General features: G+C 70.9%; 56 protein-coding genes. 42 read left to right on the forward strand and 14 right to left on the reverse strand.

From position 1 onward, the window contains the following. The first annotated feature begins 128 nt into the window (after nucleotides 1-128). The 14 genes from ACZ63J_RS27205 to aroA all read left to right on the forward strand — a co-directional run bounded on the left by ACZ63J_RS27205 (nucleotide 129) and on the right by aroA (nucleotide 12183). A complete protein-coding gene (locus tag ACZ63J_RS27205; protein WP_465312696.1) occupies nucleotides 129-779 on the forward strand; it encodes an L-threonylcarbamoyladenylate synthase in 651 nt (216 codons plus the stop codon). A gap of 74 nt (nucleotides 780-853) precedes the next feature. Next, on the forward strand, nucleotides 854-2011 hold the full coding sequence (locus tag ACZ63J_RS27210; RefSeq protein WP_465312695.1) for a glycosyltransferase family 4 protein: 1158 nt from the start codon (nucleotides 854-856) through the stop codon (nucleotides 2009-2011). A gap of 49 nt (nucleotides 2012-2060) precedes the next feature. Next, nucleotides 2061-2498, forward strand: coding sequence for a hypothetical protein (locus ACZ63J_RS27215; RefSeq protein ID WP_465406344.1), 438 nt, complete (start codon nucleotides 2061-2063; stop codon nucleotides 2496-2498). 522 nt (nucleotides 2499-3020) lie between these two features. Beyond that, the gene (atpB, locus tag ACZ63J_RS27220) at nucleotides 3021-3806 is read left to right on the forward strand and encodes a F0F1 ATP synthase subunit A (protein ID WP_465312693.1); all 786 of its coding nucleotides are present in this window, start codon (nucleotides 3021-3023) and stop codon (nucleotides 3804-3806) included. A 55-nt stretch (nucleotides 3807-3861) separates the two neighbouring features. Further along, nucleotides 3862-4116, forward strand: a complete 255-nt coding sequence (locus ACZ63J_RS27225; protein ID WP_465312692.1) for an ATP synthase subunit c family protein — start codon at nucleotides 3862-3864, stop codon at nucleotides 4114-4116. 34 nt (nucleotides 4117-4150) lie between these two features. Continuing rightward, on the forward strand, nucleotides 4151-4702 hold the full coding sequence (locus ACZ63J_RS27230; RefSeq protein ID WP_465406342.1) for a F0F1 ATP synthase subunit B: 552 nt from the start codon (nucleotides 4151-4153) through the stop codon (nucleotides 4700-4702). A gap of 6 nt (nucleotides 4703-4708) precedes the next feature. After that, nucleotides 4709-5533 (forward strand): F0F1 ATP synthase subunit delta, encoded by an 825-nt coding sequence (locus ACZ63J_RS27235; protein ID WP_465406340.1) that lies wholly within the window; start codon nucleotides 4709-4711, stop codon nucleotides 5531-5533. Between the two features lie 57 nt (nucleotides 5534-5590). Next, a complete protein-coding gene (gene atpA, locus ACZ63J_RS27240; protein ID WP_465406338.1) occupies nucleotides 5591-7228 on the forward strand; it encodes a F0F1 ATP synthase subunit alpha in 1638 nt (545 codons plus the stop codon). Between the two features lie 11 nt (nucleotides 7229-7239). Continuing rightward, the gene (locus ACZ63J_RS27245; RefSeq protein ID WP_465312688.1) at nucleotides 7240-8178 is read left to right on the forward strand and encodes a F0F1 ATP synthase subunit gamma; all 939 of its coding nucleotides are present in this window, start codon (nucleotides 7240-7242) and stop codon (nucleotides 8176-8178) included. Continuing rightward, on the forward strand, nucleotides 8178-9605 hold the full coding sequence (atpD, locus tag ACZ63J_RS27250; RefSeq protein ID WP_155541275.1) for a F0F1 ATP synthase subunit beta: 1428 nt from the start codon (nucleotides 8178-8180) through the stop codon (nucleotides 9603-9605). Before ACZ63J_RS27245 ends, atpD begins: the two co-directional genes overlap by 1 nt. Nucleotides 9606-9719: 114 nt before the next feature. Next, nucleotides 9720-10085, forward strand: a complete 366-nt coding sequence (locus ACZ63J_RS27255) for a F0F1 ATP synthase subunit epsilon (RefSeq protein ID WP_465312687.1) — start codon at nucleotides 9720-9722, stop codon at nucleotides 10083-10085. A 25-nt stretch (nucleotides 10086-10110) separates the two neighbouring features. Then, a complete protein-coding gene (locus tag ACZ63J_RS27260) occupies nucleotides 10111-10545 on the forward strand; it encodes a DUF2550 domain-containing protein (protein WP_465406336.1) in 435 nt (144 codons plus the stop codon). Between the two features lie 69 nt (nucleotides 10546-10614). Next, nucleotides 10615-10935, forward strand: a complete 321-nt coding sequence (locus ACZ63J_RS27265) for a putative quinol monooxygenase (RefSeq protein ID WP_465406334.1) — start codon at nucleotides 10615-10617, stop codon at nucleotides 10933-10935. Between the two features lie 9 nt (nucleotides 10936-10944). Next, nucleotides 10945-12183, forward strand: coding sequence for a 3-phosphoshikimate 1-carboxyvinyltransferase (aroA, locus tag ACZ63J_RS27270; protein ID WP_465406332.1), 1239 nt, complete (start codon nucleotides 10945-10947; stop codon nucleotides 12181-12183). On the opposite strand, the gene ACZ63J_RS27275 is transcribed toward aroA, so the two are convergent. Further along, nucleotides 12180-12752 (reverse strand): cob(I)yrinic acid a,c-diamide adenosyltransferase, encoded by a 573-nt coding sequence (locus ACZ63J_RS27275; RefSeq protein ID WP_465406330.1) that lies wholly within the window; start codon nucleotides 12750-12752, stop codon nucleotides 12180-12182. The two genes, aroA and ACZ63J_RS27275, sit on opposite strands and share 4 nt — an antisense overlap. Nucleotides 12753-12813: 61 nt before the next feature. Between ACZ63J_RS27275 and murA the strand changes: the two genes are divergently transcribed. Beyond that, nucleotides 12814-14088, forward strand: coding sequence for a UDP-N-acetylglucosamine 1-carboxyvinyltransferase (murA, locus tag ACZ63J_RS27280; protein ID WP_465336375.1), 1275 nt, complete (start codon nucleotides 12814-12816; stop codon nucleotides 14086-14088). Here the strand turns inward: murA and ACZ63J_RS27285 are convergent, their stop codons facing one another. After that, nucleotides 14089-14682, reverse strand: coding sequence for a TetR/AcrR family transcriptional regulator (locus ACZ63J_RS27285; RefSeq protein WP_465406328.1), 594 nt, complete (start codon nucleotides 14680-14682; stop codon nucleotides 14089-14091). It lies immediately after the preceding gene. A gap of 93 nt (nucleotides 14683-14775) precedes the next feature. Between ACZ63J_RS27285 and ACZ63J_RS27290 the strand changes: the two genes are divergently transcribed. Genes ACZ63J_RS27290 through ACZ63J_RS27300 form a run of 3 tightly spaced genes read left to right on the forward strand, consistent with a single transcriptional unit; the run spans nucleotide 14776 to nucleotide 17199 of the window. Then, nucleotides 14776-15201: a nuclear transport factor 2 family protein gene (locus tag ACZ63J_RS27290; RefSeq protein WP_465406326.1), complete on the forward strand. Its 426-nt coding sequence runs from the start codon at nucleotides 14776-14778 to the stop codon at nucleotides 15199-15201. Continuing rightward, nucleotides 15194-16012 carry a Rossmann-fold NAD(P)-binding domain-containing protein gene (locus tag ACZ63J_RS27295; RefSeq protein ID WP_465406324.1) on the forward strand — a complete coding sequence of 273 codons (819 nt, stop codon included), beginning with the start codon at nucleotides 15194-15196 and terminating at the stop codon, nucleotides 16010-16012. Before ACZ63J_RS27290 ends, ACZ63J_RS27295 begins: the two co-directional genes overlap by 8 nt. After that, nucleotides 16009-17199, forward strand: a complete 1191-nt coding sequence (locus ACZ63J_RS27300; RefSeq protein ID WP_465406322.1) for an alpha/beta hydrolase family protein — start codon at nucleotides 16009-16011, stop codon at nucleotides 17197-17199. Before ACZ63J_RS27295 ends, ACZ63J_RS27300 begins: the two co-directional genes overlap by 4 nt. Here ACZ63J_RS27300 and ACZ63J_RS27305 read toward each other — a convergent pair. From ACZ63J_RS27305 to ACZ63J_RS27315, 3 genes are all read right to left on the reverse strand, one after another. Continuing rightward, nucleotides 17196-17810: a LysE family translocator gene (locus ACZ63J_RS27305; RefSeq protein WP_465406320.1), complete on the reverse strand. Its 615-nt coding sequence runs from the start codon at nucleotides 17808-17810 to the stop codon at nucleotides 17196-17198. The genes ACZ63J_RS27300 and ACZ63J_RS27305 overlap by 4 nt on opposite strands. Nucleotides 17811-17885: 75 nt before the next feature. Continuing rightward, on the reverse strand, nucleotides 17886-18509 hold the full coding sequence (locus ACZ63J_RS27310) for a LysE family translocator (protein WP_465406319.1): 624 nt from the start codon (nucleotides 18507-18509) through the stop codon (nucleotides 17886-17888). Beyond that, nucleotides 18509-19132, reverse strand: a complete 624-nt coding sequence (locus ACZ63J_RS27315) for a LysE family translocator (RefSeq protein WP_465312674.1) — start codon at nucleotides 19130-19132, stop codon at nucleotides 18509-18511. The genes ACZ63J_RS27310 and ACZ63J_RS27315 overlap by 1 nt, the downstream gene beginning before the upstream one ends. A 78-nt stretch (nucleotides 19133-19210) precedes the next feature. Between ACZ63J_RS27315 and ACZ63J_RS27320 the strand changes: the two genes are divergently transcribed. The 6 genes from ACZ63J_RS27320 (at nucleotide 19211) to ACZ63J_RS27345 (ending at nucleotide 24045) form a co-directional block, all read left to right on the forward strand. After that, nucleotides 19211-19741, forward strand: a complete 531-nt coding sequence (locus ACZ63J_RS27320; protein ID WP_465406317.1) for a hypothetical protein — start codon at nucleotides 19211-19213, stop codon at nucleotides 19739-19741. A 9-nt stretch (nucleotides 19742-19750) separates the two neighbouring features. Beyond that, nucleotides 19751-20272, forward strand: coding sequence for a PH domain-containing protein (locus ACZ63J_RS27325; protein WP_465406316.1), 522 nt, complete (start codon nucleotides 19751-19753; stop codon nucleotides 20270-20272). Nucleotides 20273-20308: 36 nt separating this feature from the next. Then, the gene (locus ACZ63J_RS27330) at nucleotides 20309-20818 is read left to right on the forward strand and encodes a hypothetical protein (protein ID WP_465406314.1); all 510 of its coding nucleotides are present in this window, start codon (nucleotides 20309-20311) and stop codon (nucleotides 20816-20818) included. A 64-nt stretch (nucleotides 20819-20882) separates the two neighbouring features. Then, nucleotides 20883-21386 carry a hypothetical protein gene (locus tag ACZ63J_RS27335; RefSeq protein WP_465406312.1) on the forward strand — a complete coding sequence of 168 codons (504 nt, stop codon included), beginning with the start codon at nucleotides 20883-20885 and terminating at the stop codon, nucleotides 21384-21386. Beyond that, complete coding sequence (locus tag ACZ63J_RS27340; RefSeq protein WP_465406310.1) at nucleotides 21383-21928, forward strand: hypothetical protein; 546 nt, start codon at nucleotides 21383-21385, stop codon at nucleotides 21926-21928. Before ACZ63J_RS27335 ends, ACZ63J_RS27340 begins: the two co-directional genes overlap by 4 nt. Before the next feature lie 92 nt (nucleotides 21929-22020). Next, entirely contained in the window at nucleotides 22021-24045 is a 2025-nt protein-coding gene (locus ACZ63J_RS27345; protein WP_465439656.1) for a protein meaA, read from the forward strand. On the opposite strand, the gene ACZ63J_RS27350 is transcribed toward ACZ63J_RS27345, so the two are convergent. Continuing rightward, a complete protein-coding gene (locus ACZ63J_RS27350; RefSeq protein ID WP_465406306.1) occupies nucleotides 24038-24574 on the reverse strand; it encodes a cysteine hydrolase family protein in 537 nt (178 codons plus the stop codon). The genes ACZ63J_RS27345 and ACZ63J_RS27350 overlap by 8 nt on opposite strands. Before the next feature lie 71 nt (nucleotides 24575-24645). On the opposite strand from ACZ63J_RS27350, the gene ACZ63J_RS27355 reads away from it, so the two are divergent. Beyond that, complete coding sequence (locus ACZ63J_RS27355) at nucleotides 24646-25608, forward strand: GlxA family transcriptional regulator (RefSeq protein WP_465406304.1); 963 nt, start codon at nucleotides 24646-24648, stop codon at nucleotides 25606-25608. Beyond that, nucleotides 25605-26378, forward strand: coding sequence for an enoyl-CoA hydratase-related protein (locus ACZ63J_RS27360; RefSeq protein ID WP_465406302.1), 774 nt, complete (start codon nucleotides 25605-25607; stop codon nucleotides 26376-26378). The genes ACZ63J_RS27355 and ACZ63J_RS27360 overlap by 4 nt, the downstream gene beginning before the upstream one ends. Before the next feature lie 10 nt (nucleotides 26379-26388). On the opposite strand, the gene ACZ63J_RS27365 is transcribed toward ACZ63J_RS27360, so the two are convergent. Then, nucleotides 26389-26934: an NUDIX domain-containing protein gene (locus tag ACZ63J_RS27365; protein WP_465406300.1), complete on the reverse strand. Its 546-nt coding sequence runs from the start codon at nucleotides 26932-26934 to the stop codon at nucleotides 26389-26391. 37 nt (nucleotides 26935-26971) lie between these two features. Here ACZ63J_RS27365 and nucS point away from each other — a divergent pair, with 37 nt between their 5' ends. From nucS to ACZ63J_RS27410, 9 genes are all read left to right on the forward strand, one after another. Then, nucleotides 26972-27631 carry an endonuclease NucS gene (nucS, locus tag ACZ63J_RS27370; protein WP_465312663.1) on the forward strand — a complete coding sequence of 220 codons (660 nt, stop codon included), beginning with the start codon at nucleotides 26972-26974 and terminating at the stop codon, nucleotides 27629-27631. Nucleotides 27632-28145: 514 nt separating this feature from the next. Further along, a complete protein-coding gene (locus tag ACZ63J_RS27375; protein WP_465406298.1) occupies nucleotides 28146-28922 on the forward strand; it encodes a hypothetical protein in 777 nt (258 codons plus the stop codon). A 188-nt stretch (nucleotides 28923-29110) separates the two neighbouring features. Further along, nucleotides 29111-30808: a sodium:solute symporter family protein gene (locus ACZ63J_RS27380; RefSeq protein ID WP_465406296.1), complete on the forward strand. Its 1698-nt coding sequence runs from the start codon at nucleotides 29111-29113 to the stop codon at nucleotides 30806-30808. A gap of 9 nt (nucleotides 30809-30817) precedes the next feature. Next, the gene (locus tag ACZ63J_RS27385; protein ID WP_465406294.1) at nucleotides 30818-31108 is read left to right on the forward strand and encodes a hypothetical protein; all 291 of its coding nucleotides are present in this window, start codon (nucleotides 30818-30820) and stop codon (nucleotides 31106-31108) included. Between the two features lie 47 nt (nucleotides 31109-31155). Next, nucleotides 31156-32160 carry a DUF3558 domain-containing protein gene (locus ACZ63J_RS27390; RefSeq protein WP_465406293.1) on the forward strand — a complete coding sequence of 335 codons (1005 nt, stop codon included), beginning with the start codon at nucleotides 31156-31158 and terminating at the stop codon, nucleotides 32158-32160. A gap of 67 nt (nucleotides 32161-32227) precedes the next feature. Further along, nucleotides 32228-33229, forward strand: a complete 1002-nt coding sequence (dhaK, locus tag ACZ63J_RS27395; RefSeq protein WP_465406291.1) for a dihydroxyacetone kinase subunit DhaK — start codon at nucleotides 32228-32230, stop codon at nucleotides 33227-33229. Then, complete coding sequence (dhaL, locus tag ACZ63J_RS27400; protein WP_465406289.1) at nucleotides 33229-33858, forward strand: dihydroxyacetone kinase subunit DhaL; 630 nt, start codon at nucleotides 33229-33231, stop codon at nucleotides 33856-33858. Before dhaK ends, dhaL begins: the two co-directional genes overlap by 1 nt. Further along, on the forward strand, nucleotides 33855-34526 hold the full coding sequence (gene dhaM / locus ACZ63J_RS27405; RefSeq protein WP_465406287.1) for a dihydroxyacetone kinase phosphoryl donor subunit DhaM: 672 nt from the start codon (nucleotides 33855-33857) through the stop codon (nucleotides 34524-34526). Before dhaL ends, dhaM begins: the two co-directional genes overlap by 4 nt. Nucleotides 34527-34647: 121 nt before the next feature. Beyond that, nucleotides 34648-36414, forward strand: a complete 1767-nt coding sequence (locus tag ACZ63J_RS27410) for a 3-hydroxyacyl-CoA dehydrogenase family protein (RefSeq protein ID WP_465406285.1) — start codon at nucleotides 34648-34650, stop codon at nucleotides 36412-36414. Here the strand turns inward: ACZ63J_RS27410 and tsaA are convergent, their stop codons facing one another. The 3 genes from tsaA to ACZ63J_RS27425 are packed head-to-tail and all read right to left on the reverse strand — an operon-like array spanning nucleotide 36415 to nucleotide 38086. Further along, a complete protein-coding gene (gene tsaA, locus ACZ63J_RS27415; protein WP_465406283.1) occupies nucleotides 36415-36825 on the reverse strand; it encodes a tRNA (N6-threonylcarbamoyladenosine(37)-N6)-methyltransferase TrmO in 411 nt (136 codons plus the stop codon). Then, nucleotides 36822-37250 carry a nucleoside deaminase gene (locus ACZ63J_RS27420; RefSeq protein ID WP_465312651.1) on the reverse strand — a complete coding sequence of 143 codons (429 nt, stop codon included), beginning with the start codon at nucleotides 37248-37250 and terminating at the stop codon, nucleotides 36822-36824. Before ACZ63J_RS27420 ends, tsaA begins: the two co-directional genes overlap by 4 nt. Then, nucleotides 37247-38086: an LLM class flavin-dependent oxidoreductase gene (locus ACZ63J_RS27425; RefSeq protein WP_465406281.1), complete on the reverse strand. Its 840-nt coding sequence runs from the start codon at nucleotides 38084-38086 to the stop codon at nucleotides 37247-37249. Before ACZ63J_RS27425 ends, ACZ63J_RS27420 begins: the two co-directional genes overlap by 4 nt. Before the next feature lie 93 nt (nucleotides 38087-38179). On the opposite strand from ACZ63J_RS27425, the gene ACZ63J_RS27430 reads away from it, so the two are divergent. Together ACZ63J_RS27430 and ACZ63J_RS27435 are read left to right on the forward strand one after the other, a co-directional pair. Continuing rightward, entirely contained in the window at nucleotides 38180-38644 is a 465-nt protein-coding gene (locus ACZ63J_RS27430) for an Lrp/AsnC family transcriptional regulator (RefSeq protein ID WP_465406278.1), read from the forward strand. Beyond that, a complete protein-coding gene (locus tag ACZ63J_RS27435) occupies nucleotides 38628-39164 on the forward strand; it encodes a P-loop NTPase family protein (protein WP_465406276.1) in 537 nt (178 codons plus the stop codon). The genes ACZ63J_RS27430 and ACZ63J_RS27435 overlap by 17 nt, the downstream gene beginning before the upstream one ends. On the opposite strand, the gene ACZ63J_RS27440 is transcribed toward ACZ63J_RS27435, so the two are convergent. Beyond that, complete coding sequence (locus tag ACZ63J_RS27440) at nucleotides 39147-39623, reverse strand: Lrp/AsnC family transcriptional regulator (protein ID WP_465312647.1); 477 nt, start codon at nucleotides 39621-39623, stop codon at nucleotides 39147-39149. The two genes, ACZ63J_RS27435 and ACZ63J_RS27440, sit on opposite strands and share 18 nt — an antisense overlap. Before the next feature lie 58 nt (nucleotides 39624-39681). On the opposite strand from ACZ63J_RS27440, the gene ACZ63J_RS27445 reads away from it, so the two are divergent. Continuing rightward, complete coding sequence (locus ACZ63J_RS27445; protein ID WP_465406273.1) at nucleotides 39682-40800, forward strand: trans-sulfuration enzyme family protein; 1119 nt, start codon at nucleotides 39682-39684, stop codon at nucleotides 40798-40800. Here ACZ63J_RS27445 and ACZ63J_RS27450 read toward each other — a convergent pair. Further along, complete coding sequence (locus ACZ63J_RS27450) at nucleotides 40797-41006, reverse strand: FmdB family zinc ribbon protein (RefSeq protein WP_465406271.1); 210 nt, start codon at nucleotides 41004-41006, stop codon at nucleotides 40797-40799. The two genes, ACZ63J_RS27445 and ACZ63J_RS27450, sit on opposite strands and share 4 nt — an antisense overlap. Nucleotides 41007-41051: 45 nt before the next feature. On the opposite strand from ACZ63J_RS27450, the gene ACZ63J_RS27455 reads away from it, so the two are divergent. The 3 genes from ACZ63J_RS27455 (at nucleotide 41052) to ACZ63J_RS27465 (ending at nucleotide 43918) form a co-directional block, all read left to right on the forward strand. Beyond that, a complete protein-coding gene (locus tag ACZ63J_RS27455) occupies nucleotides 41052-42176 on the forward strand; it encodes an alkaline phosphatase family protein (protein WP_465336404.1) in 1125 nt (374 codons plus the stop codon). A 94-nt stretch (nucleotides 42177-42270) separates the two neighbouring features. Beyond that, nucleotides 42271-43371: an NAD/NADP octopine/nopaline dehydrogenase family protein gene (locus tag ACZ63J_RS27460; RefSeq protein ID WP_465406269.1), complete on the forward strand. Its 1101-nt coding sequence runs from the start codon at nucleotides 42271-42273 to the stop codon at nucleotides 43369-43371. A gap of 241 nt (nucleotides 43372-43612) precedes the next feature. Continuing rightward, nucleotides 43613-43918 carry a hypothetical protein gene (locus tag ACZ63J_RS27465; protein WP_465312642.1) on the forward strand — a complete coding sequence of 102 codons (306 nt, stop codon included), beginning with the start codon at nucleotides 43613-43615 and terminating at the stop codon, nucleotides 43916-43918. Between the two features lie 31 nt (nucleotides 43919-43949). Here the strand turns inward: ACZ63J_RS27465 and ACZ63J_RS27470 are convergent, their stop codons facing one another. Next, nucleotides 43950-44483 carry a GNAT family N-acetyltransferase gene (locus tag ACZ63J_RS27470; protein WP_465406267.1) on the reverse strand — a complete coding sequence of 178 codons (534 nt, stop codon included), beginning with the start codon at nucleotides 44481-44483 and terminating at the stop codon, nucleotides 43950-43952. Nucleotides 44484-44500: 17 nt separating this feature from the next. Here ACZ63J_RS27470 and ACZ63J_RS27475 point away from each other — a divergent pair, with 17 nt between their 5' ends. Continuing rightward, a complete protein-coding gene (locus ACZ63J_RS27475; RefSeq protein WP_465406265.1) occupies nucleotides 44501-45262 on the forward strand; it encodes an alpha/beta fold hydrolase in 762 nt (253 codons plus the stop codon). Here ACZ63J_RS27475 and ACZ63J_RS27480 read toward each other — a convergent pair. Continuing rightward, nucleotides 45250-45549 (reverse strand): phosphotransferase family protein, encoded by a 300-nt coding sequence (locus ACZ63J_RS27480; protein ID WP_465439658.1) that lies wholly within the window; start codon nucleotides 45547-45549, stop codon nucleotides 45250-45252. The two genes, ACZ63J_RS27475 and ACZ63J_RS27480, sit on opposite strands and share 13 nt — an antisense overlap. Nucleotides 45550-45646 lie beyond the last annotated feature (97 nt).

The following is a 45646-nucleotide window of genomic DNA, read 5'->3' on the forward strand; positions in this document are numbered from 1 at the left end:
GGGGGAAGGACGGTGGGAGGAGTATGGGGGGGGGCGTGTGTGTCTTTTCCTTCGTCGCCTAGCGTCGGCGGGGGGGGGTGACAACTCCCCCCCCCCCCCCACCCCCCCACGAGGCTAGGCTGACCGCCATGAGCGTGGTCTACGACTGCAGCAAGCGTGACTCCCGGGCCGACGGGCTGGCCGCGGCGGCGGGTGCGGTCCGGTCGAGCAGGCTGGTCGTCCTGCCGACCGACACGGTCTACGGCATCGGCGCCGACGCGTTCGACGCGGGCGCCGTCCAGGCGCTGCTGCGCGCGAAGAACCGCGGCCCGGACATGCCGGTCGGCGTGCTCGTCGGCTCCTGGTCCACTGTGGACGGACTGGTGCTCGGCGTGCCCCCGCAGGCGCGCGCGCTCATCGAAGCGTTCTGGCCGGGCGATCTGTCCATCGTGCTCCCGCACGCGCCGAGCCTGCAGTGGAACCTCGGCGACGCGCGCGGCACCGTGATGCTGCGGATGCCGCTGCACCCGGTGGCGCTGGAGCTCCTGCGCGACGTCGGCCCGATGGCCGTTTCGAGCGCGAACGTCTCCGGCCGGCCGCCGGCGAGCACCGCGCAGGAGGCGCAGGAACAGCTGGGCGACTCGGTCGCGGTGTACCTCGACGGCGGCTCCAGCGGCGAGGCCGTCGCATCGACCATTGTGGACCTCACCGGCGCCGAACCGGTGGTGCTGCGCGAGGGCGCCGTGGCCAAGGCAGCCGTGGCGGAGGTGCTCGGTGTGCCCGCGGAAACGTTGGCGTGAAGCCGGATCAGGCCGGGAACCGCGGCACGATAGCGTGTCGCGGGTGACCCCGACCCCGCGAGCGTGACGCCCCCGTGCCGCCCACATCCGGTCTGCTCCCCATCCGGGAATACATCCTCGTCGCGCTGACCGCGACGGCCGTGACCTACCTGCTCACCGGTCTCGTGCGCCGGCTCGCGATCCGCGTCGGCGCGATCGCCAACCCGCGGGCGCGCGACGTCCACGTCGCCCCCATCCCGCGGATGGGCGGGATCGGCATCTTCCTCGGCGTCGCCGGCGCGATGGGCCTGGCCCACCAGCTGCCCGCGCTGTCCCACGGCTTCGACGCCTCGTTCGACTCGGTCGGCGTGCTGCTCGCGGCCGGGGTCATCTCGCTGATCGGCGCGCTCGACGACCGGTTCGAGCTCGACGCGTGGACGAAGCTCGCCGGCCAGGTCATGTGCGCCGGGATCCTGGTCATCTTCGGCGTGCAGTGGGTGTCGTTCTGGGTGCCGTGGGGCGGGCAGGGCGACTCGTTCGGCTCGGTGCTGGTGCTGGACAAGAACCAGGGCGCGCTGCTCACCGTGCTGATGGTCGTGGTGATGGTCAACGCGATGAACTTCGTCGACGGCCTCGACGGGCTGGCCGGCGGCCTCGGGTTCATCGCGGCCGCGGCGACGTGCGCGTTCTCGCTCGGGCTGCTCGACAGCTCCGGCGGCGACGTCGGCACGTACCCGCCCGCGCTGATCGCGGCCACGCTCGCCGGGGCCTGTCTGGGTTTCCTGCCCTACAACTTCCAGCCGGCCAAGATATTCATGGGCGACTCCGGCTCGATGATGATCGGCCTGATGCTGGCCGGCGCGACGACGTCGGCCTCCGGGCGCGTGCCCTACCCGCAGTTCAGCGGCAAGGACGCGATCGCGCTGCTGTCCCCGCTGGTGGTCGTGGCGGCGGTGCTGTTCGTGCCGCTGCTGGACCTGATCATGGCGGTCGTCCGGCGCACCCGCCGCGGCGAAAGCCCGTTCGCGGCGGACAAGATGCACCTGCACCACCGGCTGCTGGAGATCGGCCACTCCCAGCGCCGCGCGGTGCTCCTGATCTATTTGTGGGCCGGGATCCTGGCGTTCGGCGCGGTGTCGGTGACGCTCTTCGACGACGCCGCGGCGCTGTGGATCATCGGCGCCGGGCTGGTGTTCGCGGTGGTGGTTTCGGTCATCCCGCGGCTGCGCTCGCGCCACCAGCCCGGCGCCTGATCCGCCGGGTTCTCTACACTCGGGTGTCGAACCGAGCAGGGAGCCAGTCGTGAGCGAGACCGAAACGCAGGAGAACCCCCACGCCAAGCCCGTGGTGGAGGCGGCCCGCGCGATGACGAAGGCTTCGCTGGTGGCGACCGTGCCCGCGGTGGTGGTCTGCATCATCCTCTTCAGCATCCTCAACGGCCTGCACGGCTTCCTCGGCTCGCTGGTCGGCGCCGTGCTGGCGATGCTCGCGTCGCTCTCGACGCTGGGCATGATGCGCTTCAGCGCGGGTCTCGACCCGATGTTCGTCATGGTCATCGCGCTCGGCGGGTACGTCGTGAAGGTCATCGTGCTCTTCGGGGCGCTGACCCTGCTGAAGGGCGTCACGGCGCTGCACCCGATGTCGCTCGGGATCACCATGATCGTCGCCATCCTGGTGGCCGCCGCGGCCGAGTTCGCGGCCTTCCGCAAGACCAAGCTCCCGACGATCATCCCCTCCTGAACACCGCCGGGCTCCCTCACGCAGGGTGAGGCGGCCTGCCGCCGCCCGAGTGTGACCGGGACCACTCCCGTGCGCTTTCGCGCGCCCCTCCGGGACCCCTTCGAAGGGCTCGCCTGCGGCGTTGGAGACGGGGTCCCGCCCGGGTCCGGACCTGGGTCCCGGGACCACCCGGGACCTAAGTCCTGGGCTGATCGGTTGGTATGGAGTACGCCTGTACGGCACTGATTGACCTGCTGGTATGGTCCGCGTCAAGGGTGGCGGCCTCGGCCGCACGCTCCCTAAGACGAACCGCGATCAGCAGTGTGGCGACCGTGTAGTTCCGCCTCTTCCGCCGCTGGTCCGAAGTAGACCGCAGGGCAGTGTTCACGCGAGACAACCCCGTGTGCAGAACGTGAAGCCGTGTTCATCGCACAGTGGGGCAGCCGCCTCCGGCGTCCCGATACGTATCGGGTACGTTAAGTCCAGATCGTGACGATTCCCCCGGCGGAGTGAACGCCGGCCGGGAGAACCGGAAGGAGCCCAGTGGGCGCGCTGGTACTGGCCGAGGGAGCGGTGTTCGCACCGCCCGGAGCCGAAAGCTTCATCTTGCCGCCGATCTTCGGCTCGGTCACCAAGCCGATGCTGCTGGTCGTGCTTTCGGTCGTGATCATCGCGACGTACTTCCTGCTGGCGACCCGCAAGCTGCAGGTCGTGCCGGGCAAGGGGCAGTTCGTCGCCGAGTCCATCTACGACTTCAGCCGCAACAACATCGCGCGCGAACAGATCGGCAGCAAGGACTTCAAGCGGTTCGTCCCTGTCATCTTCGCGCTGTTCACCTTCATCCTGGTGAACAACCTCTACGGCGTCATCCCCGTGCTGCAGTTCCCGACCATGGCGCGCTTCGGTTTCCCGGTCGCGCTGTCGGTCCTCGTGGTCTACCCCGTGTACCACTTCGTCGGGATCAAGAAGCACGGCCTGGGCGGGTACCTCAAGAAGGAGCTCGCGCCGCCCGGAGTTCCGCCGATGGTGCTTCCGCTGTTCGCACTGATCGAGTTCGCGGAGAAGTTCTTCCTCAACCCGCTGACGCTCGCCATCCGTGTTTTCGCGGCGATGTTCGCCGGTCACCTGATCCTCGCCGTGTTCACCCTGGGCGGCACCTTCCTGCTGACGGAGACGTCCGGCTGGGCCCTGAAGCCGGTTTCGCTGGTGGCGTGGATCTTCGCCATCGGGCTGACCTTCCTCGAGGCCTTCATCCAGGTGCTGCAGGCCTACATCTTCGCCCTGCTGTCGGCCGGGTACATCGGCGCCGCGCTGGCGTCGGAGCACTGAGAACACAAGCCCCCGATCCACGCGAGCGCGTGGACCGAAGTGAAGGGAAATGCACGTGAGCAACATCGTTCTGGCCCAGCAGGCCGCCGAGGCCGTCAACCTGAACAAGGGTCTCGCCGCCATCGGCTACGGCCTCGGCGCCATCGGCCCGGGCATCGGTGTGGGTCTGATCTTCGCCGCCGTCATCAACGGCACAGCGCGTCAGCCGGAGGCGCAGAGCAAGCTCCAGGGCATCGGTTACGCGACCTTCGTGCTGACCGAGGTGCTCGCCCTGATCGGTATCGTCATCTACTTCATCGCCTCCGCCTGAGCCCGTCCAGCTCGCCGCTTAAGGAGACGTTGTCGTGACGAACGAACTGGTTCTGGCATCGGAAACGCCGTTGCCGATCGTGCCGGACATTTCCGAGCTCATTCTCGGCATCGTCGCCTTCCTGATCCTGCTGTTCATTCTCAAGAAGTACGTCGTCCCTCGTTTCGAGAAGGCGTACGAAGAGCGTGCGCAGAAGATCGAGGGAGGCATCGAGAAGGCCGAGAAGGCTCAGGCCGAGGCCGAAGAGGCGCTGGCCAAGTACCGGGCGCAGCTCAACGACGCCCGGTCCGAGGCCGCGAAGATCCGCGACGACGCCCGGCTCGAAGCCGAGCAGATCAAGGCGGAGCTGCGGGCCGAGGCCGAGGCCGAGTCCCAGCGGATCATCGCCCAGGGCGAGGCCGCGCTGCAGGCCCAGAAGGCGCAGATCATCGCCGAGCTGCGGGCCGACATGGGCCGCAACGCCGTGGAGCTGGCCAGCCGCATCGTCGGCGAGTCGCTCGAAGACGAGGCGCGCCGTCGTGGCACCGTCGACCGGTTCCTCGCGGAGCTGGACACCGCCGGTGCCGCTGGTGGGGCGGGGAAGTAGACCGTAATGACGCTGCATGCTGCGAGCCGTGAAGCGCTCGGCCTCGCCGAGGAACGCCTCGGCGAGGTTCTGGCCGACGCGGGAGCCGACGCGGCCACGGTCGGCGACGAGCTGCTCTCGGTCGTCGACCTGCTGGACCGTGAGATCGGCCTGCGCCGGGCCGTGAGCGACGCTTCGACGACGCCGGAGGCGCGCACCGGGCTGGTGCGCCGGCTGTTCGACGGCAAGCTGTCCGAACCGGCGCTGAAGGTGCTCGACACGGTGGCCGGCAGCCGCTGGTCCAGCCCCCGCGAGCTGACCGACGGGCTCGAGTCGCTCGGTCGCTCGGCGCTGCTGACCGCGGCCGAGAAGACCGGGAACGTCGACACCGTCGAGGCCCAGCTGTTCCAGGTCGCGCGGATCGTGGCCGGCGCCCCGGAGCTGGAGACGGCGCTCTCCGACCTGGCCGGCCCCGCCGACGCCAAGCGCACCCTGGTGCGCGGGCTGTTCGCCGACAAGGTGGACGTCGTCACCGAGACCCTCGTCGAGCAGGTCGTGCGCCGGGCCAAGGGCCGCGGCGTCGGCGTCGGGCTCGACAAGCTGGTCAAGCTGGCCGCGGAACGCCGTGAACGCTCGGTCGCGTACGTGACCAGCGCGAACGCTCTGTCCGACGAGCAGACCGCCCAGCTGGGCGCGAAGCTCAACGACATCTACGGGCGGCAGATCGCGCTGCACGTCGAGGTCGACCCGCGGCTCGGCGGCGGGCTCGTCGTCCGCGTCGGCGACGAGGTCATCGACGGGAGCGCGGCGGGTCAGCTGGCGGCCCTGCGCAGGCGGCTGGCCCGGGCATAGCTCCAGGTCACCCAAGACTTTGCATACTGGCAAGAACGAAGCGAGAGCGGGAAAGACATGGCCGAGCTGACGATCTCCTCGGATGAGATCCGTAGCGCGATCGAGAACTACGTCTCGAGTTACGCCCCGGACGTGAGCCGGGAAGAAGTTGGCATCGTGGTGGACGCCGGTGACGGCATCGCCCACGTCGAGGGCCTGCCCTCGGCCATGGCCAACGAGCTGCTCGAGTTCCCCGGCGGCGTCCTGGGCGTCGCACTGAACCTGGACGCGCGCTCCATCGGCGCCGCGATCCTCGGCGACTTCGAAAGCGTCGAAGAAGGCCAGCAGGTCAAGCGCACCGGCCAGGTCCTGTCGGTGCCGGTCGGCGACGGCTACCTCGGCCGCGTCGTCAACCCGCTGGGCGCCCCGATCGACGGCCTCGGCGACATCGAGACCACCGACCGCCGCCCGCTGGAGGTCAAGGCCGCTTCGGTGGTCGAGCGCCAGCCGGTGTCGGAGCCGCTGCAGACCGGCATCACCGCGATCGACGCGATGACCCCGATCGGCCGCGGCCAGCGCCAGCTGATCATCGGTGACCGCAAGACGGGCAAGACCGCCGTCGCCGTGGACACGATCATCAACCAGAAGGCCAACTGGGAGACCGGCGACCCGCAGAAGCAGGTCCGCTGCATCTACGTCGCGATCGGCCAGAAAGGCTCCACGATCGCGGCCGTGAAGAAGTCCCTCGAGGACTCCGGCGCGATGGAGTACACCACCATCGTCGCGGCCCCCGCGTCCGACTCCGCCGGCTTCAAGTGGATCGCGCCGTACACGGGCTCGGCCATCGGCCAGCACTGGATGTTCGAGGGCAAGCACGTCCTCATCGTGTTCGACGACCTGACCAAGCAGGCCGACGCGTACCGCGCGATCTCGCTGCTGCTGCGCCGCCCGCCGGGCCGCGAGGCCTTCCCCGGCGACGTCTTCTACTTGCACTCCCGTCTCCTCGAGCGGTGCGCGAAGCTCTCGGACGAGCTGGGCGCCGGCTCGCTGACCGGGCTGCCGATCATCGAGACGAAGGCCAACGACGTGTCGGCCTACATCCCGACGAACGTCATCTCGATCACCGACGGCCAGTGCTTCTTCCAGTCGGACCTGTTCAACGCCGGTCAGCGCCCGGCCATCGACGTGGGTATCTCGGTCTCCCGCGTGGGTGGCGCCGCGCAGGTCAAGGCGATGAAGTCGGTTTCCGGCTCGCTCCGCATCGACCTGTCGCAGTACCGCGAGCTGGAGGCGTTCGCCGCCTTCGCCTCGGACCTCGACGACGCGTCGAAGGCGCAGCTCGAGCGTGGTGCCCGCCTGTACGAGGTGCTCAAGCAGCCGCAGTACTCGCCGATCCCGGTCGAGGAGCAGGTCTGCACGGTGTGGCTGGGCACGAACGGCCACTACGACTCGGTCCCGACCGAGGACGTGCGCCGCTTCAACCACGAGTTCCTCGACTCGGCGCGCCGCAAGCACGACGACGTCCTCGGCGCGATCCGCGACTCGGGCAAGTTCGAGGACGAGACCGCCGACAAGCTGGTCGCCGCGGTGAACGAGTTCAAGAAGGAGTTCACCACCTCCGAGGGCAAGCAGCTCGAGGAGAACGCGGACGCCATGGAATCCGACAAGGTCGGGCAGGAGACCGTCAAGGTCAACAAGCCCGCCCCGAAGAAGTGAGCTGGTAGCTCATGGCCGCACAACTCCGGGAACTCCGGTCGCGCATCAAGGCGACCAAGTCGATCGGCAAGATCACCAAGGCGATGGAGCTCATCGCCACCGCGCGCATCACCAAGGCGCGGGCGCGGGTCGCCGCTTCCCGGCCGTACGCGGACGAGATCACCAAGGTGCTCTCGGCGCTGGCCGGCGCGGCCACCACGCTCGACCACCCCATGCTGGTCGAGCGCCCGAACCCGAAGCGGGCCGCCGTCCTGGTCGTGACCAGTGACAAGGGCCAGTGCGGTGGGTACAACTCCAACGTGCTGCGCGCGACCGAAGAGCTGCTCGCCCTCCTCCGTTCGGAGGGCAAGGAGCCCGAGGTCTACGTCACCGGCAACAAGGGGCTGAACTACTACCGGTTCCGGGGCCGCGAGGTCGTGGACGGCTGGACGGGCTTCTCCGACCAGCCGGGCTACGCGAACGCGGTCGCGGCCGGCGACGCCCTGGTCGAGTCGTTCATGCGGGGCGTCGACGACGAGCACGGCAACGCCGACGGCATCACGGGTGTCGACGAGATCCACATCGTCTACACCGAGTTCGTGTCGATGCTGACCCAGCGGCCGACGGCCAAGCGCGTCGCGCCGCTCGAGGTCGAGTACTCCGAAGGCGAAGAGGAGAAGCCCGCCGGGCTGCTCCCCAGCTACGAGTTCGAGCCGAGTGCCGACAAGCTGCTGGACGCGCTCCTGCCGAAGTACATCAACACGCGTCTGTACGCGGCCTTCCTCGAGTCGGCCGCGTCCGAGCTGGCCGCGCGCCGCACGGCGATGAAGGCCGCCTCGGACAACGCGAACGAGCTGGTGGGCAACCTGACGCGGGAGATGAACCAGGCCCGCCAGGCGCAGATCACCCAGGAGATCTCCGAAATCGTCGGTGGCGCGAACGCGCTCACCGCAGCAGGAAGTGATGATTGATGACCAGTACTGAAGCCCCGCGCGCCAAGGGGCGCATCGTCTCGGTGACCGGGCCGGTCGTCGACGTCGAGTTCCCGCGCGGTTCCGTTCCCGAACAGTTCAACGCGCTCAAGGTCGAGATCGAGTTCGAGCAGCTGCGCAAGACCGTGACGCTCGAGGTCGCCTCCCACCTGGGTGACAACCTCGTCCGCACGATCTCGCTCCAGCCGCAGGACGGCCTGGTCCGGGGCGCCGAGGTCACCGACACCGGCGGCCCGATCACGGTCCCGGTGGGCGACAAGGTCAAGGGCCACGTCTACAACGCCCTCGGCGAGTGCCTCGACGAGCCCGGCTACGGCGACGACCTCGAGCGCTGGGGCATCCACCGCAACCCGCCGTCCTTCGACCAGCTCGAGGGCAAGACGGAGATGCTGGAGACCGGCCTGAAGGTCGTCGACCTGCTCACCCCGTACGTCCAGGGTGGCAAGATCGGCCTCTTCGGCGGTGCCGGCGTGGGCAAGACGGTGCTCATCAAGGAGATGATCACCCGTGTCGCCCGGAACTTCGGTGGCACCTCGGTGTTCGCCGGGGTCGGCGAGCGCACCCGTGAGGGCAACGACCTCTTCCTGGAGATGAGCGAAGACGGCGTCATCAACGACACCGCCCTCGTGTTCGGCCAGATGGACGAGCCGCCGGGCACGCGTATGCGCGTCGCCCTGTCCGCGCTGACCATGGCGGAGTACTTCCGCGATGTGCAGAACCAGGACGTGCTGCTGTTCATCGACAACATCTTCCGGTTCACCCAGGCCGGTTCCGAGGTGTCGACCCTGCTGGGCCGTATGCCTTCGGCCGTGGGTTACCAGCCGACGCTGGCCGACGAGATGGGCCAGCTGCAGGAGCGGATCACCTCGACCCGGGGCCGGTCGATCACCTCGATGCAGGCGATCTACGTCCCCGCGGACGACTACACCGACCCCGCGCCGGCCGCGACGTTCGCCCACCTGGACGCCACCACCGAGCTTTCGCGTGGTGTCTTCCAGAAGGGCATCTTCCCGGCGGTGGACCCGCTGGCGTCGACGTCGACGATCCTCGACCCGGCGATCGTCGGTGAGGACCACTACCGCGTGGCCTCCGAGGTCATCCGGATCCTGCAGAAGTACAAGGAGCTGCAGGACATCATCGCGATCCTCGGTATGGACGAGCTCTCGGAAGAGGACAAGCTCACCGTCCAGCGTGCCCGCCGGATCGAGCGCTTCCTCTCGCAGAACATGCTGGTCGCGGAGGCGTTCACGCAGATCCCGGGCTCGACGGTGCCGCTGTCGGAGACCATCGAGTCGTTCGACCGCATCTCCAAGGGTGACTTCGACCACTACCCGGAGCAGGCGTTCCTGGGTATCGGTGGCCTCGAGGACCTCGAGAAGAAGTACAAGGAAATCACCAAGAAGTGAGTTCCTGACGGCGGCGGGGGCAGTGTCCATTGTGGACTCGCGCCCCCGCCGTCGTCATAGCAGGAGACAGACCTATTACACTCGGTGGTAACACCCCGAGCGAAGGAGTGCTACGTGGCCGAGATGTCCGTGGAGCTGGTGGCTGTCGAGCGCCGTCTCTGGTCGGGTACCGCCACTTTTGTGGTGGCCCAGACCACCGAGGGTGAGATCGGCATCATGGCCGGCCACGAACCCGTGCTCGGGCAGCTCGTCGAGGGTGGTGTGGTCAAGGTGACGACCACGGACGGTGAGACGGTCTGCGCCGCGGTGCACGGCGGTTTCCTCTCCGTGACCGGCACCGGGGTGAGCATCCTCGCCGAGAGTGCCGAGCTGTCGGACGAGATCGACGTCAGCGCGGCGAAGGCGGCCCTGAACGCCGATGACGAGACCGAGCGGACGAGGGCCACCGCCCAGCTCCGCGCGGCAGGTCAGTCGGCCTGAGCGGGAGACGGGCAGGAGCCGGGCCGTGACGATCACCGTGGTGGTAACCGGGCTCCTGGTCGTGCTCGTCGTGCTGGTCGCGTGGTACGGCCAGCGCTGGATCCGGATGCGCCGCGGCGGGGGCGTGAGCGTCGCGCTGCGGTGGCGTCCGGACAACGCGCGCGCGGGCTGGCACCTGGGGCTGGGCCGCTACGAGGGTGACGAGTTCGTCTGGTACCGCGTGTGGAGCCTGCGGACCGGCCCGGACCGCGTCTTCCAGCGCGAAAGCATGCAGATCGCCGACCGGCGCGACCCCTCCGGCAGTGAGGCCTACGCCGTCCCCGAGGGGGCGACCGTGCTGCGCTGCGAGTCCGAGACCCAGGAGGCGATCGAGATCGCCATGGGCCCGGGCGCGCTGACCGGCTTCCTCTCGTGGCTCGAATCCGCCCCACCGGGGCGACGTCTCCCGCGCGCTTCCTGACCCGCTGTCTCACTGCGCTGTCTCAAACCGAGACAGCCACGGCCGCGGTTTTGGCCTACGGTTGAGGCCATGATCTTCATCGTGGTCAAGTTCCCGGTCAAACCGGAGCACGCGGAAGCCTGGCCGGACATCGTCGCGGACTACACCAAGAACACCCGCGGCGAGGCGGGCAACCGGTTCTTCGAGTGGTCGCGCAGCCTCGAGGACAAGAACACGTACGTGCTGGTCGAGGGCTTCGAAGGCCAGGACGCCGCCGTCGCGCACGTCGGCTCCGACCACTTCAAGTGGGCGGTCGCGAACCTGGGCGCCTACATCAGCGACCACCCGCAGATCATCAACGTCCAGGACGCCTCCGACTGGGGCCCGATGGCGGAGATCCAGCCCCACTAAACTGGGTCCGTGACTCTCGTCGAGATCCCCGGCTCCAAGTCCGTCACCGCCCGCGGCCTGTTCCTGGCCGCCGCCGCGCACGGCACCACGACCCTCGGCCGTCCGCTGCATTCGGACGACACCGAGGGCTTTGCCGAGGGGCTCGTCAAGCTCGGTTACCGCGTCGACCGGCAGCCGGGCGCGTGGACCATCGAAGGCCGTCCCTCCGGCCCCGGAGTCGCTTCCGCCGACGTCTACTGCCGCGACGGCGCCACGACGGCCCGGTTCCTGCCCGCGCTGGCCGCGGCCGGCACCGGGACGTTCCACTTCGACGCGTCCGACCAGATGCGCCGCCGCCCGCTCGGCCCGCTGACCGACGCGCTGCAGGAGCTGGGCGTCGACCTGACCTTCGAGGGCGAGCCCGGGCACCACCCGCTGACCGTGCGCGCGAACGGCGTCAAAGGCGGTTCGCTGACCCTCGACGCGGGCCTGTCGTCGCAGTTCCTGACGGCGTTGCTGCTGCTCGGGCCGCTGACCGCGGAGGGGCTGCGGATCACGGTGACGGACCTGGTGTCGGTGCCGTACGTCGAGATCACGCTGGAGATGATGCGCCGCTTCGGGGTCGAGGTCCGGCGTGAGGGCAAGACGTTCGTCGTGCCTCCTGCGCCGTACCAGGCGTGCGAGTACCCGGTGGAGCCCGACGCGTCGACGGCCAGCTACTTCCTGGCCGCGGCGGCCGTCACCGGCCGCACGGTGACCATCCCGGGGCTGGGTTCGTCCGCGCTGCAGGGCGACGTTCGCTTCGTCGACGTCCTGCGGCAGATGGGCGCGCACGTCGAGCTGGCGCCCGATTCGGTCACCGTGGCAGGCCCGTCCGACGGCCTGCGCGGTGTCACGGTGAACATGCGCGACATCTCCGACACGGTCCCGACTCTGGCCGCGATCGCGCCGTTCGCGTCCGGGCCGGTGCGCATCGAGGACGTCTACAACACGCGCATCAAGGAGTGCGACCGCCTGGACGCGTGCGAGGAGAACCTGCGCGCGCTGGGCATCCAGGTCGAGACCGGCCGCGACTGGATCGAGATCCAGCCGGGCACGCCCACCGGCGCCCTGGTGAAGTGCCGCCGCGACCACCGGATCGCGATGGCGTTCAGCATCACCGGCCTGCGGACGTCCGGCATCACCCTGGACGACCCGGAGTGCGTGAAGAAGACCTTCCCCGGCTTCCACCAGGCGCTGGGGGCGCTGCGGGAGAGCTGGGGGATCTAGGGCTGCCCGCCCGGCGCCCACAGCACGTCACCCTCGGGGTTCGCCAGCCGCGCGAGGATGAACAGCAGGTCCGAGAGCCGGTTCAGGTACTTCACCGCGACCGGGTTCGTCGTCTCCGGCTCGGCCTCGTACAGCGCCCACGCGCTCCGCTCCGCCCGGCGCGACACCGTGCGCGCCTGGTGCAGGAACGCCGCGCCCGGCGTGCCCCCGGGCAGGATGAACGACGTCAGCTTCGGCAGGCGGTCGTTGAACTCGTCGCACCAGCCCTCGAGCCGTTCGACGTACTTCTCCGTGATGCGCAGCGGCGGGTACGGCGGGTCGTCGGAGATCGGGAGGCACAGGTCCGCGCCGACGTCGAAAAGATCGTTCTGCACCGTGCGCAGGACATCCTTGAGCTCGTCCGGCAGCGCGCCCAGCGCGACGGCCAGGCCGATGACCGAGTTCGCTTCGTCGGTATCGGCGTACGCGCCCAGGCGCGGGGACGTCTTCGGCACGCGGGACCCGTCGCCGAGCGCGGTCGTGCCGCTGTCGCCGACCTTCGTGTAGACCCGGTTGATGCGAACGACCATGAACCCACCATAGCGGCCCCCGCCCGGGCCGAATCCGGGCGAGAGGGCATGATTGGCGGCCATGAGCGAGCACTTCGACGTGCATGGCGGAGCCCGGCTGGTCGGCGAGGTCGACGTGGTCGGCGCGAAGAACAGCGTGCTGAAGCTGATGGCCGCCGCCCTCCTCGCGGAGGGCACCACGACCATCACGAACTGCCCGCAGATCCTCGACGTCCCGTTGATGGGCGACGTGCTGCGGAGCGTCGGCTGCGAGGTCGTCATCGAGGGCGACACCGCCACCATCACGACGCCGGCGGAGCTGTCGCACCGCGCGGACTCGGCCGCGATGGGCAAGCTGCGCGCGTCCGTCTGCGTGCTGGGGCCGCTGGTCGGGCGGCTGAAGCAGGCGGTCGTGGCGCTGCCGGGCGGCGACGCGATCGGCTCGCGGCCGCTGGACATGCACCAGAACGGCCTGCGCAAGCTGGGCGCGACGAGCACGATCGAGCACGGCTGCGTCGTCGCGAAGGCCGAGACACTGGTCGGCGCGCAGATCTGGCTCGACTTCCCGAGCGTCGGCGCGACCGAGAACATCCTGATGGCGGCCGTGCTCGCCGAGGGCACCACGGTCATCGACAACTGCGCGCGCGAGCCCGAGATCGTCGACATCTGCACGATGCTCGTCGAGATGGGCGCGAAGGTCGAGGGCGCCGGCACCTCGACGCTGACCGTGCACGGCGTGGAGCAGCTGCACCCGACCACCCACAGCGTCATCGGCGACCGGATCGTCGGCGCGACCTGGGCGTTCGCCGCCTCGATGAGCCGCGGCGACATCACCGTGCGCGGGGTCAACCCGCACCACCTCGACCTGGTGCTGAACAAGCTGCAGCTCGCCGGCGCGGACGTCGAGACGTTCGGCGACAAGGGCTTCCGCGTGGTCCAGCCGGAGCGCCCGAAGGCCGTCGACTGGGTGACGCTGCCGTACCCCGGCTTCGCGACCGACCTCCAGCCGTTCGCGGTGGCGCTGTCGGCGGTGTCCGAGGGCACGTCGATGATCACGGAGAACGTCTACGAGGCGCGGTTCCGCTTCATCGAGGAGATGATCCGCCTCTCCGGCGACGCCCGCACCGACGGCCACCACGCGGTGGTCCGCGGGGTCGAGCGGCTCTCCAGCGCGCCGGTCTGGGCGTCCGACATCCGCGCGGGCGCGGGGCTGGTCCTGGCCGGCCTTTGCGCGGACGGCGTCACCGAGGTCTGGGACGTCTTCCACATCGACCGCGGCTACCCGCACTTCGTCGAGAACCTCAACCGCCTGGGCGCGAACATCAAGCGCGTCAGCGGCGAACCCGACCGCAAGTAGTCAGGCGTCCCGCGCGCCCAGCGCGCGCAGGGCGTAGGTCACCAGCCGGTCGAGGTAGTCCGGCTCCGCCGGGGCCAGGCGGACCACCAGGCGCCAGTAGATCGGCGCCGCGAGGGCGTCGAGCGCCAGCTCCATGTCCAGGTCCGCCGGCAGCTCGCCGCGGGCGATCGCGCGGCGCAGCATCGCTTCGCCGACCTCGCGGCGAGGGCCGCCGATCGCCTCGCGCAGGCCGGCGCCGCGGTCCGGGTTGCGGGCGTCCTCCGCGACCAGGTCCGGCAGGATCCGCGAGAACAGCGGGTGCGTGAGCCAGTCGATCAGCGCCTGCATCGTTTCGCGCAGGTCTCCGCGCAGCGAACCCGTGTCGGCCTCCGGCGCGCGCGTCACGCTGAACTCCGTCACGACGGAGGCGATCATGTGGTCCTTCGACACCCACCGCCGGTACAGCGCGCTCTTGCCGACGCCGGCGCGTTTCGCCACGGCTTCCATCGACAGCCGCCCGTAGCCCTGCTCGGCGAGTTCCCACATGACGGCGTCGGTGATCGCCTGCGTGACCTCGGGCTGGAGGACCGCGGCGCCGGTCGGGGTGCGTGCCATGAGCGCAGTGTAGCGGGTGGACGGAACGGTACCGTCCCGTCTACAGTGACGTCGGGACGGTACCGTCTCGTCCAAACGTCGAAGGAGACTGCGATGCAGCCGCGAGACCTCGTTCGGCAGGCCCTCGACCTGCTCCTCGAGCACAACATGACCGGGTTCGCGAACCTCTGGGCCGCCGACGGTGTGCTCGAGTTCCCGTTCGCCGCGCCGGGCTACCCGCAGCGCGTCGAGGGGCGCGACGCGATCCGCGAGTACCTGCGCGACTACCCGGACCTGCTCGACGTCCGGGAGCTCACTGCGCAGACCGTGCACGAGACCGCGGACCCGGCCGTGGTCGTCGTGGAGATGACGGTCGCGGGCGTGGTCGTCGCGTCGCAGAAGCCGTACGAGCTGTCGTACATCGCGGTGATCACCGTCGCGGACGGCGAGATCCGCCACTACCGCGACTACTGGAGCCCGCTCGCCGCGGCCGAGCTGCTCGGTGGCGTCGACGAGCTGACGGCGGCCTTCAGTGGCTGACGTCCTCGTCCTCGGCGGCACCGGCACCACCGGCCGCCGGGTCGTCGCAGGCCTGCGTGATGCCGGCGTCACGGCGCGCGCCGCGACGCGCAAGCCGGGCGAGCCCGGGCAGGTCCGGTTCGACTGGACCGACCGCACGACCCACGCCGGCGCGCTGCGCGACGTCTCCGCGGTGTACCTGCTGCCGCCGATCGGCGAGGCTTCGCCGGCGAAGCTGGTGACGCCGTTCCTGGACGACGCTCTGGCGGCGGGCGTCCGACGGGTCGTGCTGCTCAGCTCGTCGGCCGTCACGGTGGACACACCCGGGCTCGGCGACCTGCAGCGGCTGGTGCGCGCGGCGCCGGAGTGGGCCGTGCTGCGGCCGTCGTGGTTCATGCAGAACTTCACCGGCGAGCACCTCGTCGCGCGAGGCGTGCGGGACGGCGAGATCGTCACCGCCACCGGCGACGCCCGGATCGCGTTCGTCGACGCCGGCGACATCGCGGCGGTCGCCGTCCGCGCGCTGACCGACGCCGAACCGCACAACACCGAACACGTGCTGACCGGTCCTGCGGCGGTGAGCTACGCCGAAGCGGCCGCGGTCATCACCGCGCGCACCGGACGTCCGGTGCGTCACCGCGCCGTGAACACCGCCGAGTTCGCCGCCCTGGTCGCGGCGTCCGGGATCCCCGGAGAGTTCGCCACCGTTCTCGCCGCGCTCGACGAGGACATCCGGCACGGCGCCGAAGACCGCGTCACCCCGGCCGTCGAAGAGGTCACCGGCCGGCCCGCCCGCCCGTTCGAAACCTTTGTGGAGGAAGAGGTCCGATGAAGCAGCTCATGTTCGGAGAGGACCCGCAGTTCTGGTTCGAAACCCTGCGCCTGTTCGGCCACGCGGCCTACGGCGGCTCGGACTTCGGCGAGGTGCTCGCCGCGGCGTCGACCGTGACGCCCGGCGACTACGACAGCTGGCACGACGCCTACCGCGGGCTCGCCGACCGGCTGTACGCGGAAGCCGCCGACGCCGGCCCGGTCACCGCGCGCGATCTGATGCTGCGCGCGTCGACCTACTACTTCTCGGCGGAGTTCTTCCTGCACGGCGACCCGTCGGACCCGCGGATCGCGGCGGCGTACGACCGCAGTGTCGAGTGCTTCCGGCGCGCGGAGGTCGCCGAGCCGGTCGAAATCCCTTACGAGGGCACGGTTCTGCGCGGGTACTTCTACCGCGCGCCGGGCTCCGGGCCGAAGCCGATGCTGCTGATGCACAGCGGTTTCGACGGCAGCGCGGAGGAATGCCACTTCATGGGCGCGGGGGCGGGCGCGGAGCGCGGTTACCACGTGCTGACGTTCGACGGCCCCGGCCAGCCGAGCGCGATCCGGCACGACAAGCTCGTGTTCCGGCCGGACTGGGAACACGTCGTGACCCCAGTGGTGGACTTCGTGCTCGGGCTCGAGGACGTCGACCCGGCGCGGATCGCGCTGCTGGGCATCAGCCTCGGCGGTGAGCTGGCCCCGCGCGCGGCGGCGTTCGAATCCCGGCTGGCGGCGGTCGTCGCCGTCGACGGGGTGTACGACGCGGGATCCGCGGTGACGCAGATGCTGCCGTGGCCGCGCGAGGAGATCGTCCGCCGGGCTTCCGCGCCGGAGGACGAAGAGTTCGACGCGATCCTCGCGGCCGGCCGCGAAGCGAGCTCGACCCTGCGCTGGGCGTGCGACCACGGCCGTTACGTCCTGGGCGCGGCGACGGACCGCGAGTTCATCGCGAAATACCTCGAGTACACATTGGAAGACGGGATCGCGGAGAAGATCACGGCCCCGACGCTGGTCTGCGAGGCGGCGGACGACCTGTTCTTCGGCGGTGAGCAGGAGACCGAGCCGCGCCGGCTGTACGCGCACCTGAACGCGCCGAAGACGCTGATGACGTTCACGGCGGAAGAGGGCGCGGACGCCCACTGTCACGTCGGCGCCCAGCGCCTCGCGGCGGGCCGGGTCTACGACTGGCTGGACAAGACGCTCTAGCTTTCGATCGCGAGCGCGGCCCCGAAGCCGAGCAGCGCGGTGCCGGTGACGCCGTCGAGGGTGCGGCGGACCCGGCGCCGCAGCAGCCACGCCCGGATCCGGTGCACGCCGGCGACGATGACGAGCTGCCAGAGCGTCGCGAGCACCCCGACCGTGGCGGCGAGCAGCAGCGACTCGGCGACCGTGGACTCCGGCGTCAGGAACTGCGGCAGCATCGAGAGGTAGAAGACGAGGACCTTCGGGTTGGTGAGGTTGCAGAGAAAACCTTCCCGCCAGCGCCGGCCACCACTCGGCTTCGGCCGTGACAGCGCGCTGTAGTCGCCGCGCCACGCGGCGATCAGGGCTTTGACGCCGAGATAACCGAGGTACGCGGCGCCGGCCCAGCGCAGGGTTTCGAAAACGGGCTCGGACCGCACGATGACGGCGCTGAGGCCGAGCGCCGCGGCCGCGCCTTGGACGAGGTTCCCGGACCCGATGCCGACCGCGGTCAGCACCCCGCCCCGCCGCCCGCCGGCGAGCGAGTTCTTGAGCACCAGTGCGGTGTCCGGCCCCGGCACGACCAGGACGAGCAGAACGAAGAGCACGTAAGTGCCGTAACTTCCCCAGGTCATCAGCCCAGGTTAGGGCGGGACTACGTCGAGCCGGCCGAATCCCGGAATGTGGCATCGCCGCACGACGCGGCGCGGTCAGCCTTCGAGGGCCAGGGCCGCGCCGAATCCCATCAGTGCCATGCCCGTCGCGCCGTCCATCGCACGGCGGACCCGGCGGCGCTGGAGCCAGCCGCGTACCCGGTGCACGAACAACAACAGCAGCACCTGCCACACCACGCCCAGCGCCGCGACCGTGTACGCCAGCAGCAGCGAATCACCGAAGGTCGACGCCGGGGTGAGGAACTGCGGCAGCACCGACAGGTACAGCACGATCACCTTGGGGTTGGTGATGTTGGACAGAAACCCCTCGCGGAAGCGCCGGCTCCGGGAAGCCCGGGCGCGGCGGACGTCGTCGAGTGCTTCGTAGTCACCGCGCCAAGCGCCGCGCAGAGCCTGGACGCCCAAGAACACCAGGTACGCCGCGCCCAGCCACTTCACCGTTTCGAACACCGGCTGGTAGCGCGTGATCACCGCGCCCAGGCCGAGCGCGGCCGCCGTGCCCTGCAGGAAGTTCGCGACGCTGATGCCGGCGCACGCCCAGCCGCCGCCGCGGGCGCCGCCGGTCAGGGCGTTCTTCAGGACGATCATCGTGTCCGGGCCCGGCATCATCGCCAGGAACGCCATCATCCCGGCGAAGGCCGCGTAGGTGCTCCACGTCATCAGGACTCCAGGGCGAGGGCGGCGCCGAACCCGAGCAGCGCGGTGCCGGTGACGCCGTCCAGCGTACGGCGCACGCGCCGCCGGCCCAGCCAGGTGCGGACGCGGTGCACGAACACCAGGAGCACCAGCAGCCACAGCATGCCCAGCGCCGCGACCGTGTACGCCAGCAGGAGCGAGTCGCCGAACGTCGAGGCGGGGGTGAGGAACTGCGGCAGCACCGAGAGGTACAGCACCAGCACCTTCGGGTTGGTGATGTTGGAGAGCAGCCCTTCGCGGAACCGCCGGAACCCGCCGCCGCGCCGCCGCTGGGCCTGCTCGACGACGTCGTAGTTCCCGCGGAACGCGCCGCGCAACGCCTGGATGCCGAGGAAGACGAGGTACGCCGCGCCGATCCACTTGAGCGCGAGGAAGACCGGCTGCGACTTCGCGATGAGGACACCCAGCCCGAGCGCCGCGGCGCTGCCCTGCACGGCGTTGCCGGTGAAGATGCCGAGCGAGGCGAGCAGGCCGCCGCGGAAACCGCCGGAAAGCGCGTTCTTCAGCATCACCATCGTGTCGGGCCCCGGCGCGAGCACGATCAGGATGACGATGACCAGGTAACTGCCGTACGAACTCCACGTCACGGCTGCCCACGCTAACCGACCGGTATCGGTTCGGTCTCGCGGATTTCCGTCACATCGGCCGCCGCCTAGCTTGTGGGCGTGTACCGGGGGGAACTGACACTGCAAGACGGCGAAAACCTGCTGTGGCAGTGTTCGCCGCGGCCGGTGCCCGCCGAGGTCAAGAACCGGAAGCTGCTCGTCGCGCTGTTCCTGCTCTGGCTCAGCGTGACCGGATGGTTCGTGGTGGACGGGGATGTCACGGGCGCCGTCGTCTCGATCGCCCTCGGCCTGCTGGGCATCTACGCCACCCGCCGGGACGAGGAAACCGCCGAGCTGGTCGAGTACTTCGTGACCGACCGGCGGATCGTCGTCCACACCGACGAGGACGGCAAGTTCGACGAGCGCGTCTACCCGATGCGCGACCTGCCCGAGCCCACGCTGGAGAAGCACGCCGACGGCACCGGCACGCTGACCTTCACCGACGCCGAAGACCGGCGCCTGCGCCGGGTGATCCACCTCGACCGGCGCGCCGAGCGCGACCTCAAGCTCACCTCGATCGACCACGCACAGAGGGTGTTCGAGCACGTGCAGCGCGCGCGGCACTCGGCGGAGGACACCTCGGCAGAGTAGTGTTCGGCCATGTCAGCAGGGGAAATCGATCTTCTACCCGGTGAGCGCGTGCTCTGGGCGGGAGAGCCGGTCCAGCGCCCGTTGTACGTCGCCGCGGACGGGGTGATCGCCCCTGCCGGACTCGTCCTCGCCGCCGTCGCCCTCTGGTTCCTGCTCACGAAGGAGCCCAGCGGCCTGGCGATGACCCTTACGCTCGTCGTGCTCGTGATCGGCCTCTACGGCGCGATCGGCCGCTCGGCCGTCCGCTACCTCGCGCTCGGGCGCACGACGTACGCCGTGACCGACAGCCGCGTCATCGCGCGCTCGGGGCTGTTCCGGCAGAAGGAACGCTCGAGCGAGCTGGCTGCCGTCTCGGAACCGGTCCTCAAGCCGGGATCGTCGTCGCGCACCGGCACGATCACGTTCGGGCCGGGGACGGTGACGCTGATGGGTGTCGGCGAGCCCAAGCGGGTGCGCGACCTGCTCACCAAGGCCATCACCGAGGCCAGGGCCCGCCAGGCTCCCCCGGAAACGGACACTCCGGCCGCCTGAGGACAACCCCGGCGCCCGCTCGAGCGTGCGACAGGCATGCAGGAACGCGTGCTGTGGACCGGCAAGCCGGTGCCCCGGCGGCTCTTCCACCGTTACGACTACTTCGCGGCCATGCTCGTGGTGGCCGTCCTCGTCGGGTTCGTGGGGTACGCGTCCGCCTCGGACCGGCAACCGGCCCTCCAGGCCATGGCGGCGGGCAGTGGCTTGCTGCTCGTCCACGCCGGTGTGCGGTTCCTGCAGCTCAAGCGCCTGACCTACGTCGTGACCGACCAGCGGGTGGTCGTCGACGCGGGCCTGGTGTGGCGGCGGACGACCACCCTGCGGCTCGCCGGCCTGCGGGCGCCGGTCGTGCTGCCGGAGCACGGCGGCACCGGGACCATCACGTTCGGCCCGGTCGAGCCGCGCCTGGTGGCCGCCGCCCGGTACGGCGCGCACCAGAACAAGTCCGGGCCGCTCCCGGTGGTGCTGGCGGGCATCACCGAGCCGCACGAGGTCCGGGCGCTGCTCGCCCGGGCCATCGCCAAGCCGGACGATCCGCCCGGCTGACCCGGATCGGGGCAACCCCTCGAAGTTCCCGCGCGTTAGTCGGGCAGCAACAGGGGAGGCCAGGATGGACGTGCCGCCGAACGTTCTGCTGCCGGGTGAGCGGCTGCTGTGGTCGGACCGGCCGCGGCGCTTCAGGCTCAACGGAACGGACTGGTCCCGCATCGTCTTCGGCGTGGTCTGGACGGCCTTCGGGTTCGTGTACCTCGGCTACGGACGGCCCGGTTTCGTCCCACTGATCTGGGCGCTGCCCGGGCTCGCGGGCGCGTGGCCCGTCGTCGCGCGGCAGTGGCTCCTGCGCCGCGTGCTGTACGTCGTCACCGACCTGCGGGTCGTGGCGGCCGACCGCGTCTCCGGAAAGACCTGGGGTTCGGCGGACCTGAGCACGTTGCCGCCGCCGGTCGCGCGGGCCGGCGCCGTCACCTTGGGCGGGAGCGGGGGATTCCTGGCGGCTTTGACCCGCGTCTTGGGCAATGGACCCGCCGTCGTGAGGCTCGAGGCGGTGCCGGACGCCGAACGCGTCCGCGACCTGATCGCCCAAGCGCAGACCCGGCCGACGGCGGCCGGATGAACACGGTGTTGTTCCCGGGCGAAGAGGTGCTGTGGTCAGGACGGCCGAGCCGGTTTCCGCCGCACTTCGAGGAGTGGCTCTGGCTGGGCTTGGCGGCGGCCTGGGGCGCGCTGATGTCCGTGCTCTTCGCGGTGTCGCTGGGCCGGCACAGCCCGATGGCCTTCTTCGTCCTGCCGATGATCGTGTTCGCCTTGCTGCCACCGGCCGCGCTGATCTTCGTCCGGCAGCGGATGGCGCGCTCGACCGAATACTTCGTCACGACGCTGCGGGTGCTCGCGATCCACGAGCGGCCGTGGCGCCGGGCGCGGTGGGAGTACCTGGCGCAGGTGCCGGCTCCGGCGCTGCGAAGCGGCCGCGCGGGCACCGGCACGCTCTCGTTCGGCTGGCCCGACCCGGTGGCCAGGGTCGGAGCGTTCTTCTCCCCGCCGCGGTGGGGGCCGCCGCCGGACCGGTCGCTGTCCCTGCGCCGGGTGGAGCTGCGCGGGATCCCGGAGCCGGAGCCGGTGCGGGACCTGATCGTGCGAACGCAGGGTGCGCGCTGACCGCTGGAATCACCCGGACGTGTCCGATTGCACTGCCCAGCTAAGTTACCGGCCGGTACACTCGACGAAACATCCACCGCCGGAGGTGTCCTGTGCCGTACCCAACGGACCGTGAACGTGACCGACCGTGGGTGATGCGGACCTACGCGGGGCACTCCTCCGCGGCCGCGTCGAACGAGCTGTACCGGCGCAACCTCGCCAAGGGTCAGACCGGCCTTTCGGTCGCCTTCGACCTGCCGACGCAGACCGGCTACGACCCCGACCACCAGCTGTCGCGTGGTGAGGTCGGCAAGGTCGGCGTGCCCGTGTCGCACATCGGTGACATGCGGCGGCTCTTCGACGGCATCCCGCTCGCCGAGGCGAACACGTCGATGACGATCAACGCGCCGGCCATGTGGCTGCTCGCGCTGTACGTCTCCGTGGCGCGCGAGCAGGCAAAAGCAGAAGGACGCGACGACGGTGAAGTTGCTGAAGTCCTCGCGAAGCTCACCGGCACCACGCAGAACGACATCATCAAGGAGTACCTGTCCCGCGGGACCTACATCTTCCCGCCGGGCCCGAGCCTGCGGCTGATCACCGACATGATCGCGTGGACCGTGCACCACGTGCCGAAGTGGAACCCGATCAACATCTGCAGCTACCACCTGCAGGAAGCCGGCGCGACGCCGACGCAGGAGGTCGCCTACGCGCTGTGCACCGCGATCGCCGTGCTCGACGCCGTCCGCGACTCCGGGCAGGTCGAGCCGGCCGACATGGCCAAGGTCGTCGCGCGGATCTCCTTCTTCGTCAACGCCGGCGTCCGGTTCGTCGAGGAGATGTCCAAGATGCGCGCGTTCACCGCGCTCTGGGACGAGCTCACGCGGGATCGTTACGGCGTAACGGATCCGAAGGCGCGCCGGCTGCGCTACGGCGTCCAGGTCAACTCGCTCGGGCTCACCGAAGCCCAGCCGGAGAACAACGTCCAGCGGATCGTGCTGGAGATGCTCGCGGTGTCGCTCTCCCGCGGCGCGCGGGCCCGCGCGATCCAGCTGCCCGCGTGGAACGAGGCGCTCGGGCTGCCCCGGCCGTGGGACCAGCAGTGGGCGCTGCGGATGCAGCAGGTGCTCGCGTTCGAGACCGACCTGCTGGAGTACGAGGACATCTTCGACGGCTCGCACGTCATCCAGGCCAAGGTCGACGAGATCATGGCCGGCGCGCGCGAGGAGATCGCGCGCGTGCAGGACCTCGGTGGCGCGGTCGCCGCGGTCGAGAGCGGTTACATGAAGTCGCAGCTGGTCGGGTCGCTGGCCGAGTACCGCCGCGGGATGGAGAACGGCGAGCGGATCCTGGTCGGCGTCAACAAGTTCGAGACGACCGAGCCGTCGCCGCTGCAGGCCGAGGGCGCGAAGGCGATCGAAACGATCGACCCCGCCGTCGAAAAGGCCGCCGTCACGGCGATCGAGGAGTGGCGGACCCAGCGTGACGCCGCCGCCGTAGAACGCTCCCTGGCCGCGCTGAAGGAACGCGCGCAGACCACGGAAAACCTCTTCGAGGCCACTGTGGACTGTGCGCGCGCCGGCGTCACCACCGGCGAGTGGTCCGGCGCGCTGCGCGAGGTGTTCGGCGAATACCGCGCGCCCACCGGGGTTTCCGCCACGGCCGCCGGCGGGGGTGACCCGGAGATCGAGCGGGTGCGCTCGCGGGTCCGCGAAACCGAAGCAGAGCTCGGCGAGCGGCTGCGGATCCTGGTCGGCAAGCCGGGCCTCGACGGCCATTCCAACGGCGCCGAGCAGGTCGCCGTCCGGGCGCGCGACGTCGGCTTCGAGGTCGTCTACCAGGGAATCCGCCTGACGCCCGAGCAGATCGTCGCGGCCGCGGTGCAGGAGGGTGTGCACGTCGTCGGGCTCTCGGTGCTTTCCGGCTCGCACCTGGAGGTCGTCCCGCACGTCGTCGACGGCCTGCGTGCCGCGGGCGCCGGCGACGTGCCGGTGATCGTCGGCGGCATCATCCCGCCGGACGACGCCGCGTTGCTGACCGAACGCGGCATCGCGCGGGTGTTCACGCCCAAGGACTACGAGCTGACCGGCATCATGGCCGGCATCGTCGACCTGATCCGCGAGCGCCACGGCCTCAGCTGAGGTCCGCCAGGATGTCCTTCGTGGACTTCACGGTGGCGAACTGGTTGGCCAGGTTCGCCGCCGTGACGCGGTACAGCTCGTCGGCGGTCACCTCCGGGAGGTCGAACGTGAAGGTCGCGTCGAGCGCAAAAGTCACGTCGTAGCCCAGGTTTCCGCCCATCCGCGCGGTGGTCTCGCAGCAGAAGTTCGTCTGGATCCCGGCGAGCACAAAACTCGTGATGCCGCGCTTGCGCAGCCACGCGTCGAGGTCGACGTCGCCGAGGAAGGCCGAGTTGACCTGCTTGCCGAACACCAGGTCCGGCCGCGCGCCGTCGAGCTCGGGCTTGAAGTCGTTGCCGGGCTGGCCGGGCCGCAGCGGCGAGCCCGGCTTCACGGAGTCGTGGTGCACGAGCACGACCGGCAGCCGCCGCTCCTGCCACGCGTCGAGGAGTGCCTTCATGTTCGCCTCGGCGCCGGGGTTGTTGCGCGGGCCCCAGAAGGCCGCGTCGTCGAACCCACGCTGGACGTCGATCAGGATGAGTGCCGTCATGCCGTCGAGTTTTGCGGCTGTCCGGCCGTCAGGGGAGTGGCAGAAGACGCGCGATGCGGTACTTTCCTGCCATGCGCACGATCGGCGTTCTGCTGCTGCCGGGCACCCGGATGTTCGACCTGGCGGTGATCGGCGAGGTCTGGGGCCAGGACCGCACCGACAGCGGCATCGGCCCGTTCAGTGTCCGTTTGTGCAGCTCAGGGCGGGCGCGGACGGCGGTGTCGCCGTTCGGTGACGTCGCGGCGACACACGGGCTCGCCGGCCTCGACGGCTGCGACCTCGTGCTGGCGCCCGGCCGCAACGACCCCCACGCCGCGGTGCCGCCGGCCGCCGTCGCGGCGCTGCGGCGGGCGCACCGGGCCGGGTCGACGGTCGCCGCGTTGTGCTCGGGCGCGTTCACGCTGGCCGCCGCCGGCCTGCTCGACGGCCGCCCGGCGACGACGCACTGGCGCGACTTCGACGCCCTGACCGTCGCCGCACCGCACGCCGACCTCCAGCGCGACGTGCTCTACACCGACGACGGCGTTGTCCTGACCTCGGCGGGAGTGGTCGGCGGCCTCGACCTCTGCCTGCACCTGGTCCGGCGTGACCACGGCGCCGACATCGCCGCCACGCTCGCGCGCCGCCTGGTGATGCCGCCGGCCCGTGAGGGCGGCCAACGGCAGTACGTCGACAACCCGTTGCCGCCGGCGACATCTCAGCCGGGGATGGCGTCCACAATGGACTGGGCGCTGGCGCGGCTCGGCTCCGGGATCGGCGTCGAGGACCTCGTCGGGCACGCACGGATGAGCGAGCGGACGTTCCACCGCGAGTTCGCCGCGGCGGCGGGCGTGACGCCCGGACGCTGGCTGCGCGTCCAGCGCGTCCGGTACGCGCAGCGGCTGCTGGAGACGACGGAACTGCCGGTCGAGCGCGTCGCCGAGCGGTCCGGGCTGGGCACGGCGGCGAACCTGCGACGCCGGATGCGCGCCGAAGTGGGTGTCGGCCCGGACAGCTATCGGCGGACATTCCGACGGGTTACCGTCGAGGCATGACCGAGTACCAACACATCCTGGTCAAGCGCGACGGCGACACCGTCACGATCACGATGAACCGCGCGGCGCGGCGCAACTCGCTGTCCGCGGACCACCTGGCCGAGCTGCTCGCGGCGTTCCACGAGGCCGGGAACTCCGACGCGACCGGCATCGTGCTGGCCGGCGCGGGCCCGGTGTTCTCCGCCGGGCACGACTTCGGCGACGTCGCCGCGCGCGACCTGATGGGCGTGCGCGAGCTGCTGACGCTCTGCACGGACCTGATGAAGACCATGCAGTCGGTGCCGCAGGTCGTCGTCGCGCGGGTGCACGGCCTGGCCACCGCGGCGGGCTGCCAGCTCGTGGCGTCGTGCGACCTCGCCGTGGCGGCCGAGTCGGCGGGCTTCGCGCTGCCGGGCGGCAAGGGCGGCTGGTTCTGCCACACGCCGGCGGTCCCGGTGGCGCGTTCGATCGGCCGCAAGCGGCTGATGGAGCTGGCGCTGACCGGCGACGTCGTCGACGCGGCGACCGCGCTCGACTGGGGCCTGGTCAACCGCGTCGTCCCGGACGAGCAGCTGGACGACGCCGTCGCGGAGCTGCTCGCGCGTGCGACGCGCGGTAGCCGGGCCAGCAAGACGATGGGCAAGCTGACCCTCTACGCCCAGCTCGACCGGCCCGAGGCCGACGCCTACGCGATCGCGCTGGAGGTCATGGCTTCGGCGTCCCAGCTGCCCGGCGCGCGCGAGGGCATGGCGGCGTTCCTGGAGAAGCGCAAGCCGTCCTGGCCCGACTGAGCGTCCCCGGTCAGGGCCGGTGCCGCTCGAACAGCGTGAGCTGCGTCCAGGCGGCGAGCGTCTGCGCGTCGGTGATTTCGCCGCTGAGCATCATCTTCTCGAGGTCCGCGCGCGAGAACCACGCGCTGCGCATGTCCTGCTCCTCGAGCTCGCGCTCCGGCTCGCCCTCGGTGATGTCCGTGGCGAGGAACACCCAGCCGCGCTGGCTGGTCAGGCCGGGCGCGACGTCGAGCTGCCCGATCGTCACCATCGACGCGGCGCGCAGCCCGGTCTCCTCGCGCAGCTCGCGGGCCGCGAGCTCCGCGGGCGGCAGGTCGGCGCGGTCCGGCGCGGTGCCCTGGGGGAACTCCCAGCGGCGCCCGCCGACCGGGTAGCGGAACTGCTCGACCAGCCGGAACCGGTCGCCGTCCTGGGCGATGATGAGCGCGTAGGTCGGCTTGTCGACAACGCCGTAGATGCCCGCCGAGCCGTCGGGGCGGCGGATCTCGTCCTCCCGCATCGTCAGCCAGTTGTTCCGGTACACCTCGCGGGACGCGACACGCTGAATGGGGTCCACGCGCCCAGTATCACCGACCCTGTCCTACCCTCCTCGGGTGCGTCTCGTGATCGCGCGGTGCCAGGTCGACTACGCCGGCCGGCTCACCGCCCACCTGCCGATGGCCACCCGCCTGCTGCTCGTCAAGTCCGACGGCTCGCTGTCGGTCCACTCCGACGACCGCGCGTACAAGCCGCTGAACTGGATGAGCCCGCCCTGCTGGCTGATCGAAGACGGCAAGATCTGGATCGTCGAGAACAAGCAGGGCGAGAAGCTGGTGATCTCGATCGAGGAGATCTTCCACGACTACAGCCAGGCGCTGGGCGCGGAACCGGGCCTGCAGAAGGACGGCGTCGAGGCGCACCTGCAGGAACTGCTGGCCGAGCACATCAAGACCCTCGGCGACGGGTACACGCTGGTCCGCCGCGAGTTCCCCACCCCGATCGGCCCGGTCGACATCATGGCCCGCGACGCCGACGGCAAGTCGGTGGCGGTGGAGATCAAGCGCCGCGGCGAAATCGACGGCGTCGAGCAGCTGACGCGCTACCTGGAGCTGCTGAACCGCGACCCGCTGCTGGCCCCGGTGCAGGGCGTGTTCGCGGCGCAGATCATCAAGCCCCAGGCCCGGACGCTGGCCGAGGACCGCGGGATCCGCTGCCTGACGCTGGACTACGACGAGCTGCGCGGCATCGAGTCCGACGAGTTCCGGCTGTTCTGACGTTCCGGGAATCCGGGTGGTTCGCCGCCGGCCGAACTGCGCTCGGGCCGGCGACGCCATTTCTTGGCCGGTCCGGCCGGCGGGCGCGAATCTCCTCGTGATTGCCGGACAATCCCATTCCGCCCGCCGGCCGGGCGGACCGTCGCGCCGTCCCGGACGTCGCCCGCCGAAAGGTGGCGTTCGTGGCCGGATCGATGCCTGGATCGCGTATCTAATTCGGTGCTCGCGACTCTCCGGCCGGAAATCGTTAACCCGATAGGCGGCGGCGGAGTGATCAGATCTTTTCCGTTCCCGCCTTTCTGCGCTGTTCGGGTGAGTCCGGGATCTCGTTAGCCGGAGTCGTGCGACACTCGATTTCGAGGGGTTCCGCCGGTGCTTCCGGCGTGGCCGGAGGGTGGTGCGCTCGGCCGTCTTTCTTTGTCGTGCCTACGTTTCAGTCCGCCTTCGAGCTCGGTGTGCGCATGTCCGTCCGGCCGGTGTGCGCGCGTTTTTCGCACGCACGGAGGAGGAAGTCATGCGTTATCGCCCACTCGGTTCCGATCCGGCCGACCCGCGCCTGGGCCGGTTCGTTCCGGACGACTGGCGGCACGTGGAAAGGTATCCGCTGACCGCGCTGTCCGATGACGACCGGCCCACGCAGGCGCCCGTCGTGATCGGGGTCAACTGGTACTCCGCGTTCGACACCCCGGAACAGGACGAGGCCTCCGGTGAGTTCTTCATCGCGAAGGCCGGCGTCGCAAAGCTCGGCCGGATCCGCGGCGGGCACTGCGTGTGCCTCGAGCCGGGCGGCTCCCCGGACACCGACGCCTGGTACGCGTTCTACGACCAGGGCCGTGAAGGCGCCTGCGTCGGCTTCGGCTGGTCGCGCTGCATGTCGATCTTCAACGGCAGCGAGTACACCGCCCGCTGGCTGTGGGACTCGGCCAAGAAGCGCGACGAGTGGCCCGAGACCAACCCCGGCGACGACAACGGCACGTCGGTCCGCGCGGCCGCCGAAGTGCTCGCCGAGGCCGGGCACGTCCTGTGGGACGACTCGTACAAGAACGACGACTGGGAAGCGCGCGAGAAGTACGTGCCCGAGGGCAAGCAGGGCATCAAGGCCTTCCGCTGGGCGCAGTCGGTCGAGGACGTGCACGCCGTGCTGGCCAACCCGCGCGCGGACGAGCTCGGCGCCGTGCCGCTGCTCAACTCGTGGGGTCCGGGCTACCCGCACCGGACCTACCTGCCCGACGAGGTGCTCGCCAAGCTGATCGAAGAGGAGGGCGAGATCGCCGTGCCCACCGATCGATGATCGGCAGCCGCTCCCGCGGTGCGTGAACAAAGGCGCGTTTCCCCTGGTGAATGCCGGGGGAGGCGCGCCTTCAGGCCACTTTGGACAGGTCAGCGTGCCGACCCTGAATCCATGCAGTACTGTCCGGATCCGACAGGACAGTGGTGATTCCTGTGGGTTGTTGTCCAGTTTGAAAAGAGGTGGGTCGGGTGCTCGTCCTAGCCGATGCGAACCTGCGACTCGACGCGAGCGCGATCGACTACATCGAGTTGGCGTTCTACTTCGTGCTCGTGCTCGGCATCGGGTACCTGGCACGACGACAGGTGTCGAGCAGTCTCGACTTCTTCCTGTCCGGCCGGTCGCTGCCCGCCTGGGTCACCGGCCTGGCGTTCATCTCGGCCAACCTCGGCGCGGTCGAGGTCATGGGCATGTCGGCCAACGGCGCCCAGTACGGCCTGCCGACCGTGCACTACTTCTGGATCGGCGCGATCCCGGCGATGCTGTTCCTCGGCATCGTGATGATGCCGTTCTACTACGGCTCGAAGGTCCGCAGCGTTCCCGAGTTCATGCGCCGCCGCTTCGGCAAGCCGGCGCACCTGGTCAACGGCATCAGCTTCGCCGCCGCTCAGATCCTGATCGCGGGCGCGAACCTGTTCCTGCTGGCCAGCGTGGTGAACCTGCTGCTCGCCTGGCCGCTGTGGGTGTCGATCATCATCGCCGCCGTGATCGTGCTCTCCTACACCGCTCTCGGCGGGCTCTCCGCCGCGATCTACAACGAGGTCCTGCAGTTCTTCGTGATCGTCATCGCGCTGGTGCCGCTGACGATCATCGGCCTGGTCAAGGTCGGCGGCTGGCAGGGCCTGGTCGACAAGGTCACCAACAGCCCCGGCGGCACCGCGCAGCTGCACTCGTGGCCCGGTGACAACCTGACCGGCTTCGGCAACAACATCCTCTCGATCCTCGGCATCGTGTTCGGTCTGGGCTTCGTGCTCTCCTTCGGCTACTGGACGACGAACTTCGTCGAGGTACAGCGCGCGATGGCGTCGAAGAGCATGTCCGCCGCGCGGCGCACGCCGATCATCGGCGCGTTCCCGAAGATGCTGGTCCCGTTCATCGTGATCATCCCCGGCATGATCGCCGCGGTCACCGTGTCCGAGTACGTCAAGGACAAGCAGGTCCTGCTGGACGGCGGCACCGCGGAAAGCGGCGTCACGTTCAACAACGCGCTCCTGCTGCTGATGCGCGACCTGCTCCCGAACGGCATGCTCGGCATCGCGATCGCCGGTCTGCTGGCCTCGTTCATGGCCGGCATGGCGGCGAACCTGAGCTCGTTCAACACCGTCTTCACGTACGACATCTGGCAGACCTACATCAAGAAGGACAAGCCGGACGGCTACTACCTGCGCCTCGGGCGCGTGGTGACGTCGGTCGGCACGATCCTCGCCATCGGCACCGCGTTCATCGCGTCGAACTCCGGCAACATCCTGAACTACCTGCAGGACCTGTTCTCCTTCTTCAACGCGCCCCTGTTCGCGACGTTCATCCTGGGCATGTTCTGGAAGCGGATGACCCCGCACGCCGGCTGGAGCGGCCTGGTGCTCGGCACCGCGTCCGCGGTCACCGTCTGGGGCCTGTCGCAGGCCGGGGTACTCGGTCTGACCGGCCAGGGCATCAGCTTCGTCGCCGCCGGGACCGCGTTCGTCGTCGACATCGTGGTGAGCGTCGTGGTGTCGCTGGCGACCAGGCCGAAGCCGGACGAAGAGCTGGTGGGGCTGGTCTACTCGCTGACCCCGAAGGAAACGCGCAAGCACGACGACACCGGCGAGAACGCGGGCTGGTACCGCAAGCCGGGCCTGCTCGCGGGCATCGTGCTGATCCTGACCATCGCCCTCAACATCATCTTCTAGGAGGTCGGAATGGCCACCGAGTCCGGCGCGCGACCGCGGAAAGCGGGCGCCTTCGACATCCGGCTGATCATCGCGCTGCTGATCGGCGTGTACGGCGTCATCCTCACGGTGATGGGCATCGGCTTCACCTCCGACCAGGAGATCGAGAAGGCCGCCGGGGTGAACATCAACCTGTGGGCCGGCATCGGCATGCTGGTGGTCTCCGCGCTGTTCATCCTGTGGGCGCAGCTCCGGCCGCTGGTCGTGCCGGCGGAGACCGAGACCGAGGCCGGGGACACCACCCCCGCGGCGGGTGAATAGCCGGGTTGTCCGGACAGCGGCGCGAGGTTGCCGCTACCGTGCACTGCGTGCTCCTTGACGTTCGGCGCCGCCGTCTTCCGAAGCTGTTCCTGCTGGTCACCGCCCTCGCGCTGCCGCTGACCGCGTGCGGGCAGGACCTCGGCCGGTCCAACTTCGCGCGGACGACGGTGCCGGCCGCGGCCGGCACCGGCCAGGTCGCCGACGGCCCGATCACCGACGCCGCGGTGGCGGCGAACGTGCTCCGCACGATCAAGCCGTGCCAGTTCCTCACCAAGGAAGCCCTCGGCGCGCTGGGCCTCGGCACGGTCGAGGAGGACCCGTCGCCGTCGTCGATCGCCTTCGACAAGTGCGCCAACAAGGTGAAGGACCCCGGCGGCAAGGAGATCCGGTTCGACTTCGAGATCGGCAGCACCCTGCTGCCGCACGCGGACAAGACGGCCGGGCAGGTCGGCGGGCTGCCGCTGCGGGTGAACAAGACCGACGACACCGACTGCACGGTCGCGGCGATGACGGCGCTGAACCCGGACAACGCCCTGGTGCTGACGGTCGCCTACCCCGGTGACCCCTGCCGCCCCGGGCAGACGCTGATGGACGCCGTGGTGCAGAAGCTGCACAACTCGCCGGAGAAGTACTCGACGCCGCCGGGCACCCTGCTGACCGCCGACCCGTGTGCGATGGCCGACACCGCGGCGGTGACCCCCGCCGTGCCGTCGGCGAAGTCCGCGCCGTCCGGCCTGCACTCCTGCGCGTGGCAGAGCAACGGCGCCAACCCGACCGTGACCGTCGAGTTCCTGCCGGGCCTGCCCCCGATCGTCGGGGACGGGTACTCCAAGGTGGACCTCGGCAACGGCGTCACGGCCTACCGGAAGCAGGGCGCCACGAGCTCGTCGCAGTGCACGGTGGAGTGGCAGCACCGGCCGTGGCAGGGCGACGACGTCGAACTGGCCCAAGTGGACTACCAGAGCTACACCGCCAAACCGGACGCCGACGACCCGTGCGGCAAGGCTCTCGGCGTCGCGAAGAACGTGGTCACGAAGCTCCCCCAAGCCTGACCTGGCGGCGGACCCCGCGGAGAGGTAGGAAGGGGACACCCCACCCGCCGATGTGCCGGAGGCTGCCGTGAAGAAGATCATCAACGATCCGGCGAACGTCGTCGCGGAGTCGCTGCGGGGCCTCGCCGCCGCGCACGCCGACATCCTTCGGGTCCAGTCCGACCCGGACGTCGTCGTCCGGGCCGACGCGCCGGTCGCGGGCAAGGTCGCCGTGATCTCCGGCGGCGGGTCCGGGCACGAGCCGCTGCACGGCGGTTTTGTCGGCCGGGGCATGCTGTCGGCCGCCGTGCCCGGCGCGGTGTTCACCTCGCCGACGCCGGACGCCGTGCAGGCCGCCGTCACCGCGACCACCGGGGACGCGGGCGCCCTGCTCATCGTGAAGAACTACACCGGCGACGTGCTGAACTTCGAGACGGCCGCCGAGCTCGCCGCCGCCGAGGGTCTCGACGTGCGCAGCGTCGTGATCGACGACGACGTCGCGGTCAAGGACTCGACCTACACCGCGGGCCGCCGCGGGGTCGGCGGCACGGTGCTGCTGGAGAAGATCACCGGCGCCGCCGCCGAGCGCGGCGACTCGCTCGACGCCGTGACCGCCCTGGCGGAGAAGGTGATCGGCCAGGTGCGCTCGATCGGCGTCGCGCTGACCGCGCCGACCGTGCCGCACGCCGGCACCCCGAGCTTCGACCTCGGCGAGGGGGAGATCGAGTTCGGCATCGGCATCCACGGCGAGCCAGGCCGCGAGCGGATCCCGCTCGAGCCGGCCGACGCGCTGGTGGCGCGGCTGGTCCAGGCCGTGGTGGAGGACCTGCCCTTCGAGTCCGGCGACCGCGTGCTGCTGTTCACCAACTCGATGGGCGGCACCCCGCTCGTCGAGCTCTACCTGGCGCACGGCATCGCCGAGCGGCTGCTGGCCGAGCGTGGGATCGTGGTCGAACGCCGGCTGGTCGGGCCGTACATCACCAGCCTCGAGATGCAGGGGATGAGTCTGACGTTGCTCAAACTGGACGACGAGCTGACCGAGCTCTGGGACGCACCGGTCAACACCGCGGCGCTCCGGTGGGGGGTCTGATGACCTGCAAGGCCGAGGGGGTCGCGGCCGCCGTGCGCGCCGCGGCGGGTGTGGTCGCCGAGCACCGGGCCGAGCTGGTCGAGCTCGACCGCGCGATCGGCGACGGCGACCACGGCGAGAACCTCAACCGCGGGTTCACCGCCGTCGTCGCGGCGCTCGACGCGGGCGCCCCGGACACGCCGGGAGGCGTGCTGAAGCTCGTCGCGACGACGCTGATCTCCAAGGTCGGCGGGGCCGCGGGGCCGTTGTACGGCACGGCTTTCCTGCGTGCCTCGACCAAACTGGGCACGGCCGGGGAACTCGACGTTCCGGCGTTGCTGGACGCGCTGCGCGCCGGGCTCGAAGGGGTCCAGGCCCGCGGGAAGGCCGTCGGCGGCGACGCAACGATGGTCGACGCCCTGATCCCCGCGCTGTCGGCCGCGGAGAAGGCGGCCGAGGACGGCGGCGACGTCGCCGCGGTGCTGACGGCGGCGGCCGACGCGGCCGACCGCGGCGCGGAGTCCACTGTGGACCTGGTGCCGCGCAAGGGCCGCGCGTCCTACCTGGGCGAGCGGGCGGTGGGGCACATAGACCCGGGTGCGCGGTCCTCGGCTCTGCTGCTGCGCGCGTTCGCCGAGGCCGCCCGGTGAGCGTCGGAATCGTGCTCGTTTCGCACAGCGCGAAGCTCGCGGAAGGCCTGGCCGAGCTGGCCGCCCAGATGGCGCCGGACGTCACCATCCGGCCGGCCGGCGGCCTGCCCGACGGCTCGATCGGCACGGACTACGACGAGGTCGTCGCCGCGACCCAGCGCGCGGACTCCGGCGACGGTGTGGTGCTGCTCTACGACCTCGGCAGCGCGCAGATGACCGCCGAGCTCGCCGTCGAGTCCCTGGCCGACCCCTCCTCCGCCGTCGTGGCGGACGGCCCGCTGGTCGAGGGCGCGATCGCGGCGGCGGTCGCGGCGCAGGCCGGGCAGGACCGCAAGGCGGTGGCGGAAGCCGCCGCGGCGGCCGGGATGCCCGAGGACCTGACCCCCGCCGAGGCCACGGCCGGGGGCGCCGAGATCGAGCTGGAGCTGCACAACGAGGTCGGCCTGCACGCGCGGCCGGCCGCGGTGCTGGTGCGCGCGCTGAGCGCGTTCGACGCCGAAGTCACCGTGCGGCTCGGCGAGCAGGAGGCCGACGGCAAGAGCGTGCTGGCGCTGATGTCCCTCGGCGCGCGCCAGGGTGACCGGATCGTGCTGCAGGCCCGCGGGACGCAGGCTTCCGCCGCGCTGGACAAGGCGAAGGAGCTGGTGGACGGCAACTTCGGCGAGTGAAGCCGGTGTTGCCGACCGGGTGACTTGCGCGGTACTGACTCGATTCCGTGTGGGCTTCCGAAGGTCCGGTGTGGCAGAGTCAGGGGCCAATTACCAGCGAGTAACATCTCTGGAGGCCTCGATGGCGCGGGACATCTCGACGGTCGGAGTGGTCGGCCTCGGCACCATGGGGGCCGGGATCGCCGAAGTGCTCGCGCGCAGCGGGCTCGACGTCGTCACGGTCGAGCTCGACCAGCCGGGGCTCGAGCGGGGCCGCGGCCACCTGCGGCACTCCACCGAACGGGCGCTCTCCGGCGGCAAGCTCGACGAGCCCGGTCGCGAGGCATTGCTGGAGCGCATCCGGTACAGCACCTCGCTGTCGGATCTGTCCGAAGTGGACCTCGTGATCGAGGCGATCCCGGAAAGCCTCGAGCTGAAGGCCGAGGTGTTCACCGAGCTGGACAAGGTCACCCGGCCGGACGTCGTGTTCGTGTCCAACACCTCCTCGCTGTCGATCACCGAGATCGGTGTGCACACGGCGCGGCCCGGCAAGGTCGTCGGCATGCACTTCTTCAACCCGGCGCCGGTGCTGAAGCTCGTCGAGATCGTGAAGACGGTGGTCACCGAGCCGGAGGTGGTCGCCGAGATCGTCGCGTTCGCCGAACGGCTCGGGAAGACGCCGGTGGTGATCGGCGACCGGGCCGGGTTCATCGCGAACGCGTTGCTGTTCGGCTACCTCAACCACGCCGTGCGGATGTACGAGCAGCGCTACGCCACGCGCGAGGACCTCGACGCCGCGATGCGCTTCGGCTGCGGTTACCCGATGGGGCCGTTGGCGCTGCTGGACCTGATCGGGCTCGACACGGCGTACGAAATCCTCGACACGATGTACCACCAGTCCCGCAACCGCCTGCACGCGCCGGCGCCGCTGCTCAAGCAGATGATCACGGCGGGCCTGCTCGGCCGCAAGACCGGCCGTGGTTTCTACACCTACGACGCCCCGGACTCGCCCACCGTGGTCGACTCCGGCAGTGCGTCCACTGTGGACTCCGTGCCGCCGCGCCCGGTCGCGCGGGTGGGCGTGGTCGGCACCGGCACCATGGCCACCGGCATCGCGGAGGTGTTCGCGAAGCGCGGTCTCGACGTCGTGCTGCGCGCCCGCAGCCTGGAGAAGGCGCAGGCGTCCGTCGCGAAGGTGAAGAAGTCGCTCGACAAGGCCGTGGTCAAGGGCAAGCTGTCCGAAGAGGACGCGGCCGCCGCGCTGGCGCGGATCACCCCGGTCACCGACTTCGAGGCACTGGCCGACGTCGACCTGGTCGTCGAGGCGGTGGCCGAAGAGCTTTCGGTGAAGCAGGCGGTGTTCGCCGCGCTGGACGAGGTGGTGCGCCCCGGCGCGGTCCTCGCCACGACGACGTCTTCGCTCCCGGTGATCGAATGCGCTGCGGCGACGTCCCGGCCGTCCGACGTGGTCGGTCTCCACTTCTTCAACCCGGCCCCGGTGATGAAGCTGGTGGAGGTCGTCTCGACGATCGCGACCGCCCCGGACGTGGTGGCGACGGCGAACGCGGTCTGCGGCGCGGTCGGCAAGCACGCCGTCCACTGCGGCGACCGGGCCGGCTTCATCGTCAACGCGCTGCTGTTCCCCTACCTCAACGACGCGGTGAAGATGCTCGAGGCGCACTACGCGGGAGCGAACGACATCGACACGGCCATGAAGGTCGGCTGCGGCCTGCCGATGGGCCCGTTCGAGCTCCTCGACGTCGTGGGCCTGGACGTTTCGCTCGCCATCCAGCGGACGCTGTACAACGAGTTCCGCGAGGAGGGCTTCGCGCCGGCGCCGCTGCTGGAGCACCTCGTGACGGCCGGGCGGCTGGGCCGGAAGACCGGGAAGGGCTTCAAGGACTACTGATCAGCGTCCGGCCACCTCGCCGAGGACCGGTTTCAGGTCGAGCACCGGGGTGCCGTCGATCGCCTCCAGGCCCGTCACCGTGAGCGTTCCGTTCTCGACCGCCGTCACCGTGACCGTGTGGAGGCCGATCGGGTTCGGGCGGTCCGGTGAGCGGGTCGAGAACACGCCGGTGCTCGGGCGGTCCGGGTCGCCGCGCGGGTGGACCGCCTGGACCGCACGGTCGGCTTCGTGCAGCCAGGTGAGGAGGACCAGGCGGTCGCCGGGGCGGAGGTCGGCGGCCGCGTGGTGGAACTCGGGCGCGATCACCACGCGGGCCGGAGGCGCTCCTTCGTCACCTTGTTTCGGGGCCGCCGAACGGTCCGCCAGCGGCGACTCCACCCGCGCCACCGGGCGGACGTCGTAGCTCGTCACTGGTAGTAGCCCTCGACCGGTACGCGGGCCTCGTCGAACAGGGCCGGGCCTTCGAGCTTGTGGTCGCCCCAGGTGACCGGCGGGCGCAGCGTGAGGAACTGCTCGGTCGAGAGCGCGTAGACGACCCGCCCGAGCCCGGACCGCTCGATCGCGCCGGTGCACATCCCGCACGGCTGCGTGCTGGTGAACATCGTGGTCGCCGCCGCGGCTTCCGGGGTCAGGTTCTGGGCCGCCCAGCGGGCCAGCTTCAGCTCCGGGTGGGCCGTGATGTCGTTGTCCGTCAACGACGTGTTGCGGTCTTCGACCAGGACCTGGCCGTCCGCGTCGGCCAGCAGGGAGCCGAAGGGTGGGTTGCCGTGCTCTTCGCGCGCCTCCCGCGCCAGCTCGATCGCCCGCCGCAGCAACGTCAGTTCGGTGTCGTTCACCGGTTCTCCTTCCAGGCCGCGGCCACCGCCGCGAGGTCACGCCACGCCGCCTCCGGGTGGAGGGTTTCGGCGGGGTCCGAGTCGAACGGGTCGAGCACGACGGTGTCCGCGCCCAGGTCCCGCAGCTGCGCCAGGTCGTCGAGAACCTGGTCGAGGGTGCCTTCGCCGGCGCGCCGGTCCGGCCCGGTCACCGGGGCGCCGGTGACCCGCAGGAGGATCCGCGGCGCGAACGACGGCACGGGCCGGTCGCCGGCCAGCTTTTCCAGGCGCGCCAACGACTCCCGGAAGCCGGACATGGTCATCCGCAGCGGGTGCCACGCGTCGCCGAGCTCCAGCGCCCGGCGCAGCCCGGCGTCGCTGTGCCCGCCGAGCCAGAGCGGGATCGGGCCGGCGCGGTAGTCGTCGTGGTCGGCCCAGGCCGCGCGGATCGCCCGCAGGTACTCGGTCGTGAGCTTCCCGCGCCGCTCGAACGGCACGCCCAGCGCGTCGAACTCCTGCTTCGCCCAGCCGATCCCGGCCCCGATGACCAGCCGGCCGCCGCTGAGCGCGTCGAGGTTCGCCGCCATCCGGGCCACCAGCAGCGGGTGGCGGTACGGCACGACCAGCACGGTGGTGCCCAGCCGCACCCGGCTGGTGATGCCCGCCAGCCAGGACAGCGTCGTGAACGGCTCGTAGAACGGCGCCGGGTACTGGCCGGCGACGTCGGGGGTGATCGCGACGTGGTCGGACACCATCAGCAGGTCGTAGCCGAGCCCCTCGACCGTCTGCGCCCACGCGCGCAGCGCGCCCGGGTCCGTGCCGGGGCCGAAGTTGGGGACGTTCACGCCGATCTTCACCGGGAAAGGCTATCGAGGTCAACGCCCTGATCGGAAGGGAACGATCACGGCGTTGGGACGCTTTCGCCGTGGATCTCGCGGTATGTTCGGCCGATGACCGAGAGTCTCGACCCGACGGACTGGGCCATCCTCGTCGAGCTCCAGCGGGACGCCCGGCTGCCGCTCACCGAGCTCGGCCGGCGGGTGAACCTCAGCGCGTCCGCGGCCACCGAACGGCTCCGGCGGCTCGAGACCGCCGGGGTGATCACCGGCTACCGCGCGGACATCGACCTCGGCAAGCTCGGCTACCCGGTGCTCGCCGTCGTCCGGCTCAAGTACCCCGGCAGCCGCCACGAGCCGCTGCACAAGCTGCTCGCCGAGCGCTTCGAGATCCTGGAGTGCCTGCGCACCACCGGCGACGACTGCTACACGCTCAAGATCGCCGCGGCGTCCATGGCCCACCTCGAGCACACCATGGACGAGCTGGCCCAGTTCGGCAGCACGACCACGAACGTCGTCTACAGCCAGACCCTGCCCTACCGCGGACCGCAGGAAGCCGCCCGTGACCTCGAGTCCTGAGCGCATCGTCGTCTACGGCGTGACCGGCTCGGGCAAGTCGACGCTCGCGGCCCGCATCGCCGAGCGCACCGGCCTGCCGTACGTCTCGGCCGACGACCTCACCTGGCTGCCGGGCTGGGTCGCGGTCTCCGACGACGAGCAGCGCCGCCGCATCGCCGAGGTGTGCGCGGGGGAGCGCTGGGTCCTCGACGCCGCGTACACCCGGTGGGCGGACGTCGTGCTGCCCCGCGTGCAGCTCATCGTGGGGCTCGACTACCCGCGCTGGCTTTCGCTGGGCCGCCTGGTGCGCCGGACGGCCTGGCGCTCGCTGACCCGCGAGCGCATCTGCAACGGCAACGTCGAGTCGCTCCGCCAGATGTTCTCCGCGGACTCGATCATCCGCTGGCACTTCGCGTCGTTCGCGCGGAAGCGGGCGCGGATCCGGATGTGGGCCGCCGTGCCCCGCGGTCGTCCGGCTGACGTCCCCGCGCGGGACCCGCCGGTGGCTGGAAACGCTGTGACGTCAGGAGCTCGGCGGTAGCAGCGGCCCGCCGCTCCAGTGCTGGAACACCAGGTTCGTGTGCACCCGGGCGACCTCGTCGCGCGCGGTCAGCTCGTCGAGGACCAGCCGCTGCAGCTCGGCGGCGGAGCTGGTCGCGACGTGCGCGAGGAAGTCGTCCGGCCCGGTCAGGTGGTAGACCGCGCGCACCTCCGGCAGGGACAGCAGGTGCGCGACGAACGGGTCCACCAGCGGCCGCCGGTGCGGGCGCACCTGGACGAACAGGAAAGCCTCCAGCGGCCGCCCCAGCTTCGCGGCGTCGACCGAAGCGTGCTGGCCGGTGATCACGCCGGTGTCCCGCAGCCGCGCCACGCGGTCGAGGCACGTCGACGGCGCGATGCCGACGGCGGCCGCCAGGTCCTTGTTGGTGATCCGGGCATCGTTCTGCAGCAACCGCAGAATCTCGAGGTCCACCGGGCTCAGTTCGACGGAATCAGGCATCGGCGAATGATATCCGAGACTGTTGCCTTCGATCCGGGGAAAGATCGAGCATGCTCGTATGACTTCCGCCCTGCGCACCCGAGCCGTCCACGCCGGCCGCGACGATCTCACGGACCTCGGCGTGCACGCCGCCCCGCTCGACCTGTCCACGACCTACCCGTCCCGCGACAGCGCCGCCGAAGCCGCCCGGATCGACGAGTTCGCCGCCGGGGGCGAGGTCGACGGCCCGCCTATCTACGGCCGCGTCGGCAACCCGACCGTCGAACGGTTCGAGCGGGCGCTGGCCGAGCTCGAGGGCTTCGAGCACGGCGTCGCGTTCGCCAGTGGTATGGCCGCCGTCTCGGCCTGCCTGCTTTCCGCCGTGGCGCAAGGGAAACGGCACGTCGTCGCGGTCCGCCCGCTTTACGGCTGCAGTGACCACCTGCTGGAGTCCGGGCTGCTCGGCACCGAGGTCACGTGGGCCGCGCCGGACGCCGTCGCCGCCGCGCTCCGGCCCGACACGGGCCTGGTGTTCGTCGAAACCCCGGCCAACCCGACGCTCGCCGAGGTCGACATCGCCGCCCTGGCCGCGGCCTGTGGTGACGTGCCTTTGGTGGTGGACAACACCTTCGCGACTCCGGTGCTCCAGCGCCCCGGCCGGCACGGCGCGCGGATCGTGCTGCACAGCGCGACGAAGTTCCTCGGCGGCCACGGCGACGTGATGGGCGGGATCGTCGCGTGTGACGCCTCGGAGGCCGCGCGGCTGCGGCAGATCCGCTTCGCCACCGGCGGTGTGCTGCACCCGCTGGCCGGATACCTGTTGCTGCGCGGGCTTTCCACGCTGCCGCTGCGTGTGAACGCGGCGTCCGCCACCGCGGCGACGCTGGCCGCGCGGCTCGGCGACCACCCGGCGGTGACGGCCGTCCACTACCCGCGGCTGGGCGGGTCGCTGGTGGCGTTCGAGGTCGACGGCGACCCGCACGCCCTCATCGGCGCGGTCCGGCTGATCACGCCGGCCGTCAGCCTCGGCAGCGTCGACACGCTGATCCAGCACCCGGGCTCGATCAGCCACCGGATCGTCGACGCCGGCGACCGGCACGACGCCGGGGTGTCCGACCAGCTGATCAGGTTGTCGGCCGGGCTCGAGGACGTCGAGGACCTCTGGCACGACCTCGAGCAGGCGCTGAAGGCGGTTTAGCCGCAGCAACCGCCGCCGCAGCAGCCACCACCGCCGGCCGGGGCCGCGGGACCACTCGCGGCCCCGGTCAGGGCGACGGTGGTGAGCAGCTTGACGGTGTCGTCGTGGCCCTCCGGGCAGGCCGCCGGCGCGCTCGATTCGCTCATCGGGCGCAGGAGCTCGAAGGTCTCGGTGCACTCGCGGCAGCGGTAGGCGTAGGTCGGCATGCCGCGATTATCGCCGGAGGGGCCCGCGGATGGGAAGCTGGGCGCGTGCAGCCCCCTTCACTCGCCGGCGTCCCGCACCTCGGCCAGGTCGTCCCGTCCCTGCTCGCCGCGCTGGGGGTGCCCGGCTGCGCGAACACGCTGACGCTGCCGGAGGCGCGCAGTGCCGGGGTGCTGCTCGTCGACGGGCTCGGCTGGGAGCTGCTCGCCGAGCACGCCGCGGACGCCCCGGTGCTGACCGAGCTCGCCCGGGAGTCGCTGCGCGTCGGCTTCCCGTCGACGACGGCGGCCGGGCTGGCCGCGATCGGGACCGGGCTCGCGTCGGGAGAGCACGGGATGGTGGGCTACACCTTCGAAATGCCGGGCACGGGCGTGCTCAACGCGTTGCGCTGGTGCAGCCACGACGACGGCAGCGACCTGCGGGGCGCTCTCCCGCCGCGTGAGGTGCAGCCGCTGGCGACAACGTTCGAACGGGCGGCCGCGGCGGGCATCGACGCGGCGGTGGTGTCCTCCGCGAAGTTCCGCGACACCGCACTGACGATGGCCACCCAGGGCGGCGCGCGCTACGCCGGGGTGCACGCGCTGGGCGACCTCGCCGCGCGGACGTTGTCGGTGCTCGACGGGCGTGCGTTCTGCTACGCCTACCACAGTGAGCTCGACCTGCTCGGGCACGTCTACGGCCCGGGTTCGACCGCGTGGCGGATGCAGCTGCGGCAGATCGACCGGCTCGTCGAGTCCCTTGTGGACGGTCTGCCGGCCGGCGCCCTGCTCGCGGTGGTCGCCGACCACGGGATGGTGACCGTCGAGGACAAGCTCGACCTCGAGGACGTGCCGGAGCTGCTGTCCGGCGTCCGGACCTTCGGGGGTGAGGTGCGGGCCCGGCACGTCTACACCGAGCCGGGCGCGGCCGCGGACGTCCTCGCGGCCTGGCAGGCGGTGCTGGGCGAGCGGGCGTGGGTGCGGTCGCGGGAGGAAGCCGTCGCCGAGGGGTGGTTCGGGCACACGGTCAGCGACCGGGTGCTGCCGCGGATCGGCGACGTCGTCGCGGCCGCGCGCGGGCGGTTCGGGATGGTGCGGGGGCTCGCCGAGGCCGTCGAGACGTCGCTGGTCGGGCAGCACGGTTCGCTGACCACCGCCGAGCAGCTGGTCCCGCTGGCGCTCGCGCAGGGCTGACGTCCCGTTTTCCGGGAATGTGCGCCGGCGGGAACTTTCCCCGCCGGTGTGCCGACCTGTCCACTGCGTACCGGATCGACGGGGAGTGGGCGGGATGAGCGTGCTGGACGGGATCGGTGTGATCGGGGCGGGCGGCGAGGGACGGGCCGTGGCGGCGTACCTAGCTTCGCGGGGGTTGCCGGTGCACCTGTACACCCGGGATCTCCGGGCCGTGGCGGAGATCGCGCGTCGCCGGGAGATCGTCGCGCGTGGGGTGCTCGACGGGCGGTTCCCGCTCCGGGAGGTGACCGCTGACCCGGCCGGGCTGGGCGGCCGCGCCGTCGTGCTGGTCGCCACCGTGACCACCGCCTACCCGGAGGTCGCCGCCCGGCTCGCGCCGCACCTCGGCGCCGGGCAGGTCGTGGTGCTGTTCTCCAGCAAGCTCTGCGGGAGCGTCGAGTTCGCCCACGTGCTCGCCGCCGCCGGGGCGCCGGCGGTCGACGTCGTCGAGACGGACGCGCTGTTCGCCGCGCGGCCGGCCGGGACCGACGGGGTGCGCGTGCTCGGCGTCAAGGGCTGGAACCTGCTCTCCGGGTGCACCGCGGCCGCCGTCGGACGGCACGCCGGGCTGCTGCGCGAGTGGTTCCCGATGCTGGAGGTCGCGCGCAACCCCGTCGAGCGCGGGCTGCACGACTTCGGCGCGGTCGCGCACGTGCCGATCGCGCTGGCCAACCTCGGCACCATCGACCGCGCCGAGGAGCTGCTCTTCTACGTCGAAGGCGTCTCGCCGCGGACGATCGCCCTGCTGGAGCGCACCGAGGCCGAGTTCGCCGCCGTCGCCCGGGCGTACGGCGCGCGGCTGCTGCCGATGACCGAGGTCCTCGACCGCTACTACGGCTGCCCGGCCACGACGCTGCTCGACGCGTTGCGGACCGTGGAGCCGTACCGGACGATCGCCGCGCCGACCAGCCTCGACCACCGGTTCCTCAGCGAAGACATCCGCTCGACCCTCGTGCCGCTGCAGGCGCTCGCGCGGTGCGCCGGCGTCGCCACGCCGATGGTCGACGCCGCGATCACGATCATGTCGGTGCTCGGCGGTGAGGACTTCCGCCGGACGGGCCGGACGCTGGACCGGCTCGGCTGGGCAGGACTCGGCCACGACGGCATCCTGCGCCGGTTGCGGGCCGGTGACCGGGTGGCGGAACGCGCGGCCTGAGCGCCGACGGGCATCACGCGTGACTGGAGGGGCATCACGCGTGACTGGAGGGGCATCACGTGTGATTGAAGGGGCATCACGCGTGATTGGAAGGTCGACACTCGTGATTGGAGGGTCGACACGCGTACTCAGGTGGACGACTCGCGTACCTGGGGGGACGACACGTTTGCCTGGGGGGGGGACGACACGTGTGGGGTGGAGGTCGCGTCGGGGGTGGGCGGGCGGGAGATACCGTTCGGGGGTGCCTCGACGGAATCGTCCCGGCCGCCGGGCGGACGGCGGGCCGCCCGAACGCGAGCTCGGCGCCGCGACCGGCTGGGCCCGCGCGGAAGCCGGGGCCGACGGGGACTGGCTCGTGCGGACCGTGCCCGGCTCGCAGGCCACCAAGTTCTACCGCTGCCCCGGCTGTGACCACGAGATCCGGCCCGGCACCCCGCACCTCGTCGTCTGGCCCGCCGACGAGACCGGCTCGGTCGCCGACCGCCGGCACTGGCACCGGCCCTGCTGGGAAGCCCGCGCGCGGCGGCGGCCGCAACGCCGCCGCTGATTCGCTCTGGAGTTGTCAAACACCGCCCGGCTCAGCGCCGGTAGTGGCGCGACATCGCGCCGTCGTACATCTCTTCCGTGTACTCGGTGAAGCCGAGCCGCTCCGCGACCCGCAGCGACGGCTTGTTCGCGATGCTCACGCTCGCCAGCACCGGCACCGACGGCAGGTCGCGGGCGCACCAGTCGAGCACCGCCAGCCCGGCCTCCACCGCATAACCCTTGCCCCATGCCGAGGGCCGGAACCGGTAGCCGAGGTTCAGCACCTTCTCGCCGTGGAACTCCCGCAGCCGCACGCCGCACATGCCGAGCACCTCGGCGCCCCCGCGTTCGGTCACCGCGGGGTAGCCGAAGCCGTGCTCGGCCCAGTGCGCCAGCCAGTCCGAGAACATCGCCGACGCGGCCGGCACGTCGGGCGGGTCGGGGTGGAACCGGTTGGTGCGCGGATCGGTGTGGATGTCGACCATCGCCCGCCGGTCCGCCTCGTGGAGCGGACGCAGCAGCAGCCGGTCGGTTTCGATGTCGGTGAACACATCGGCGAAGCTAGCGCGGGGGTCCGACAAAAACATCCGACAAAATGGCGCGCATGACCGAACTGCCGCTGGTCCTCCTCCACGCCTTTCCCCTGGACGCCCGCATGTGGAACGCGGTGCGCGAGCCCCTCGCTTCACACCTTCGGGTGATCACTCCGGACCAGCGCGGGCTGGGCCGCTCGCCGCTGCCGGACTCGGACCGCGAACCGGGTCTCGAGGACGCCGCGCGCGACGTCGTCGCCCTGCTCGACCGCCTGGAGCTGGACCGCGTCGTGCTCGGCGGCTGCTCGATGGGCGGTTACCTCGCGATGGCCGTGCTGCGGCTGGCGCCGGAGCGGGTCGGCGGGCTCGTCCTCATCGACACCAAGGCCGCGCCGGACACGCCCGAGGCCGCGCAGAGCCGGCTGGACGTCGCCAGGCGCGTCGAAGAAGAAGGCATCAAGGGCTGGCTGGCCGAGGCCAACCTGCCGAACCTGCTGGCCGAGTCGACGCGGAAGGAACGTCCCGAGATCGTCGAAACCGTCCGGGAGATCATCGAGTCGCAGCCGCCCGCCGGGATTTCGTGGACGGCGCTGGCGCTGCGGACCCGGCCGGATTCGCTCGACCTGCTCCGGGAAGCGAAGGTGCCCGCGCTGGTCGTCGTCGGCGAGCAGGACCCGATCACGCCGGTCGAGGCGGCGAGCGCGATGAGCGAGGCCATGCCCGGCTCGACGCTCGTGGTGCTGCCGGACGCCGGGCACCTGACCCCGCTGGAGGACCCGGCGGGCGTGGTCGAGGCGATCCTGTCCTGGTACCCGGCGACTCAGGAGAAGTAGGCGGCGAGCGACGACCGGGCACCGGGGAGCCGGTGCGGGAACCGGATCGCGATGACGTGCTGCCACACGACCGAGTACAGCTCCCGCACGCGGACCCACGGCTCGAGGGCGCTCTCGTCGAACGAACCGGGGTAGGCGGCGAGGAGCTCCGGGCCGCCCTGCCGGCCGAGGATCCCCAGGTCCCAGGCCAGCGGGCCGAGCCAGGTGTCCTCGAAGTCCAGCCAGCACGGGCCCGCCGGCGTCGCGATCAGGTTCCCGGGGTGCGCGTCGCCGTGCAGCGGCTGCACGGCGGCGTCCTGGGGGGGTGCGGGGAGGAGGGAGGACCCCCCGCTCCAACAGGGGGTTTCGCCGGCGGAGGCCCCCCCCTTAAAGAGGCGGTCTAGG

Source organism: Amycolatopsis sp. NPDC104863 (genome assembly GCF_055582965.1).

What these genes read in the sequence shown, in the direction of transcription:
- ACZ63J_RS27205 (WP_465312696.1), top strand. Translation starts at nt 129, where the DNA reads ATGAGCGTGGTCTACGACTGCAGCAAGCGTGACTCCCGGGCCGACGGG.
- ACZ63J_RS27235 (WP_465406340.1), top strand. Translation starts at nt 4,709, where the DNA reads ATGACGCTGCATGCTGCGAGCCGTGAAGCGCTCGGCCTCGCCGAGGAA.
- atpA (WP_465406338.1), top strand. Translation starts at nt 5,591, where the DNA reads ATGGCCGAGCTGACGATCTCCTCGGATGAGATCCGTAGCGCGATCGAG.
- ACZ63J_RS27245 (WP_465312688.1), top strand. Translation starts at nt 7,240, where the DNA reads ATGGCCGCACAACTCCGGGAACTCCGGTCGCGCATCAAGGCGACCAAG.
- atpD (WP_155541275.1), top strand. Translation starts at nt 8,178, where the DNA reads ATGACCAGTACTGAAGCCCCGCGCGCCAAGGGGCGCATCGTCTCGGTG.
- ACZ63J_RS27265 (WP_465406334.1), top strand. Translation starts at nt 10,615, where the DNA reads ATGATCTTCATCGTGGTCAAGTTCCCGGTCAAACCGGAGCACGCGGAA.
- ACZ63J_RS27275 (WP_465406330.1), bottom strand. Translation starts at nt 12,752, where the DNA reads ATGGTCGTTCGCATCAACCGGGTCTACACGAAGGTCGGCGACAGCGGC.
- murA (WP_465336375.1), top strand. Translation starts at nt 12,814, where the DNA reads ATGAGCGAGCACTTCGACGTGCATGGCGGAGCCCGGCTGGTCGGCGAG.
- ACZ63J_RS27285 (WP_465406328.1), bottom strand. Translation starts at nt 14,682, where the DNA reads ATGGCACGCACCCCGACCGGCGCCGCGGTCCTCCAGCCCGAGGTCACG.
- ACZ63J_RS27290 (WP_465406326.1), top strand. Translation starts at nt 14,776, where the DNA reads ATGCAGCCGCGAGACCTCGTTCGGCAGGCCCTCGACCTGCTCCTCGAG.
- ACZ63J_RS27300 (WP_465406322.1), top strand. Translation starts at nt 16,009, where the DNA reads ATGAAGCAGCTCATGTTCGGAGAGGACCCGCAGTTCTGGTTCGAAACC.
- ACZ63J_RS27305 (WP_465406320.1), bottom strand. Translation starts at nt 17,810, where the DNA reads ATGACCTGGGGAAGTTACGGCACTTACGTGCTCTTCGTTCTGCTCGTC.
- ACZ63J_RS27310 (WP_465406319.1), bottom strand. Translation starts at nt 18,509, where the DNA reads ATGACGTGGAGCACCTACGCGGCCTTCGCCGGGATGATGGCGTTCCTG.
- ACZ63J_RS27325 (WP_465406316.1), top strand. Translation starts at nt 19,751, where the DNA reads ATGTCAGCAGGGGAAATCGATCTTCTACCCGGTGAGCGCGTGCTCTGG.
- ACZ63J_RS27330 (WP_465406314.1), top strand. Translation starts at nt 20,309, where the DNA reads ATGCAGGAACGCGTGCTGTGGACCGGCAAGCCGGTGCCCCGGCGGCTC.
- ACZ63J_RS27335 (WP_465406312.1), top strand. Translation starts at nt 20,883, where the DNA reads ATGGACGTGCCGCCGAACGTTCTGCTGCCGGGTGAGCGGCTGCTGTGG.
- ACZ63J_RS27340 (WP_465406310.1), top strand. Translation starts at nt 21,383, where the DNA reads ATGAACACGGTGTTGTTCCCGGGCGAAGAGGTGCTGTGGTCAGGACGG.
- ACZ63J_RS27350 (WP_465406306.1), bottom strand. Translation starts at nt 24,574, where the DNA reads ATGACGGCACTCATCCTGATCGACGTCCAGCGTGGGTTCGACGACGCG.
- ACZ63J_RS27355 (WP_465406304.1), top strand. Translation starts at nt 24,646, where the DNA reads ATGCGCACGATCGGCGTTCTGCTGCTGCCGGGCACCCGGATGTTCGAC.
- ACZ63J_RS27360 (WP_465406302.1), top strand. Translation starts at nt 25,605, where the DNA reads ATGACCGAGTACCAACACATCCTGGTCAAGCGCGACGGCGACACCGTC.
- ACZ63J_RS27375 (WP_465406298.1), top strand. Translation starts at nt 28,146, where the DNA reads ATGCGTTATCGCCCACTCGGTTCCGATCCGGCCGACCCGCGCCTGGGC.
- ACZ63J_RS27385 (WP_465406294.1), top strand. Translation starts at nt 30,818, where the DNA reads ATGGCCACCGAGTCCGGCGCGCGACCGCGGAAAGCGGGCGCCTTCGAC.
- dhaL (WP_465406289.1), top strand. Translation starts at nt 33,229, where the DNA reads ATGACCTGCAAGGCCGAGGGGGTCGCGGCCGCCGTGCGCGCCGCGGCG.
- ACZ63J_RS27410 (WP_465406285.1), top strand. Translation starts at nt 34,648, where the DNA reads ATGGCGCGGGACATCTCGACGGTCGGAGTGGTCGGCCTCGGCACCATG.
- ACZ63J_RS27430 (WP_465406278.1), top strand. Translation starts at nt 38,180, where the DNA reads ATGACCGAGAGTCTCGACCCGACGGACTGGGCCATCCTCGTCGAGCTC.
- ACZ63J_RS27440 (WP_465312647.1), bottom strand. Translation starts at nt 39,623, where the DNA reads ATGCCTGATTCCGTCGAACTGAGCCCGGTGGACCTCGAGATTCTGCGG.
- ACZ63J_RS27445 (WP_465406273.1), top strand. Translation starts at nt 39,682, where the DNA reads ATGACTTCCGCCCTGCGCACCCGAGCCGTCCACGCCGGCCGCGACGAT.
- ACZ63J_RS27450 (WP_465406271.1), bottom strand. Translation starts at nt 41,006, where the DNA reads ATGCCGACCTACGCCTACCGCTGCCGCGAGTGCACCGAGACCTTCGAG.
- ACZ63J_RS27460 (WP_465406269.1), top strand. Translation starts at nt 42,271, where the DNA reads ATGAGCGTGCTGGACGGGATCGGTGTGATCGGGGCGGGCGGCGAGGGA.
- ACZ63J_RS27470 (WP_465406267.1), bottom strand. Translation starts at nt 44,483, where the DNA reads ATGTTTTTGTCGGACCCCCGCGCTAGCTTCGCCGATGTGTTCACCGAC.
- ACZ63J_RS27475 (WP_465406265.1), top strand. Translation starts at nt 44,501, where the DNA reads ATGACCGAACTGCCGCTGGTCCTCCTCCACGCCTTTCCCCTGGACGCC.